The organism is Kribbella caucasensis (genome assembly GCF_004361855.1).
In the GTDB taxonomy this organism is placed as follows: Bacteria; Actinomycetota; Actinomycetes; order Propionibacteriales; family Kribbellaceae; genus Kribbella; species Kribbella caucasensis.
This window is the reverse complement of the sequence record NZ_SNWQ01000025.1, coordinates 57,672-103,967: the sequence shown is the minus strand read 5'-3', so window position 1 is coordinate 103,967 and position 46,296 is coordinate 57,672. Positions and strand designations below refer to the sequence as shown.

General features: G+C 67.6%; 44 protein-coding genes and 2 pseudogenes (2 of these 46 running past the window's edge). 19 read left to right on the top strand and 27 right to left on the bottom strand.

The genetic code is table 11. From position 1 onward, the window contains the following. The first annotated feature begins 186 nt into the window (after positions 1-186). The 3 genes from EV643_RS36320 to EV643_RS36310 all read left to right on the top strand — a co-directional run bounded on the left by EV643_RS36320 (position 187) and on the right by EV643_RS36310 (position 1,321). Entirely contained in the window at positions 187-453 is a 267-nt protein-coding gene (locus EV643_RS36320; protein WP_133804745.1) for a DUF2231 domain-containing protein, read from the top strand. Between the two features lie 385 nt (positions 454-838). Then, positions 839-1,000 carry a hypothetical protein gene (locus EV643_RS46140; RefSeq protein ID WP_238166050.1) on the top strand — a complete coding sequence of 54 codons (162 nt, stop codon included), beginning with the start codon at positions 839-841 and terminating at the stop codon, positions 998-1,000. Positions 1,001-1,057: 57 nt separating this feature from the next. Continuing rightward, positions 1,058-1,321: a hypothetical protein gene (locus EV643_RS36310; RefSeq protein ID WP_133804743.1), complete on the top strand. Its 264-nt coding sequence runs from the start codon at positions 1,058-1,060 to the stop codon at positions 1,319-1,321. Between the two features lie 566 nt (positions 1,322-1,887). Here EV643_RS36310 and EV643_RS47075 read toward each other — a convergent pair. From EV643_RS47075 to EV643_RS36275, 5 genes and pseudogenes are all read right to left on the bottom strand, one after another. Further along, positions 1,888-2,073, bottom strand: a pseudogene (locus tag EV643_RS47075) (SAM-dependent methyltransferase); the annotation flags it as partial. 1,223 nt (positions 2,074-3,296) lie between these two features. Continuing rightward, positions 3,297-3,662, bottom strand: a complete 366-nt coding sequence (locus EV643_RS36290) for a hypothetical protein (RefSeq protein WP_133804742.1) — start codon at positions 3,660-3,662, stop codon at positions 3,297-3,299. Between the two features lie 146 nt (positions 3,663-3,808). After that, a complete protein-coding gene (locus EV643_RS36285; protein ID WP_133804741.1) occupies positions 3,809-4,717 on the bottom strand; it encodes a CopD family protein in 909 nt (302 codons plus the stop codon). Between the two features lie 12 nt (positions 4,718-4,729). Continuing rightward, positions 4,730-5,488: a hypothetical protein gene (locus tag EV643_RS36280; protein WP_133804740.1), complete on the bottom strand. Its 759-nt coding sequence runs from the start codon at positions 5,486-5,488 to the stop codon at positions 4,730-4,732. Between the two features lie 2 nt (positions 5,489-5,490). Beyond that, complete coding sequence (locus tag EV643_RS36275; protein ID WP_133804739.1) at positions 5,491-6,996, bottom strand: peroxidase family protein; 1,506 nt, start codon at positions 6,994-6,996, stop codon at positions 5,491-5,493. Between the two features lie 446 nt (positions 6,997-7,442). Here EV643_RS36275 and EV643_RS36270 point away from each other — a divergent pair, with 446 nt between their 5' ends. Then, entirely contained in the window at positions 7,443-8,234 is a 792-nt protein-coding gene (locus EV643_RS36270; protein ID WP_133804738.1) for an arsenate reductase/protein-tyrosine-phosphatase family protein, read from the top strand. After that, positions 8,231-8,626 carry a VOC family protein gene (locus EV643_RS36265; RefSeq protein ID WP_133804737.1) on the top strand — a complete coding sequence of 132 codons (396 nt, stop codon included), beginning with the start codon at positions 8,231-8,233 and terminating at the stop codon, positions 8,624-8,626. Before EV643_RS36270 ends, EV643_RS36265 begins: the two co-directional genes overlap by 4 nt. A gap of 344 nt (positions 8,627-8,970) precedes the next feature. On the opposite strand, the gene EV643_RS36260 is transcribed toward EV643_RS36265, so the two are convergent. Beyond that, entirely contained in the window at positions 8,971-10,608 is a 1,638-nt protein-coding gene (locus EV643_RS36260) for a sialidase family protein (protein WP_133804736.1), read from the bottom strand. A gap of 309 nt (positions 10,609-10,917) precedes the next feature. On the opposite strand from EV643_RS36260, the gene EV643_RS36255 reads away from it, so the two are divergent. Continuing rightward, positions 10,918-12,399, top strand: coding sequence for a sialidase family protein (locus tag EV643_RS36255; protein WP_133804735.1), 1,482 nt, complete (start codon positions 10,918-10,920; stop codon positions 12,397-12,399). 567 nt (positions 12,400-12,966) lie between these two features. Here the strand turns inward: EV643_RS36255 and EV643_RS36250 are convergent. Continuing rightward, positions 12,967-13,881, bottom strand: a complete 915-nt coding sequence (locus tag EV643_RS36250; protein ID WP_133804734.1) for a hypothetical protein — start codon at positions 13,879-13,881, stop codon at positions 12,967-12,969. A gap of 555 nt (positions 13,882-14,436) precedes the next feature. On the opposite strand from EV643_RS36250, the gene EV643_RS36245 reads away from it, so the two are divergent. From EV643_RS36245 to EV643_RS44445, 3 genes are all read left to right on the top strand, one after another. Beyond that, a complete protein-coding gene (locus tag EV643_RS36245) occupies positions 14,437-15,858 on the top strand; it encodes a tetratricopeptide repeat protein (protein WP_133804733.1) in 1,422 nt (473 codons plus the stop codon). Between the two features lie 316 nt (positions 15,859-16,174). After that, positions 16,175-17,248, top strand: coding sequence for a hypothetical protein (locus tag EV643_RS36240; protein WP_133804732.1), 1,074 nt, complete (start codon positions 16,175-16,177; stop codon positions 17,246-17,248). Beyond that, positions 17,245-17,397, top strand: coding sequence for a hypothetical protein (locus tag EV643_RS44445; RefSeq protein WP_166665714.1), 153 nt, complete (start codon positions 17,245-17,247; stop codon positions 17,395-17,397). Before EV643_RS36240 ends, EV643_RS44445 begins: the two co-directional genes overlap by 4 nt. A 13-nt stretch (positions 17,398-17,410) precedes the next feature. Here EV643_RS44445 and EV643_RS36235 read toward each other — a convergent pair whose 3' ends face one another. From EV643_RS36235 to EV643_RS36225, 3 genes are all read right to left on the bottom strand, one after another. Continuing rightward, positions 17,411-18,766, bottom strand: a complete 1,356-nt coding sequence (locus EV643_RS36235) for a plasmid pRiA4b ORF-3 family protein (RefSeq protein WP_238166049.1) — start codon at positions 18,764-18,766, stop codon at positions 17,411-17,413. A gap of 200 nt (positions 18,767-18,966) precedes the next feature. Continuing rightward, a complete protein-coding gene (locus tag EV643_RS36230) occupies positions 18,967-19,170 on the bottom strand; it encodes a hypothetical protein (protein ID WP_166665713.1) in 204 nt (67 codons plus the stop codon). 648 nt (positions 19,171-19,818) lie between these two features. Then, complete coding sequence (locus tag EV643_RS36225; protein WP_133804730.1) at positions 19,819-20,145, bottom strand: hypothetical protein; 327 nt, start codon at positions 20,143-20,145, stop codon at positions 19,819-19,821. Between the two features lie 660 nt (positions 20,146-20,805). Here EV643_RS36225 and EV643_RS45150 point away from each other — a divergent pair. Then, complete coding sequence (locus EV643_RS45150) at positions 20,806-21,084, top strand: hypothetical protein (protein WP_238166048.1); 279 nt, start codon at positions 20,806-20,808, stop codon at positions 21,082-21,084. 198 nt (positions 21,085-21,282) lie between these two features. On the opposite strand, the gene EV643_RS36215 is transcribed toward EV643_RS45150, so the two are convergent. The 10 genes from EV643_RS36215 to EV643_RS36170 are packed head-to-tail and all read right to left on the bottom strand — an operon-like array spanning position 21,283 to position 33,266. Next, positions 21,283-22,005, bottom strand: coding sequence for a sulfite exporter TauE/SafE family protein (locus EV643_RS36215; protein ID WP_133804729.1), 723 nt, complete (start codon positions 22,003-22,005; stop codon positions 21,283-21,285). Between the two features lie 18 nt (positions 22,006-22,023). Next, positions 22,024-23,451: an NAD-dependent succinate-semialdehyde dehydrogenase gene (locus tag EV643_RS36210; protein ID WP_133804728.1), complete on the bottom strand. Its 1,428-nt coding sequence runs from the start codon at positions 23,449-23,451 to the stop codon at positions 22,024-22,026. Positions 23,452-23,470: 19 nt separating this feature from the next. Continuing rightward, on the bottom strand, positions 23,471-24,562 hold the full coding sequence (locus EV643_RS36205; RefSeq protein WP_133804727.1) for a M24 family metallopeptidase: 1,092 nt from the start codon (positions 24,560-24,562) through the stop codon (positions 23,471-23,473). Then, a complete protein-coding gene (locus EV643_RS36200; protein WP_133804726.1) occupies positions 24,555-26,876 on the bottom strand; it encodes a glycoside hydrolase family 31 protein in 2,322 nt (773 codons plus the stop codon). Before EV643_RS36200 ends, EV643_RS36205 begins: the two co-directional genes overlap by 8 nt. Further along, positions 26,873-27,688: a carbohydrate ABC transporter permease gene (locus EV643_RS36195; RefSeq protein ID WP_133804725.1), complete on the bottom strand. Its 816-nt coding sequence runs from the start codon at positions 27,686-27,688 to the stop codon at positions 26,873-26,875. The genes EV643_RS36200 and EV643_RS36195 overlap by 4 nt, the downstream gene beginning before the upstream one ends. Before the next feature lie 12 nt (positions 27,689-27,700). After that, entirely contained in the window at positions 27,701-28,660 is a 960-nt protein-coding gene (locus EV643_RS36190; protein ID WP_133804724.1) for a carbohydrate ABC transporter permease, read from the bottom strand. Then, positions 28,657-29,991 (bottom strand): ABC transporter substrate-binding protein, encoded by a 1,335-nt coding sequence (locus EV643_RS36185; protein ID WP_133804723.1) that lies wholly within the window; start codon positions 29,989-29,991, stop codon positions 28,657-28,659. The genes EV643_RS36190 and EV643_RS36185 overlap by 4 nt, the downstream gene beginning before the upstream one ends. A gap of 28 nt (positions 29,992-30,019) precedes the next feature. Next, entirely contained in the window at positions 30,020-31,432 is a 1,413-nt protein-coding gene (locus tag EV643_RS36180; protein ID WP_133804722.1) for a hypothetical protein, read from the bottom strand. Positions 31,433-31,437: 5 nt separating this feature from the next. Continuing rightward, positions 31,438-32,346 carry an aldolase gene (locus tag EV643_RS36175; RefSeq protein WP_133804721.1) on the bottom strand — a complete coding sequence of 303 codons (909 nt, stop codon included), beginning with the start codon at positions 32,344-32,346 and terminating at the stop codon, positions 31,438-31,440. Then, positions 32,343-33,266, bottom strand: coding sequence for a carbohydrate kinase family protein (locus EV643_RS36170; protein ID WP_133804720.1), 924 nt, complete (start codon positions 33,264-33,266; stop codon positions 32,343-32,345). The genes EV643_RS36175 and EV643_RS36170 overlap by 4 nt, the downstream gene beginning before the upstream one ends. 109 nt (positions 33,267-33,375) lie before the next feature. On the opposite strand from EV643_RS36170, the gene EV643_RS36165 reads away from it, so the two are divergent. The 6 genes from EV643_RS36165 to EV643_RS45140 all read left to right on the top strand — a co-directional run bounded on the left by EV643_RS36165 (position 33,376) and on the right by EV643_RS45140 (position 37,620). Continuing rightward, positions 33,376-34,173, top strand: a complete 798-nt coding sequence (locus EV643_RS36165) for a DeoR/GlpR family DNA-binding transcription regulator (protein WP_166665712.1) — start codon at positions 33,376-33,378, stop codon at positions 34,171-34,173. A gap of 215 nt (positions 34,174-34,388) precedes the next feature. Then, positions 34,389-34,709, top strand: a complete 321-nt coding sequence (locus EV643_RS36160) for a hypothetical protein (RefSeq protein WP_133804718.1) — start codon at positions 34,389-34,391, stop codon at positions 34,707-34,709. A gap of 299 nt (positions 34,710-35,008) precedes the next feature. Next, the gene (locus EV643_RS36155; protein WP_133804717.1) at positions 35,009-36,022 is read left to right on the top strand and encodes a hypothetical protein; all 1,014 of its coding nucleotides are present in this window, start codon (positions 35,009-35,011) and stop codon (positions 36,020-36,022) included. A gap of 134 nt (positions 36,023-36,156) precedes the next feature. Beyond that, a complete protein-coding gene (locus EV643_RS36150; RefSeq protein WP_133804716.1) occupies positions 36,157-36,924 on the top strand; it encodes a hypothetical protein in 768 nt (255 codons plus the stop codon). Between the two features lie 71 nt (positions 36,925-36,995). After that, positions 36,996-37,223: a hypothetical protein gene (locus EV643_RS45145; protein WP_202869918.1), complete on the top strand. Its 228-nt coding sequence runs from the start codon at positions 36,996-36,998 to the stop codon at positions 37,221-37,223. A 199-nt stretch (positions 37,224-37,422) separates the two neighbouring features. Beyond that, complete coding sequence (locus tag EV643_RS45140) at positions 37,423-37,620, top strand: hypothetical protein (protein ID WP_202869917.1); 198 nt, start codon at positions 37,423-37,425, stop codon at positions 37,618-37,620. Between the two features lie 48 nt (positions 37,621-37,668). On the opposite strand, the pseudogene EV643_RS46780 reads toward EV643_RS45140, so the two are convergent. From EV643_RS46780 to EV643_RS36125, 5 genes and pseudogenes are all read right to left on the bottom strand, one after another. After that, positions 37,669-37,743 (bottom strand): annotated as a pseudogene (locus tag EV643_RS46780) (hypothetical protein); the annotation flags it as partial. A 263-nt stretch (positions 37,744-38,006) separates the two neighbouring features. Next, positions 38,007-38,861 (bottom strand): SDR family oxidoreductase, encoded by an 855-nt coding sequence (locus tag EV643_RS36140; protein ID WP_133804715.1) that lies wholly within the window; start codon positions 38,859-38,861, stop codon positions 38,007-38,009. A gap of 22 nt (positions 38,862-38,883) precedes the next feature. Then, positions 38,884-39,651 (bottom strand): DUF4386 domain-containing protein, encoded by a 768-nt coding sequence (locus EV643_RS36135; protein ID WP_133804714.1) that lies wholly within the window; start codon positions 39,649-39,651, stop codon positions 38,884-38,886. A gap of 66 nt (positions 39,652-39,717) precedes the next feature. After that, positions 39,718-40,725, bottom strand: a complete 1,008-nt coding sequence (locus EV643_RS36130; protein ID WP_238166045.1) for an NAD(P)-dependent alcohol dehydrogenase — start codon at positions 40,723-40,725, stop codon at positions 39,718-39,720. Continuing rightward, positions 40,715-41,476, bottom strand: coding sequence for a DUF4386 domain-containing protein (locus tag EV643_RS36125; RefSeq protein WP_133804712.1), 762 nt, complete (start codon positions 41,474-41,476; stop codon positions 40,715-40,717). Before EV643_RS36125 ends, EV643_RS36130 begins: the two co-directional genes overlap by 11 nt. Before the next feature lie 117 nt (positions 41,477-41,593). Here EV643_RS36125 and EV643_RS36120 point away from each other — a divergent pair, with 117 nt between their 5' ends. The 3 genes from EV643_RS36120 (at position 41,594) to EV643_RS36110 (ending at position 44,114) form a co-directional block, all read left to right on the top strand. Next, positions 41,594-42,319, top strand: a complete 726-nt coding sequence (locus tag EV643_RS36120; protein ID WP_133804711.1) for a TetR/AcrR family transcriptional regulator — start codon at positions 41,594-41,596, stop codon at positions 42,317-42,319. Positions 42,320-42,548: 229 nt separating this feature from the next. Then, positions 42,549-43,409, top strand: coding sequence for a GNAT family N-acetyltransferase (locus tag EV643_RS36115; RefSeq protein ID WP_133804710.1), 861 nt, complete (start codon positions 42,549-42,551; stop codon positions 43,407-43,409). 99 nt (positions 43,410-43,508) lie between these two features. Beyond that, on the top strand, positions 43,509-44,114 hold the full coding sequence (locus EV643_RS36110) for an AMIN-like domain-containing (lipo)protein (protein WP_238166044.1): 606 nt from the start codon (positions 43,509-43,511) through the stop codon (positions 44,112-44,114). A gap of 382 nt (positions 44,115-44,496) precedes the next feature. Here the strand turns inward: EV643_RS36110 and EV643_RS36105 are convergent, their stop codons facing one another. Then, positions 44,497-46,296, bottom strand: partial view of a 1-deoxy-D-xylulose-5-phosphate synthase gene (locus tag EV643_RS36105; protein ID WP_238166043.1) — the 3' portion only. Its footprint extends 78 nt past the window's final position; 1,800 of the gene's 1,878 nt are visible here — the last part of the coding sequence; its start codon lies beyond the right edge, outside the window — the gene reads right to left on this strand; its stop codon occupies positions 44,497-44,499. Next, on the bottom strand, positions 46,275-46,296 hold the final stretch of the coding sequence (gene hpnH / locus EV643_RS36100; protein WP_238166051.1) for an adenosyl-hopene transferase HpnH. Its footprint extends 977 nt past the window's final position; only the last 22 of its 999 coding nucleotides appear in the window; the start codon falls outside the window, past its right edge — the gene reads right to left on this strand; the stop codon is at positions 46,275-46,277. Before hpnH ends, EV643_RS36105 begins: the two co-directional genes overlap by 100 nt.

The window sequence follows — 46,296 nt, the reverse complement described above, 5'->3', positions numbered from 1 at the left end:
TGCGACGACCCCAAACCACTGAAACCGACCCGCTCGACCCAAACCCGTCCGTCGAGACCGACCCGGAAACGCACCTATTTCAGCGGCCTCCTAGGTCCGGCAGATAGACCTCCTGACCCATTGGGCCGCAGGGGTCAAGAAGGTGTGGTGACGCTCCTCAGACTCTGAGCATTCGAGGCCCCGCGATTGTCCGCCGCGGGTCGAGACGAGGAGGAAGTATGTCCGAGCATTCGAATCTCGAGCGCCATCGCGAGCCGTACCACGATCCTCGGCCCCGTACTGGCTGCCCTGTTCGGACTGCTGGACCTGCTCACCATCCCGCGCCGTACGCGGGCCTTCAAGACTGGGCTCACCCACATGACGATCAAACTCACCGTCGTCGTGGTGTTCGTCGTCGACTTCGCAGTCCGCGCCGCCCAGGAAGGGGCCTGGTGGCAGCCGGCCCTGATCTGACTCAGCTCGCTGCTCCCGCCGGATGGCGTCGTGACCGAGGCTCAGCCTCGATCCGTGGACGGGCCGACCTGGTGATCTTTGATTTGCGGTGATAGGTGATCGGTGGGGCAAGGCGTGGCGGCCTGCTGGTTTGTCCAGCCTTTCCACGTTCGGGTCAACACTCCGGGTTGGTGCCGCGTGCGGCGGGTAGTCGGTGGTCATGCGGTGATCGGTGGTCCGGTGGTGGGGCCGAACACCTTTGTCCACAAGGCGGTCCATTGCTCGGCCCAGGGCCAGTGCGCGGGCAGGTGGAGGACCGGACGGCGTTGGGGCCGGGCGAGTCTGGCGGGCACGGTGTGGCGCGAAGACTCTGGAGGGTGAGGAGGAAGAGGGCACACTCGAACAGTTGCTGGTCACCCCGGTGTCCGGCGCCGGGATCGTACTCGACAAGGCGGTCGCCGGCACCCCAGCCGCGGATGTCCTCCTCGCGTCCTTCATCGGCACTGTCCTGGTCGTCTGGGCGATGGAGCTGGCCGAGCATGTCACCTTCTCCAATCCAGCGCCGTAGGGGAAGTCTTTGGAGTTCCTTCCCGCCCGGAGGACAATGGGAGGGAGGTTCCAGTCGATGATCAGTAGGCGACTCAGGCACGCTCGGTATGCACAGCGGGCGGCTCGCGCAGCCCGCCTCGCAGATCAATTAGCCGACAAGCGTGACGCCACCCTGCTGCCGCTTCTCACCGAGGCCGAGGCGCTCGTAGTGATTCACCTGCTGGAAGACCTGATCGCGGCCCGGGGAGCCGACCCAACAGGGGACGTGGCCCGCACCCTGATCATCCGGATCTACGACCGGCTCGACCCACCATCGTCAGCCGCCGACGAATCGGCGTAGCCCAGATCGGCACCCCTACCTCCGGGCTCCGCAGGCGGCGCACTCACCCGCCCCCCCGACCAGCATGATTCTCGCCCCCGGCAGTGCGCCCTGGTCCTGATCGGATACGGCGCGGTCTGGTTCGGTTCTGTTCGGTGGGCTCGGATATTGGCGCGGGATGGTGCCGTCCCACTCGTCGAGCGGTGCGCAGTGCCAGACCCACCCAGTTCGGCTAAGGGCTCGAGCGTTCGACGCGTGACGGAGGCGGCGTCGATCAGGTGGTGAGAATGGATGGTCATGGGTCGAGGCGGTAGAACCGCCAGAAATCGTGCTCGATCGGCAACACGGCTGTCGTGGCGAACCCCGCGGCATCCGCGTAACGACGCATGGTCTCCGGTTGCATGACCGTGCCGGTTCCGACCGAGCCCGGCTCGATGAGCGCGGGCGGGCAGGCAGTGCAGCGCACTCCAGCCGTAGTTGAACCGCTCCAACTCGTCGCCGGGCGCCGTGAACGTCTCCGCCACCTTCTCGGTGACGTCGATCCACCCGGCGACCGCTTGCTCCGCCAGCCATTCACGTGCGTATCTCTCGGCGATCCTGGCGCGGACGGCCAGCTCGGCAGGTGTTGCGTCGGACACCTCTGCGAGAGCGATGTACAGACCGAGCCGGTCGCCGATGTAGACGTGCAGCAGTTCGAGGGCCCTGATCGCCGCGTGGAAGAGCTGCTCGACTGCGTTCTCCCCGCGATCGGTGTCGACGGACGTGGCGGTCATGCTGCCTCGCCTCCGCGCGCCGTGCGTAACGCCAGCAGTGGCTTGAGCGCCAAGGTGGCGCCGACGACGAAGATCGCCGTGGCCGGATAGATCAGGCCGAGGTGACCAATTGTGTCCGGGCCCCACGGGTAGTGCGCCGGCAATGCGACGGCAAGACCCAGGACCGGTGCGGCCACCGCCGTCAGGTACGCCCACAGCAGACCAAGCCGTACGCCGAAACCAGGCGAGGGCAGCGGTGGCCAGTCCGGTCGACAAGATGAAGCCCGAGACCGCGATATGCAGGTGCGACACGTAGCGGTACAGGTCGTCGTTGAGCGCACGGATCTCGTCCCGGCCGACATTGACCTGCTCGGGTCCGATACCAAGTTCGAGGAACGCGCCGGTGAAGTTCCGGAAGAAGAAGATCACCGCGTAACCAATGAACGCCAGACCGGCGACCGCCATCAGCACCGAACCTGCGCGAAGCGCGGCCGGTTCGGCAATGGTCGCCGTTCGATGCGCAGCTGTTGCCATGATTGTTGCCTACCTCAACTAATTGGCCGGGCTCTGTACCTCAGCCAGCAGGTTTGACCGCGAGCAGCGAGATGCTCTTCACGCCGTAGCGGACGCTGGCATCACGAGCCCGCTCGGAGCTGAACTCGTAAGGGTTGGGCACCATCGCGGTGACGGTCAGCCCGCAGCGACATCAACTACGGCCTCTATGTCGTGGCCGTGCGCTGACGGAGGTCTTGGCCGTCAAATGCGCAGGGTCAGAAGCGACCTTGGCAACTGCGACGAGCCATGAAGGATCTCGGTCCGGTGGTTCGGAAGATGCGTTCCCAGCGGAGCCGGTGCGGCGGCTTGAATCCCCGGTCCTTGCCCGCTCGGTCCGCCGTACCGCTGACCGCCGCCATGCAGGATCGAGGGAGTCGGTACGGTCTGCCGGCGTACATCGGCGCACCCGACAGATGCCCAGGAACCCCGGCGTGCGCATTGTGAAGGAGGGCATGATCCCTGTTGACGCCAACTGTCTCCGGCGCCAAGATGGAAGTGGCCTGCGAGGCGGGCGAGGGAGCCGAAAGGCTGAGAGGCCTGACGATCTTAGGACCAAAGGGCGACCCCCAGACACCTGATCCGGACAATGCCGGCGAAGGGAAAACGTCTCGCAGGTCCTCGCTGTCCTGGCCTCCGCTCAAGAACCTGACGATCTGCTCGAGAGCGCCCTTGCCCCATTCCGGACGAGGTCAGGAGGCCGCGGCCTTGTACGCCTTCGACATGCCGTTCACTGGCTTCCACGGCCCGGTTCCGGGAGCCTCCAGCCACTGCCGCTCCGCCGCGCGCGACGCAGCCGGTCCAACTCCGCAGCGCTGACCACCTCCTCGCCGGGCGCCGGGTCGCTGCTCGGCAACTTCAACGCGCTCAGCACCATCGGGTCGACCGGCACCGTGCGCCACCTCCGTCGCCACCTCCCGATCCCCCAGGATCGCGTATGCCAGGCCGAACACCCGGCCCTGGAACCTCCGGACGAACGCCGCGGCCGTATCCGGGTCGGCCGAAGCAAGGCCGGCCAGCAGCGACTCATCGGAGAGGCCCACGCTGGTAGTACGCACCAGCAGCTGCCACGGATTCAACACATCCTTGCCGAGACGAAGGCGCTCAGACGTCCTGTACCAGCTAAAGGGTCTGGCACGGGGTCTCCGGAGAATGGTCCACCTTCGCGATCGGCCTGAAGTTCCTGCTGTTCCACGGGTGAGGTTCACCCGGGGACTCTCACAAGGCCTGCGGTGAGCACGAGGGCAACGGCGCCGAACGCGAACTCGGCGCCGACGAAGAGTCCGATGACCTGCGGGGGTGGGGCCGCGGACCGCAGCCGGCGCACGTACTCGTGGCTTCCTGTGGCAGCGCCGAGCATGCCGGCGACGGCGGTCAGCTTCGCGAGCAGCGCAGCGCCGTACGCGGACGTCATCAGAGGGGCGAGGCCGCCCGCATGGATCAGCGCATGCGCAGTACCGGTGACCGCGAGCGTCCCGACGCAGGCCATCGACAGCCAGGAGAAGCTGCCGACGGTTGCATGGAGGACGCCCGGGTCGCGTCTCGGTATCAGGGCCGCCGCGAGCGCCGCCAGGCCGCCGACCCATCCGGCGGCGGCGATGACATGCAGCTCGGCCAGCGCGATGGCCGGCACCTGTACCTCGCCAGGGCGGGCCGTGACGATCGTGAGGGCCAGCGAGAAGACGACCACGGCGCCGACCGCGAGGCCAGTGGCCGACTGCCGCGCGTACGAGGCCAGCCACGCCGCCGCCACCGCACAGATCACGATCCGTGCAATCAGTGGCGCCGCCGGTCGCTCCAGAAGGTGCACGGCCGACTCCGGTCCGGCCCCGGCGAGTGTCGCGACCAGGCCCGCCGGCGCGGACACTGCCACCAGCAGAAGTCCGAGCCACGCCAGTCTGGTCAGACTGCGGTCACCCCGCCCGGACGGCCAAACCAGCCACCAGAACGCCAGCGTGCCGACGAACAGTGTCACCCCGGCGTACCCGGTCACGCGCGCCGCATCTGTCAGCAGGACGACCGAGCCGGGGCGGGCAGACCCAGGGCGGGCGGCCGCCACCATCGCGATCGTCGCGCCCACGATCGCGGCCGAGGGCAGCCACCGCAGCCTCATCCATCTGCTTTCTCAGAGGCTGCACTCGGTCGTGATGGTCGCCTTGTCGTACGCGTCCACCTGGGCGGCGCCGGCGCGCCAGTTCTGTAGCCATAGATGCAGCGCGTGCGTGGGGACGAGCTGTCCGGCACGCAGCATCTCCATGTGGCGGATGTGGGTCTCCCAGGTCGCGATCGCGGCGCTGGCGCTGTCCAGTTCCTTGTTCGCCGCCGCCTCCGCGTCGTGGCAGTCCACCAGCGCCCGTACGTCGTCGCCCTCGGTCTCAGGTGGCGCCTGACACCGTGAGGGCGAGCTCGTGTACTGCCGCACAGCGGCCCTGAAGGCGGTGGCGTTGGCGGTGGCGCCGATTCGGGACTGCTGCCAGAACTGCTTGGCCTGGTCAAGAGTGAGCTTGCCTGCGGTGAGCTTGTTCATAGCGTCGATGTGCACCCGCCACTGGGCCAATGAGCGTTTCGCAGCCGAGCGCGACGCGCCCTGCAGCTGCCACGCCTTATGGCAATCGGCGACGGCGGCCGCGATCGCCGCGCTGGCGGTGCGATGTTCGGTCTGGCTCGTAGCCTTCGAGCCGGCGCCACCAGGCTTCGTCGCCCTGGTTGCCGTGCCGTCACCATCGTCGGACCCGAACGCGACCAGGCCGGCCACTGCGGCGACCGACGCGATGGCGAGCGCCAGCCCTAGGAGCTTGCGGCGCCGGGCGCGTTGCCGCTGGCTGAGCCGGTCCAGCCGGCTTCCGGGCACCGGGTTCGGGTCCCTGCCGTACGGTTCCGGCATGGTCACTGTCCACGGCTGGCCGGGTCGACACCCGCGACGGTGAGCAGGTCCACCATCCGGAACTCGCCCGTGCCCGCCGTGCTCGGAAGGCTGGGACGCCAGTCCGGCGCGACTGCGACGTACGACGTGGGATCGTTCTGCAGCAGGCCAATCAGGACCTCGGCGACGATCCGGCCGCCGACCGGGCCCATGCGCAGACCGTCGGCCTCGACCTCGGCTTCCTTCAGGACGTAGTACCACAGCGGCGTACTGCGCTCGAGGCCGAGCGAGTAAGAACGCAGCTCGGACAGGTCGGCCGACGACAGCACGGGTACTCCGAGCTGCTTCGCGATCGCCTGACCGGACGGCATCGACCAGGTCACCTGGCGCAGCAGGTTCCGGGCCGGCAGCGAGGTCGGGCCGTTGCCGAAGGCACGGATCGCCGCGGCCGGGAGCGTCATCAGCGGGGTCGAGATGTGGGTGTCGATCCGCTTGTTCGGCTTGACCTCGCCGTCGCCGAAATCGAAGAAGGTCTGCCAGCCGATGAACCGGCGCAGCGCCCGAGCGCCGCCACGCAGGTCGGCCGGATCGCTCTCGCCCTCGGGCTGGGCAGGGTCGAACACGAACCCGAAGAACGGCTTCCCGGCATCACCGGCCAGATTCGCCCGGTACGACGGCCGCACCATGCTGTGGCCGACCCGGAACGCGGCACCCTGGAACTCCACCGGCATGTAACCGATCGCGCTGGTGTAATACTTGCGGCCTCCTCCGAACACGTCGTCGACCATCGCCGGGCCGACCAACTGCGGCAGGAATTCGTGCACGACGATCCACTGATAATGCCAGCGAACGATCCGGCGGGCCTCGTCGAACTCGTTCTCGACGCCTTCGGTGCGTAACCGGTCGACCACGGAATTGTGAAAAATAAGGAATGCCACGTGCAGGCCCGCGATGATCATGTGCTCGTCGTTGCGCCGATCGCGCAACACCGCCTGAAGCGTCGTCGGACTGCGCGGCAGGTCCTCGAACAGCCCGCCGCTCTCGACCCGGAACTTGGCCGGGTCGTCGGTCCGGTACAGCTGCGGTGAGACCAGCGGCCCGCCGCCGTACACCGAGTCGAGGTCCAGCGCCGGCGTGCGGTTGTTCTTCGACGTGGTCGGGTCGGTCGGCAGGCCGAGCTTCGAACCCTGGTCGAGGGTGATGTCATGATCGATGAACTGGCCGAGGAAGGTCGTCCCGGCCGTCTGTGTCGTGTTGTCCCGGTTGCCGGCCAGCAGCGACTGGTCTGTGATCAGCGCGACCGGCCCCTTCGCCAGGTCGTCCTTCGCATCCAGCAGGCCACCTGGCTTGCCAAGGTCTGTCAGCGCCGCGGTCAGCTCATCGCTCGGCTCGGCGAACGCGGGCAGCTGGAACATCCGGCCGAAGTGGTCCGAGGTGATCTGACCGCCGGCCAGCCCGCCGGCCGCCCGCGTCCGGTCGGACGCGGCAACCGGTTCGAGCACAGCGCCCGCACCGGCCCCCGCGCCCACCGCCCCCACACCGACCGCCGAGATGAAACCCCGGCGCGAAACCCGCCCAGTACCTGAATCCGATCTCCCCACAGTCCCCCCCAAATAACGGAAATCCCCGTTTCCGAAATACCGGACCATACCGGCATGCTCGCGAGTTTCTACCGCAGCAACAAGGCAAGTGTCAAACGATCCGATGTGGGTGAATTGTGAATTGCTTACTGCAGGTATTCGACGCGCCACGGCTGGTATTCGAATTTAGAATTCTCGCTGTGTAACTATTCCCGGCTCAGGACAGCGGGATTACTCACAGGCAATTGACTGCACAAGCGTCGCCGCCGGCGGCGGTGAAGCAGGCAGTCTGCAGGAACTCGGAGGAGTCAGTAGGCCTGGCCGAAGGTCTTGACCTCCTCGACGCGCCCACCTCAAACGGTTTCGATCAATCTGCGTTGATGTAATATGCCGGGGTGGGAAACAAGTCACCTGCCCCACCGGCCGTGCGGCTGTTGGCCGAGCCGTTGCGGTGGCGGCTGATCGGCGAACTCGCCGGTTTTGACCGGCGGGTCGGCGAGCTGGTCGTCGCCCTGGGGGCACCGCAGAACCTGGTTTCCTACCACCTGCGCCAACTCCGCACCGGCGGACTGGTCACGGCACGGCGCTCCAGCTTCGATGCGCGCGAGACCTACTACCACCTGGACCTGACCCGCTGCGCCGATGCGCTGGCCGCCACCGGGGCGGCGCTGCACCCCGCCCTGGCCCTGCGCCCAGACCCCACCGTGACGGCCGAGGCCGATCGTCCGGTCCGACGGCGGGTGCGGGTGTTGTTCTTGTGCACCGGCAACAGCGCCCGCTCCCCCATCGCCGCCGCGTTGCTACGCCACCACGGCCGAGCCTGGGTCGACGCGGCCAGCGCCGGCAGCCATCCCAAACCGCTGCACCCCGGCGCAGTACGCGTGCTGCGCGAGGAATACGGCATCGACCTCGCCGACCACCGGCCCACCCACCTGCACACGCTCACCGGACAGCGCTTCGACCACGTGATCAGCCTGTGCGACAAAGTCCGCGAGATCTGCCCGGAATTTCCTGGCCACCCCGAACCCGTTCACTGGAGCATCCACGACCCCACCGACATCACGGGCGGTGCCAACGCCGGTGATGCCGCGTTGCGCGGCGTCGCCAGGGAACTGGACACCCGTATCCGCTACCTGCTGCCCGTCCTGGCTACGTCCCACCAACCCGAGGAGGAGAAGGAGTCATGACCGTCACCCCGGAGGAGTTCGCCAGCGTCCGCTACATCGTCGACGACGTGCCCGCTGCCGTCGACTTCTACACCACCCACCTCGGCTTCACCCTGCGCGACAGCGCCGGCCCGGCGTTCGCCGACATCGTCCGCGGACCACTCCGCGTGCTGCTGTCCGGCCCGGCCAGCTCCGGCGCCCGCGCCACTCCCGAAGACGCCAACGTCGCCGGCCGCAACCGCATCCACCTCATCGTCGGCGACCTCCGCGCCGAGATCGACCGACTCAACGCCGCCGGCATAGCGTTCCGCAGCGACGTCGTCACCGGACCCGGCGGGCAACAGATCCTGGTCCACGACCCCGCCGGCAACCTCATCGAACTGTTCCAACCCGCCACCGATCGAGCGCACTGAGTTCGTGACGCTGGACGGCGTGATGCTGGCGCCCGGCCTGCCGGACGAGCACTTGGACGGTCTCAGCGGCGTGTCGCAGGGTGTACCGCGGCAGCTCGACGTTTCGGCGAGCGGCCTCTCGCGTCACGTTGTCCATCACCGGGCATGGACGCCTGGGCGATTGGTCAACCCTCGACCAGTCGTTCACGGGCGGCTGTCCGCGGAAGCGCATCGGTGGCCGCCGCTGTTTGTGATCGGCGAACGCGTGGGGCGCATTGATACCCGCGATGGCAGGCGCCTGCGCTCACTTGGGAAGCCTCTGACCGAGGGCGATGGGTCGGGCCACCGCGGTCGCTCTGATCGGCCTAGATCCCGAGGTCCGCTCTTGAGACCGTCTCGAGCACCTGCTGCTGGTAGTAGACGGATTCGCCTTGGTCGCCGATCACACCCGACGGGTAGTGAGTCGAGACGGCGAGCGTGTAGACATACGAGTTCGAGATCGCCAGCCCGAAGTAGTCGCCGATGAACGAGCGGATCGTGCACGGGTCGCTATGGGCGGCGCAAGCCATCTGGTCGATCCCGTCGATGGTCTGTCCCGGCTGCTCGGGATCCCAGCTGAACTGGGACACCCGTACGTTGTCGCCAACCGGCACAGCGCCGTCGCCGCTGTCCTTGAACGCTTGCAGCGACACGTCGACGCAGAAGTTCTGGCGACCGACATGCTCGGGCAGGATGGCCGGGTCGTCTGGACACGCGGCCCGGCGGTCGTAGAAGTTGACCGCGACTGCCCCGCCAGGGCCGGCCGCAACCTGCGGCTGGAACTGGTCAGACGCCGTACGGTTCGCATTGTCGTTGACGATGATCGGCTGCGACCAGGTGCGGCCGAAGTCGGTGGACTGCGAGAACTTGACGTCGTACTGGCTGCCGTCCCAGTCCTCCCACACGACGTACAGGTGTCCAGGATAGTCGGGGCTGGCTGTAAAGTGCTCGAGGATGCCGTCCCGGAACGTCGTGTTGGGCAGACAGCAGCCCGGCACCTGCCGCGCCACGGCCACCGGCATGAACTCCGACCAGGTGACGCCGTCGTCGCTGGAACGCGCGACGTAGATCGTCTTGCTGTCGGGGCTGGGGTGATCGCCGGCGATCGAGACGTAGACGTTGCCGGCAGCGTCCACCGCGGGATAGACGAACTCGTTCGTCGGTCCGGTCTGGTTCGGCTTGGTGATCGTGACCGCCTTGGAGAACGTCCGACCGCGATCTCGCGACACCGCGACCCGGATCTTCGTCGTGCTGCCGTTGTAGACGGCCCAGGCCGCGTAGACGTGGTCCTGGTAACGGTTGCCGGGAACGTGGTTTACGGCCACCCACTGCTTGTCCTCGACGAAGCCGAAGCTCAGGCTCGACCAGTTGGGCACGTGCTCGAGCGGCTTGCCGCCGTTGCCCTTGACCCAGGTCCGCCCCAGGTCGTCGCTGTACGAGATCGCGATGTTGGAGTTCGGGTGCAGGTTGGCCCAGAACGCGTTGAACGGCAACGTCACCTGGTAGACGCGCCCCTGCGTGTCGAAGTCCGCGTTGGGATCGGTGTTGTTGGTCCAGCTCGGCGGCATGTCCTGCGTTCCGGTGGATACGCAGTCGTAGCCCTGCACCTGGTTGGCGGCCAGCGGCTGCCCGTTGCTGATCGTGAACGAGCCGAGATGGAAGTCGTAGAACGTCGAGTACTTCTCGAAGAAGAACTTCGACGTCCCCACGAGGTCCTCGGTGCCGGGCCTCACGGCCAGCCACGACTCCGAGAAATTCGAGTTGTACAACCCGGCGCGGCACGAGCCCGGATCGGGCGCGGTCTGGCCCGGCGGCACCGGGTAACCGCCGCCTTCCGCCGGCCGGCTCACCACCGTGTTGGTGGCCGAGACGCTGCTCTTCCACAGCGGCGGCGCGGCGTCGGCCGGCGCAGGGACGAGCACCGCGAGCAGAAGCCCGACACCGGCTAGAACGAGGCGTCTCATGTCCACCCCCTCCTCAACGCGGACTCGACCATCGTGGACCCGCGACCCGACACCCGGCAACAGATCCGCCTTGTCCAACCTGGTCGCTGTTCCAGGTTGCACTCCCCCTGGACACCTACGGTTCAAGGCATTAGACCGGAAGTAGCGGAATGGCCCACGGGTCAGCCTGCTCGGGGGTGGTTCGCCCAGACGCGTTGCGCACGTCGGTTCCACGCTGCCTCGCGGGATGTGACAGCCGCGGTAGGGGGTTCACGGCCGGAGGCGCCGGCCGAGCGCAAACCGTGCAGCCAGCTCGTATCTGGAGGAACCATGCATCGGATCAGATTCGTAGCCATCGGATCGTCGCTCCTGCTGTGTACGGCGGGACTCGCGGTGGCGAACCCGCTCGTCACCACGTCATCGATCCAGGTCTCGGATGTAAGCCCATTCGCCTCGTGTACCGCTGACAACGTCGCCGGTCAGGTCGGCACGAACTTCCCCAACAGCGAGGTCGAGCCCTGGGTCGACGTCAACCCGACGAACCCGGACAACGTCGTCGGGCTGTGGCAGCAGGACCGCTGGTCGAACGGCGGCGCCAGGGGCCTGGTCGCAGGTGTCACGATGAACGGCGGGACCAGCTGGACAAAGGTCGTGCTCCCACAGGTAAGCGCCTGCTCGGGCAATCCGAACTTCGCACGAGCAACCGACCCTTGGGTCTCGTTCTCCCCGAATGGCCATTTGTACGCGATGAGCCTGTCACTGAGCGCCGACCTGCGCAGGTCGGCCATGCTCGTCAGCAAGTCGACCGACGGCGGCCTGACCTGGGGCGGTCCGACGACCCTGATCGACGAGACGTCGGACTTCAGCCTGAACGACAAGAACTCGCTGACCGCAGACCCGACCGATGCGAACTTCGTGTACGCCGTCTGGGACCGCAGCCGCCACCCCGGCCTCGAGCACCCGGACTTCAACGCGCTCCACGCGTTCTCCTTCCGGTCGGACATCATGTTCGCGCGCACCACGGACGGCGGCGCGACCTGGGAGCCGGCGCGGGCGATCTTCAGGCCGAAAGCGAATCTGTTCACGATCGGAAACCAGATCGCGGTCCTTCCGGACGGCACGCTCGTGAACGTCTTCACCCTCTTCAAGGGGTCGGGCGTGCAGCCGTCGAACCAGATCTTCGTCGCGGTGATCCGCTCGACGGACAAGGGCGTCACCTGGTCGTCACCGATCATCATCGACAAGCACTTCGTCGCCCCTGTCGCCGATCCCGACACCGGGCAGCCGCACCGCACCGGCGACATCCTTCCGGACATCGCCGTCGACATGACCTCAGGCGACGTCTACGTGGCTTGGCAGGACCGCCGCTTCACCGGCCGGGCGGCCGTCGCACTCTCCAGGTCCACAGACGGCGGCCGCACCTGGTCGACGCCGATCAAGGCCAGCCGGACCCCGTCGCTCGGCAACCTCAACGACCAGGCGTTCACGCCGTCGGTCCACGTGGCGGACGACGGCACCGTCGGTGTCAGCTACTACGACTTCCGCAACAACGCCGCCGGCGGCGGCACCGACACCGACCACTGGCTGGCGCATTGCGACGCCACTGAGGACTGCAGTTCGGCGAGCAGCTGGGACGAGGAGACACGCGTTACGGCAGCCTCCTTCAACAGCCGACTCGCCCCCGTCGCCCGAGGCTTCTTCCTCGGCGACTACGTCGGCTTGGACAACATCGGCAACACGTTCACGCCCCTCTACACCGAAACCAGGGCCGCCGATCCGGCGAACGAGCACTACGCGGAGGTTGGCCCATAAGGCCCAAACCAGCGACCGATAAGAGATGCAAGGCCCGGCCACGGCCGTGATCCTGACGTGGTGTCATACGCCAGGGTGCGGCCGTGGCGCACCTTCTCCCGCTGACAGAGACGAGGGGAACCCGCGAAGGCGCCGGTAGAGATCCGGTACGACGCTGAGGTCGTCGCCCGCCTGAGGCTACGCCCTTCACGGCTCAGCTGTCGCGCTTGTGGTCGAAGTACGGCACCGGCCTGCCGGTGGCGAGACAGCGACCCAGGCAGCGATACCGCTGTACCGGCAGGACCGCCGCAACGGGAAGTCATCGCGATGATTGTGGCTAAAGGCAACAAGCAGGCGACTGATCCGCCGCAGCACACCTGACAGTGGTCGTGGCGACCGACAGTCACTAACTGGTCATCAGGGCTGCTGTCGTCCAGGCGCTCGAGGATCTCGATCTCGTCACCAGCGCCGATCCACGAGTCGGATGACAGTCCGCAAGGCCACGTCCTGACAGATGGTTCGTATCGGCGTGGCTACGGCGACGAACCCTCGGCCCGACACCTTCGCTAAGAACCTCGCGAGTACTCCTCAAAACCCGGGCGGAAGACCACTGATCGCGCGGTTCGCCAGCAGGATCGACATCGCATGCACGGTCATGTAGCCGCGCCACTCGAGAGCGGCAGCCGGGGAGTACGCGGCAAACTCCAGCGGCCAGCCGCCATCCTCGCGTTGTGCGGACGCGAGCCTGTCAAGGTCGGCCGTGACCACCTCCGCTGAAAACAGTTCGCGCGCCGGCCGATCGGGATACGGCGCAAAATCCAGTGGTCGCATCGCCTCGTCCGGAAGCCCGCCAATGACCGGCATGACGCCGTCCGGCGGGATTGCGGCTCCGAGCTGGGTGATCAGCGGAATGACGTCCGGCCGGGACTCGGCCAACGCGTCCAGACAGCTGACCACGAACGCCAGCTCCATCGCCGGACTCGTCGTTGCGGCGTGCTCCACACAGTACGACGTTGCGCGCGCCAGCCATGGGTGTGACCTCACGGTGGGGTCGTGGCGTGCAATCCGAAGCGCCTGCATGGTGACAATCGAAGTGATCTGCAATGACGACGCGGTGCTGTCGGCATCCGCCCAGAACGGCGCGGATCCAGCCCGGTCATTCAGGGGTAGCGCGAACGGAAGCCCGCCGTCAGCCAGCGTTACCGAGTCGAGCCAGTCAAACAGTTCACGCGCGCGTCCAGACGGGATAGGTGCCGTTGCTGCCGTCGCCGCATCGGCCAGCGCCTCGAATGCGTGCAGGGCCGCCCCGGGTTGACTCGTGCTGTCGCGCAGGTCCGGCTCGAGGCCCCATCCGTACCCGCCGTCGGGGTTCCTGTAGGCGTCCAGCGCGGCCAGTACCGCTGCCACATCACCGGCACCGGTCATGAGCTCGAACCTCCGCCGGTCCAGGATGCGGCCATGTCCCGCGAGGAAGGCGCCCGCAGCGCCGATATCGACAGTCATGCGATCAGTTTGCTCGACCCAACACCCCGCGTCTTGAACGTTTCGGACACTGTGACGAACCCGACCACTCAGCATCCTCCTCGTCCGACGGACCCACGGGCGTGCCCGGCTCACCTGCGATCATGCGGCAGCAGTACGCCGTCAATATGCTCTCAACGAGCTCCACAGGTGGAGGACGACCGCGGGCGGCGGGTGAGTCCGCATCTACATCACCACCCCGACTGCAGGAGGTACTTTTCCAGCAATGCCTCAGGCGTTCAGATCCATGCGTGTGGTTAGGGTGCGTGTCCCTCCTCGGACACCATTGTAATCCTTCGGTTACCCGTAGCGCTCGCCGCAAAGGGAGCTGGCCCTGGCCGGAACTGCGCTCTCCTCGGATCGGCATACCTTGCCCTCGGCAACGAGTCGATGCGCGAAGCGGACCCGCGACGTGGTGAGCATGGGTGGCCGACGCGCCGCGCGGTGTCGAGGTTAATCTGATCCGGCGAGGGTGGTCGGCATGATGACCCGGGGCTGGCCATGCATCGTCACAACTCAGCTGTGTACATTTGGCAGATGACCGGCATGCACCCCGGCCTGGCGTCGGGCTTGCCTGACGACGTCCAGCGGTTGCTCGGCGCACCGCCCGTCACGGAGAAGATGCTGCTGGAACTCAGCGTTGGATGGGCTGATCTCCCGCCTGATCAGGCTCGGCTGGCGGAGGTGGTGCGGCTGTTCGTGATCACCTGGGATCCCCTCGAGAGCATCGCGCCGCGACCCGACGGGTTCGCAACCGTCAACCTCGACCCCCTCGAGATCGCGATTTACGTACCGTCGTGGTCACTGCTCGAGCTGGCCACCAAATGGGACGACACCTTTGCCGCAGTCCTCGCCCGGGTGGCCGGCTCCGCGGTCGTGACCGCCGCGACACATCCGGAGCCGGTGCTGTCCGGCGACTACCCCGGTCTGACCACCGCGGGCGTCCCGCCGGACCTGCTCAGCGACACCTCGGCCGGCGCGGCACTCGGTCCAGCCGACATTCGATTGGTGTCGCCTGGATGGCAGGACATCGGACTCGGCGCCATCACCGACGCCGTGCAACATTCCTTCGGCTCGGTCGACCTTGACCGTTCGCCGGTGGAACTCGCCGCAGCTTCCGCATCACGCCCGGGCTGCCCGGCCTGTACCGGCCGCCGATTCGGCTTCCCCGCCGACCTGTCCGAGGCGCGGGACAGGATGTGTACGACGCACCGGCGCGAGGCGGAGTCGGTCATCAACCGGCGCTTGGCCAGGGCGAACGCCAGCAACCCCGACGGATGGGGAGCACTTATCGATGCCACAGTCCGGCGCGAGCATCCGCACCTACCGAACGGGCTGGCCACGAAACTCACCGGCTCCGACGACTCGATGTACGTCCGCAGCGAGCCGGCCGAACTCGCGCAGCGCGCCGAACTCGTCATCCAGGCAGCCAGCTGGTTTCCCGGACGCCGCGACGACCTTGCCATCGCGCTCGGGCAAGATCCAGACCTGGCAGGTCGGCTTCCCGAGTGGTTGGTCAACCTCATCCTCGACCTCGGCCACGCCGGGTTGGGCGCCGAGGCCGCCCACGTCGGAGACGCACTCGCGCAGGTCGACCCGGAGAGCCAGGCGATCTACGACGCCGACGTCGCGGTCGCACTGGCTGAGGCAGGTCTGGCCAAGCAGGCCCGCGACCGGATCGCGGCAAACCTGACCCGGTGGCCCGACGACTTCTGGGTCCGGGTTCACGCCGGCGACGCACTGGCAGCACTCGGCGACCTCGACGAAGCCGAGGCGCACCTCCAAACAGCCGTGGAGATAGCCGACGCGGCCGACGACTTCGAGCGACTGGGAGAGGCGATCAGCCGCCTTCGGCAGCTGAGCCGCCGTAGACGGCCTAGTGAGGGCGAACGAGCCAACGAACAGCGCCGCCGTCAACCACGCAAGCAGAGTCGGTCGCAACGCAAGCGAAGGAGATAGGGCGGTTCACGTTCCGCGCCTGGCACCGAGGAACGGGATGCCTTGCGCGCTGATGAATCCGACATCGAAGCAGCAGCGGTCGAGCAGCCGATTGGTCCAGCCTGCGAAAACCCTGAGCGGTCCTGGCTGCGTATGCCCGAGGCTTCGTAGCAGGTGGCTTTCGTACGCGTCGCTACCTGGATCCGTTGACCGCCAGCATTCGCGCGAACAACGGCATAGAGGGCCGCCGACCCAAACGCAGGCTGAGCAGGTCGCAACGCAGACGCCCCCGGCGCAAGCACAAGCGGTAGATCTGTCCCGGCTACTATCGGCTGGCATGCAGATGCGACGGATGAACCGCGAGCAGTTCTTCGGCAAGCTGGCGACGCTCGACGAGGATCGCCTCGCAAAGGTGTTGTGGAACCTGTACTGGCGCGGCTCAGCACCGATGCGGGCACGCATCGAAGCCGCGATCGACCCCGACCAGCACGATCGTGGCAAGGACGCCTCGATCGCATCTGTTGATCCTGAGGGTGTGCTGGCCGAGGTCCGTGACTTCGTTTCGCTGGCGCGCTCGGGCGCGCACCTCGGCGGTGACCGGCGCGTGTCGCCGAAGGAACGGACACGCTGGCGGTTCACCTTCCGGCGGCTGGTCACCGAGGCCCAGGATGCCTTACGCACAGACGAGTCCGATGCCGCAGCAGCGGCGGTGGCGGAGTTGATCGATCTGGCCTGCGCGACCCGGGAGTACGACTACTTCCGCTCCGAGGATCCGGTTGAGGCGGCACGGTTCGTCGTCTCGGACGCGGCAGCGCTGCTGTGGAACGCTGTACGAGACCGGCATGGGTTGTCCATATTCGCCCAACGATCGGCACCACAGCTCATCCGATGGGCCTCACGGCATGGCTGGACCCGCAGCGGGTGGGGTCCGCTCAGCGAAAAGGAGACCTCGCTCGCCGGCGTGCTCGCCGGAATGCTGCGAACGCCCGAGATGTGGATCGAGTTCGCCGACCGCTACCTCGACGCACTCGACGATGCCGCACACGCCCCTGCACGTCAGCAGAACACGTGGCGCCGCAAAGGGTGGGACCAGGAGCAGCGGACCGCCGCACTCGCCGATTGGCATCTCCTGCTACTCGACAAGCTTACGGACTATGAGGCCGACGACCAGCTCACCAGCCTGGCCACACATCCCGCACTCGCCGGGCCCGAGCTGACCCATCTACAGGCGCGCCTCGCGCATCGGCGCGGCGAGACCAGCCGGGCCCGCGAGCTGGTGCACGACTGCCTGCAGAAGCTGCCCGGTCATCAGCAGTTCCTCGACTTCGCGGCAGAGATCGGCGCACGTCTCCCACCTCACGCACAGGAGATCAGCAATCAGCGGCAGAGCACTCAAGCGTCGACGTCATGACCGGATGCGATCCTCGGCCGGATCGGTCAGCGGCCGGCAGCGCCACGGCGATCGGAGACGTCCTGGGCGGTGTCGAGTCCACCAACCTGACCAGCCCATGCTCGGTATCGACGTCGACCACGGTGCGGGTGGCCGAGCAGGCGTCGTGATGGTCGTCGGACGTCAGCGCAGGCTGGACAATGCCTTGGTAATCGCTTCGGCGTCGAACCTGCCGGGGTCGAATTCGGACGCGGAGTCGAGACCCAGCCACTCCAGTTGTTCCTGGTGCTCAGGGTGGTCGGGATCGTTGAGGATCTCCACGAGGTCGGCGTAGCCCCAAACACCGCCGCAGTCCTCGGGCGGAGCAGCGCGCCGTCCACCCGTGCACCGCAGATAGGCCGCTGCGTCGCGGTTGTGCACCTTCTCCACCAGGATGTCGTGCTGCCAGTCGTCACCGAAGTCGTAGGTGTAGCGCAGCTTGGCGTTGACTCTGGGGGCGACCTGTTCCAAGGTCACCGGCGCCTCTGCCCGATGGCCGAGCTCCACGTCGGCCAGCCCGAAATCGCCGTACGGCGTTTCGAACACATGCAGGTGACTGTCGTACCACCCGAACGCGACCTGAATCACCTGGTGAAGTCGAGCGAGGCTGAGGTCGGCGGGCACCTCCAGGCGCCGCCAGATCGGTGGCTTCGCGCCCCGCAGCCCCACCTTGATCTGATAGACCGGTGCCGGGCGTCCGGACCGCTTGGGTTTCGCCGGCAGCTCGGCCACCATCGGCCGTCCGCGCCGCGCGACCGGTCCCCCGGCGCCGAACGGGCCGCCGCTGCCGACGAGCTGCGCCAGCATCTGCAGCGTTGTGAGCCCAGTCTCCCCGTCCCCGTGCGACGCCGGGGGCTTGTTCGGTGTCGGCAGGGCCGTCATCCGGGCCCGCATCAGCATCGCCAGGACCGGGTAGCCCGGGCCGTCCTCGTCGTCCGGTACTCCGTCGAGGTCGTCCAGCTCACTATCATGCACCGCCCGCGTGTCCAGCGCCCGCTCAACCTGCCAGCGGAACTCCGCCGCGTCCAGCACCTCCGTGGTCAGCTCGACGCCGCTGGCCCGAGCGTCGGCTCGCGTAATCTCCAGCGCCGCGGGCAACTGGTCGGAGTCAAGCAGAAGAATATCGCCGGCGGCTCCGCAGTCGAGATTGTCGACGCTGACCATGACGGCGTGCGAGCGTCCGGCTCGATGAAACACGCATGCCAGCATCGCCTCGGCGCCCTGCGCATCCTGAAGGTGCTGGCAGTCTGCGATCTTCACCGGCTCAGCCAGCTCAGCTGCCCACCTGGGCGGTTCGACACCGGCTTCGACGAGCCGGTCAGCAGCCGCTGACGCCGCCTTGCCGGCCTGGCCGGGGGCGACCGAACCGATCGCCAGCAGCATCGCCAGCGCCCCGGTGGAAGCCTTGTCCTCGAACTGCGGGACAAAGCCCTCGATCAGCGCCTGCTCGAACGCCTCCCAGTTAAGCGCGCCGATCGACACGAACGCCGCGCCCAGCATCTCCGCGTCCAGCGGATCGTCGGACTCGGCCAGGTCCGCAGCGCCCGCGACCACTCCATCGATCAGTTGCCGCGGGTCGAAGTCCGCACCCGAGCACACGGGGCAATCACACTCATCCCGTCCGCCGAGAAGGTCAGGCCGGGTCGGCCGCTGGGTGGACTTCTTGTTCTTCTTGGTTTTCCGCGCACGGCTCACTGGACTCACCCGGCCAGTCTGCCCGACCCCGACCCCGGCACCGGCACCGAGTACCGGAGTGTCGCCGATCTGCCGGGTTGCTCCATGAGCAGCTTCCGACCCAGGCCACAAGCCGCGATCCGATCAACGGTGGCCGGACCGCCCATGGACGAGATCACGTCCACCCGGTGATCGGCGACCAGTTCCCGGCCGGCGCTCGTCGCGCCCATGATGGCCAGACGTTCCGGCGGCACCCGCAGTCGAGGGGCACATCGACGAGCGCGTACGCCCGCAGTTCCCCACAGGTTGCGAAGTCGAGCGAGCTGTGCGCGCGCCCGGTGTGCGTTCACGATCGAGCCCGGCCGGGCCGAGCACATGCCTGATTTCGTGCCAGGTGTCCTCGCCGTGCCGGCCACTTATGCCGGACGCACGGTCGCGATGCATTCGATATCGACAGCCTCGGTGCGCCCTGGGCGCAAATCGCCCGGGCGGGCCTAGCGAACCTGCGCCGCCTCCAGGACAAGGTCGAGTGCATGAACGGCAGCGGTGCCGAGATCGCCGTCCATGACTGCCGGCATGTTCACCGCCCTGCCGGACGTTCATCGCCGGGGAGCGCTCGCGTTGGCGTTGTTTGGCCCTGCTGATGTCGGGGTCTCTGGGGTCGAGGGGTAGCACATCCAGGAGGGCCTGGCGGCGCTGAGTCCTGGTCCGGCTCACCTTCGTGATACGTACCTGTCGCATCTCATACCTCTGGGGCACGGCGTCGTGGAACGGCAGACCTGGCGCCGAGTGAGGGGAAGCTCAAGAGCCAGGTCCAACCGGCCTGGAGGGGTTACCGAGGAAGCACGTCGTACGCACTGGCGGGCGTTCATGCCGCGTCACCTGCCGACTCTGCCACCGACGCCGACAGGTACCACGCGGCGCTGTTCGGGCAGCTTGTCGCCGGCTTCGTGGTGACTGGCGAGCAGCAGTTGGCCGCCGACCGGCGCCGCGACCACTCGGGAAGAGCAGTTGACGACGCAGGAGAAGCCGTCACCTCTGGTGAAGGCGAGTACGCCGGATTCCGTCCGCAACCAGCGGAAGTCGCCGGAGGACAGCGCGGCTCCGGACTGGTCGGCCTCAGCGACCGCGTCGAAGCCGCCGACGGCACCATCGCCGCACAGAGCCCACCGGCAAGTGCACCCGCCTCGCCATCGACCTCCCACTCGAAGACCCCTCAGCCCAGGCCTACTGATGCCCTCAGCGGGCGATGAACACGAAGGGCGAGCCTCTACAGCCCCTCGCCGCGGCAACGCGTCGTACGGCAGCACGTCAGGGGGGCGCCGGGCAGATCCAAGCGTGTGGTTAAGGTGTGTGTCCCTCCTCGGACACGTGGGGGTTCATATCCCTAGGGATATGAGCCCTTCGTCATCTGTCGGCGTTCGGTTGTCGCGTTTCCTCTGCCGAGGCGTATCCCCATTCCTCCTTCACGCGTCTGCAGCCGTCAGGCGCCGCCAGACCTCCCTGCGGGTGACCGCGCGGTCCGACAGTTGCGCCGACTAGCCCGCGGATGACCGTTCGTGCTTGTGGGACCAATCTCGCCGTCCGCCGGACAGGTATGAACCCAGAAGAGCAAGTCCCGGACTCCTGGAATTGCTCAAAGGAGCGGAACTCGGTCCGTCCGGGACCCGGTGGGGGCCGCCAGTGCGAGGTCCGCGGCGTATGCGGCCTCGAGATTCTTCGTCCCACGGCACGGATTCTGCGGCGCGCGAGTCGAGGATGTCGACAGCAACTGAAAGCTGATCAGGAGGCGGCAAGGTGGTTTCTGCTGACGGTTGCAACACTTCGTCCTGGATTGGGAGGTTGTGTTGTCTTCGTCTCGTCGTGTGAGGAAGGGGCCGGGTCGTCGGCCGCAGTCGGCCAAGCGCCTACGGTTCATGGAGTTGCGTGGTCGCGGGTGGAGCATTGTGGCCGCAGCGCGCGAGGTCGGTGTCTCGAGGACCACCAGGAACAACTGGTCCTGCGGCTACAAGACCTACCGCAAGGGCCAGGTCGTCGGGTTCGTCGCTTCACTTGACCGGCTCGCGGATCGGGAGATCAGCTCGCGGTTCCTGTCGCAAGAGAGGATCGGATCGAGATTGCGGATCTGCGTCATGCCGGTGTGAGCGTCCGAAAGATCGCGGATCGTCTGGCCGGGCGCCGTCGACGATCTCGCGTGAACTGCGCGGCAACGCGGCGCAGGCGGCCGTTTTCGCCCGTTCGACGCGCACCGTTAGGCGACCGCTCGCCCCGACGCGGTCGCCGGACTGCTGTCCTGAATGTCCCGAACGCCGGAGGCAGAGGCTGGTCCAGGCGCGGTTCGTTCACCAGGAGAGGAGGCCCTTGACGACGATCGCGGCTGCGCCGATGGCCGACAGGGCGATGACGAGCTGGCGCGCGTGTTCTCCTCCTAGCTTGACGGCCAAGACGTGTCCGCCGACAAGCCCTGCGGTCAGAGCAGCGACCGAGATCAACAGCGTCGACGCCGAGACCTGTACGCCGCCCTTCGCGGCCAAGGAGGCGAGGTTGATGACGACCGCATACAGCTGGAAGGTGGCAGCGAACTTGCGGTGGTCCCAGTTCGTACTGACCGCGTACAGCACGATCGCCGGTCCACCGACCCCAGCTGTCACGTTCATGAACCCACTCGCCGCACCGGCTGCGAGCGTTCCGGCCATCCCTCGTGGCATCCGCGCCCTTCTACTGAACTGAACAGCCAGCAGTGCGACCAGCACCATCGTCCCGACGAGAACCATCAGTAGGGGCGCCGGCACACGTCTCGCGACGAAGGCTCCGAGCGGAATCATCGCGAGCGCGGGCACGGCAAGCTGTAGGCCCTGCTTCAGGTCGACGTCCCGCCAGGTCGCCGCGAGCACGGCCAGGCTGGTCAGCAGCGCGAGCACGTTCGACAAGACCACGCCCTGGAAGGGACCGGCCACCAGGACGAGCAGGGGCGACGCGACGAGCGCGAACCCCACGCCGGTCACGCGTTGCGTCACCGCACCCGCGGCCACGCCGCCGGCGAGCAGCACGACCTGCGTGTCCATCACCACCGCCGCGGCACTTCAGACACCGACAGCGAGGTAACGAACGTCTTGGAACTCCTCGAGGCCAAGACTTCCTCCTTCACGGCCCAAACCGGACTGCTTCACTCCACCCATGGGCGCGAAACACACTGTCGGCAAGGCGTTGTTGATCCCGACGATCCCAGTCTCGAGGCGCTCCGCCACCCGCCAGCCCCGGCTGACGTCGCGCGACCAGAAATAGCCGGCCAGACCCATTTCGGTCGCATTGGCACGAGCGATCGCCTCATCCTCGTCACGGAACCGGAAGATCCCGGCCACGGGACCGAACACCTCCTCCCGCGCGAGCGCGACGTGGTCCGGTACGTCGGCCAGCAAGGCCGGCGCCACATAGCTGCCGGCAGCCGGCAACTCGAAGGAACGGGTGAGCAAGCGGGCTCCGCCCGCCACCGCCTCCTTGACCATCGCCTCGACCGCTGCCGCCCGCTGGGCGTCGATCACCGGTCCGAGATCGGGGCAGTCCTCGGCAAGCCCGTTGCCGACGGTCATCTTGTCGACGGCGTTGACGAGCCGGGCGACGAACTCGTCATAGACGTCCTCGTGCACGATGAAGCGGTTCGCGGCGATGCAGGACTGACCGGTGTTACGGAACTTCGCCAGCAGCGCGCCCTCGACCGCCGCGTCCAGATCGGCGTCCTCGAAGACGATGAAGGCGGCGTCGCCTCCGAGCTCCAGCAGCGGCCTGACGATCCGTCGCGCCGCTCCGGCCATGATCTGCGCCCCTACGCCGGTCGAGCCGGTGAAGCTGACGGCCCGGACAGCCCGGTGTTCCAGCAGCGCACCGGTCAGTTCGCGCGCGGGACCGTGAACGAGGTTCACCACGCCTCGGGGGATGCCGGCATCGGTGAGGCACCTGATCATCTCGGTGACGGCGAGCGGTGCCTTCTCCGAGACCCGGGCGACAACTGTGCAGCCTGCGGCCAGCGCGGGCGCCAGCTTGCGGGCCTGGATCGAGCACGGGAAGTTCCAGGGCGTCAGCGTGGCGACAACGCCGACGGGCCTGCGGATGGTCAGGTGGCGCCGGTCCGCGAGCTCGTGCGGTACGACGTGACCGGATGGCCGGCGGGCTTCCTCTGCGAACCAGCGGAAGTACTCCGCGGAGAAGCTCACCTCGCCGATCGCCTCCGGCAGGCGCTTGCCCGCCTCGCGGGCGAGCAGGGTGCCGATCTCCTCGGCCCGTGCCGTGATCAGGTCGGCTGCCCTGAGCAAGATGTCGCTTCGTTGCCTGGCCGGCGCATCGGCCCAACTTGTCAGTGCGTCGGCAGCTGCGTCGGCGGCCCGTACGGCGTCCTCGGCAGTACTCCAGCCGATGTGGTCGACAACGGAGCCGTCGGCGGGGTCGATCACCTCCAGGCTGTCAGCCTGGCGGTGCCACTGGCCGTCGATCAGGGTTGTACCGGGTTCCGTCATGTCTCTCCTCAGTCGGGGGTCAGCGCACCAGGACGCCAGGGCGATGCCGGCCGCCCACGTTGACGACTGGCCAGCTCGGGTCGTGCACCAGGACTTGGGCGCCGTGCGGCCGGATGACCGCGGTGTCCTCGACCTTCCAGCCGGCGGCGCTGGGATTCCAGGCGAGCACCGAACCGGCCGGCACGACGGCGTCCGAGCCGTGGTGGGCCGGAAACTCACGCGGCTGAAGGCCGCTGAACCCGCCTTGGTGGTGCCGGTGCCACTCCCCCGGCTCGAAGCCGTTGGCGCCGTACGCCGCGGTGCCGCTGGCGAACGCGTCACCGAGCCGCACGCCTGGCATGCTCGCGTCGAGGAACGCCCGTTCGACCTCGAGCAGCGCACGATAGTGAGCCTTCTCCTCCGCGCGCAGGTCGCCGAACGCGACGAGCCGCGTCACGCTGGCGACCAGGCCGTGGCGGCGGGCGCAACAGACGAGCATGGCCCGGTGGCCGATCGGCGCGTCGGTGGGCAGTGGATGACGATGCTCGCGGCGGCGGTCGTCACCCGCGACCATCAGCACGATCGGATCGAGCCCGCGGCCGAGCAACGCCGCCGCGAGCACAGCGGCCGCGGCGTACTCCGTCATGTCGGGTGAGATGGTGTACGCGGCCTCGGTGGCTGCGCTCGCGGCATCGCTGCACAGGTGTGCGAGCAGCGCCTGCTGATGCATGGTGAGGACGCGGCGAAGAGTCGCGACCTGCACGGCCACATCGATCGTTCTTGCCACAGAGCCGTCGCTGCCGACCGTGGGCCCGGTCGGCAGCACCGAGTCACGTGGCTGCCACCACGGCACGATCCGCCAGTCGACGTCCAGACCGGACAACTCGGTGTCTCGGAGCCGGGGCGCCTCGATCGTGTTGGTGACGACTGTTGCCGTCGGCGTCTGTCCGGAGAGATCGACGACGACGTCGAGGCAGGCAGAGTCCAATGTCTGGGGAACATGCACCCGTGCTCCGAGCAACCAGGTGAGCGATGCTGGTGTACGGAGTACGAGCGATTCGAGGCCTTGCTCCGTGCCGAGCGCGGCCAGCCGTCCGAGCTTGTCGGTGAAGTCGATCCGGCGATCACCCATCGTGCGCCACGACTTCTCCGGCAACGGCTTGGGTGCCGATGGCAATCGTTCGGCCGGACTCCAGTACGACGCTGGTCGGCGTACCGTCGAATCCGGAGAGCGTCAGCTCGCGCGGCGTCTCGCCGTACGCGTGCAGAACCCACGGACGATCCTCAAGATCTGTCGTTCCGGTGACGGCGGGGTCCACCGGCACCTGCGGGATGACCGCGCCGCTGCGGACCAGTACTGGGAAGCGGTCCAGCGGCACCTCGACCTGGTGGAAGCCAGGGCCGGTGAAGACGGTCCCCTCGAGCAGATCCACCCACCGTCCCTCCGGTAGATAGAACCGGCGGGTGACCGGTTTCGTGCCGTCGTCGAACACCGGTACGACGAGCAGGTCGCCGCCGACCATGAACGAGTCGTCGACCGACCGGGCCACCACATCGTCGGGAAACTCAAGGCCGAGCGGCCGCATCACCGGCCAGCCGTTGCGGGCAGATTCCTGCGCCACCTGCCACAGGTACGGCAGCAACTGATAGCGAAGCCGCACCCAGCGACGGCTGATCTCGAGAGCGTCGGCGCCGAACTGCCAAGGCTCACGCGGTCGCAGCCCATGGGCGCGCATCAACGGCGACAACGCGCCCAGCTGAGTCCAGCGGACGTACAGGCCCGGCGTCAGCTCCGGGCCGAAGAAGCCGCCGATGTCGTGACTCCAGAAGCCGGGTGCGCTCATCGCGTAGGACAGGCCGCCGCGGACCGTTGCCTGCATGCCTGCGACCGTGGATTCGGCGTCCCCGCCCCATTGACCCGGGTAGCGCTGCGAGCCGGCCCAACCGCTACGTCCCCACACCAACGGGCTCCGGCCGGCGTACCGCCGGATGGCGTCGCTGACCGCGGCGTTGTACCGCAGCGGGTAGAGGTTGTGCGCGTGCGCCGGTGGCGTGCCGTCGAACAGCTCGACGTCGTCCGGGAGCGCCTCACCGAAGTCGGTCTTGAACACCGCGACCCCATCGGCGAGGAACTCCTCGTGCATGCCCTGCCACCAGGCGAGCGCATCGGGGTTCGTGAAGTCGATCAGCGCCCGCATCCGGCCATCGGAGGTCGGCGTCTTCTGGATGGCGGCCAGCTCACCGGTCGACGTACGGACCAGGTAGCCCTTGTCCCGGGCCTCCTCGAAGCGAGGCGACGCCGGATCCAGATACGGCAGCTCCCAGACCGAGAGGCGAACACCGGACTCCGCCAGCGCGTCGACGAAGGACTTGCGGTCACCGAAGCGGGTCTCGTTCCAGATGAAGTCACAGTTGAGCCGGTCGACCACCAGCCAGTCCGGGTCGCAGTGCATCACGTCCAGCGGTACGCCGTGCTCGCGCATCGTCCGTACCACGTCGAGCATCTCGTCACGGCTGTGATACCGGCAACGTCCCATCCAGTAGCCGAACGCCCACAGCGGCGGCACATCTGCGCGTCCGGTGAGAGCGGTGTACGCCGTGAGCCGGTGCTTGGGTGAGCGCGCCGCGACGACGTACAGGTCGATCGCCTCGTCCGCAACGGTCAGGCCAAGGACGGACGGGCGGGTGTGGCCGACGTCCGCTGTCACCACGGCCCCGGTGTTGACGAAGCCCAGGTACCCCGCCGACGAGTGCCACACCGGGACAGGCTTGTACGCCATCCCGGTCCCGGTGCCGCAGGCGTCTTCACTCCGCAGGACGAGCTGCTGGCCGTTCTTCACCAGCCGGCCGAACTGCTCACCGAAGCCAAGCACGTCCTCGTCCGTGCCGAGCTCGAGGTTGAGCGTCATCCCATTGCCATCAGCAACCACCGCAGGAGCCATCGGCAGGCCGGCGACCTGCCGCAGCCGGTGCGCTGTGCGGAGCAGCCGCTCACCTGTCGCGAGATCCTCGACGGCGAGCGTGAACGGCGCACGGCCGATCCGCACCCGCACCTGTGAGGACGCGATGACGATCTCCGCGTCCGCCTCGGTCAGCTCGAATGGCGCCTCGCCCCGTCCGGGATCGGTGACGATGCCCAGCCAGGTGCCGTCGTCGTCCAGGACCGCCGCCCCGGCCGGGGCCAGGGTGATCCGCACTGTCGAGTCGGATGGCAGGCTCACCCTCAGCTCGTACGCCGTGGGATCGACAGGTGGCAGGTCCAGTTCCGGCAGGTTCGGCATCTGTGTCTCGATGCCCTGGTCCTCCGGCGATTCACCGGTGAGCCAGCCCGGCATGACGCCGAGTTGTACGCCGGGCAGCGCGTCGACCCCGATCGCCGCGCCCGCCCGGGTCCGCCGTACCGAGGTCACCCGGCGCAGCAGCAGCGTCCCGTCCACCGCACTCATCCCTTCACCGAGCCGGCGGTGATACCGGCCACGAAGTAGCGCTGCAGGAACACATAGGCGACGACGATCGGCGCGGAGGCGACCACGACGCCGGTGAAGAGCAGCGGATAGTCGGTCAGGAACTCGCCCTGGAACGACAGCAGCGCCACCGGCAGCGTCTTCTTGCCGGGCTCCTGGATGAACAGCAGCGGATAGAGCAGATCGTTCCAGTGGATCACGAACAGGAAGATCGCGGTGGCCGCGAGCGAGGGCGTCGACAGCGGCAGGATCACCGACCGGTAGGTCCGCCACGGCCCGGAACCGTCGATCGAGGTGGCCTCGTAGATCTCCCCCGGGATCGTCTTGAGGAAGCCGGTCATGATGAACACCGCGATCGGCAACGTGACGACCACATTGATCAGGACCAGACCAATCAGGCTGTTCGTCAGGCCGAGCACGTCGAACAGCACGTACTGCGGAATCATGTTCGCCTGCGCGGGGACCGCCATGCCGAGCACGATGAAGCCGTAGATCAGATGTCCCACCCAACCACGGATGCGGGCGATGCCATACGACGCCAGGCTGCCGACGAACAACGTGATCGGCACCGAACACGCGGTCACGATCGCACTGTTGCGGAACGCGCCGCCGAGGCCGCCCTGCCCGAGCACCTGCCGATAGTTCGCGCCATCGAGCTTGTCCGGCAGGCCGAACGGCGAGGAGAACAACTGCTGGGTCGTCTTGAAGGTTCCTGCCAGCACGACCACCATCGGGACGATGATCAGCACCGCGTAGACGAACAGGACCGTGCGGCGGGTCAGATTGAAGCCCATGTCGATCTCCTCTCAGGCCTGGCTCTGCGCCAGCGCGACCGCACGCCGCTGCAGCCAGGTCACGAGTGCGATGACGACCATGAAGACGATCGACTCCGCGGCGGCGTAGCCGAACTGCGAGTTGGCGAAGCCGGCGTAGATGCGGGTCGACAGGATGTCCAGCGACGGTTTGGGCGGATTGCCGCCCATCCCGAGGATCAGGTCGAAAGCCTTGAAGCTCTGCACCGTCGTGTAGGCGATCACGATCGCCGAGGCGGGCGCGACCAGCGGCCAGGTGATGTGCCGGAACTGCCGCCACCGGGAGGCACCGTCGACGTCGGCCGACTCGTACAGGTCGGCCGGGATCTGCTGCAGACCGGCCACGTAGATGACCATCATCTGGCCGACGTGGAACCACACCTGGGTGGCCGCCACGAAGAAGATCGCCTTGCCGTCGTCGCCTAGGAACGAGCTCTTGAGGCCGTCCAGCCCGACCGCCCCGAGCGCGGTGTTGATCAGGCCGAAGTTCGGGTCGTAGACGAATTTCCAGATGAAGGCGACCGAGACCGAGGACAGGATCGTCGGCAGGAAGTACAGCGCCCTCAGCAGGATCGACGACCGCGAGTTCCTCACCAGGAAGACCGCGAGCGCCAGCGAGATCAGGGTCTGGAAGACGACCACCACGAGCATGAACTTCAGGTTGTTGAACAGTGCCCCGCGGAAGAGATCGTCCGCTGTGGCGATCGTGCTGAAGTTGCCGGCACCGACGTTGTTGTACTCGGCGCTGAACCCGTCCCAGTCGGTGACCGAGTAGCGCACACCTTCGAACGTGGGCATGGCGAAGAAGACGACGTACAGGACGAGGGCCGGCAGCGGAAACAGGAACAGCGCGGGATGCGTCCGATTCACCCCTGAGCGTCGGCGACGTGGTGGCACCGGTGTCGGCGACTCGTCTCGGGCCGGGGCGTCGAGGAGGATGCCGGAGTTCGTCATCGTGACCGCCTCCGCTGTTCGACGATCCGTTGGGCCGCGTCCGCGGCCTGTTCCGGTGCGGTTCCGCCGGCCACCTGTGTGCAGGCGTTCTCGACGGCGGCGCGCAGGTCGAGATCCTCGAACTGGAACCTGGGCGCCAGCAGCGTCTTACGGTCGAGCCAGGGCGCCGTCGCCTTCAGATCGCGGTTGGTGTACTCGACCCCGGACACCGTGAGGTGCTGACCGGTTCCGTTCGCGTAGATGCTCGCGACGGCCGGGTCGGACAGGTACTCGACGAACTTCAGCGCCTGTTGGTGCTGCTGGGATGCGGCGTTGACGCCGAGGATGAAGGTGGCGTTGTGGATCCCGACGTACTTGACCTGGTCCTTCGGCACCGTGATCGGCGCGATCAGGTCCATCGCGAAAGTCGCTCCCAACTTGCGGACAGCCGCCAGGTGGAACGAGCCGGTGGCCAGCATCGCGGCCTTCTGGGTGGCGAAGAGCTGTTGCAGTGGTTCCGAGGCGGTCCCGGTTGCCTTCGGCTCGAAGAACGGCCGCAGCTCGGCGTACTGGCGCAACGTCTTGAGGAACCAGTCGTCGGTCACCTTGTACCGGCCGGCCTCGATCCCTGCGCAGGCGTCGTCGGCAGGCTGGTTGTTCATCACCATCGCGTTGAAGAGTTGCCCTGCGTTGGCCGGCTCTCCGCCCGGCCACGCTATCGGGACCACGCCCGCCGCCTTGAGCCTGTCACACAGACCGAGGAAGCCGTCCCAGTCCTGCGGGAGCTCGGAGATACCGGCCCGCTCGAACAGGTCGACGTTGTAGATCGGCATGTTGAAGACGAGCTGGTACGGCAGGCCGAGTTGGCGTCCGTTCGCGTCCTTGCCACCGCGGGTCATCTTCGGCAGGTAGTTGTCGGCGAACAACTGGGCCGACAGGTCGAGGAAGGCCCCGGCCTTGACCATGTTCACGAACTGCGCACCGCGGAACGCGGTGAACACGTCGCCGATGGCACCGCCCTTGATCTTCTGCAGCGCGGTGCTCTGGTAGTCGTTCGAGGGCGAGATGTCCTGTGTGACCGAGGCTCCGGGGTTCGCCTTGGCGAAGCCGGCGATGATCTGGTCGAAGACTGCTTTGTCCTCGGCCCGCCAGTGGGCGAACGAGATCTCGCCCTTCACCGGCGTACTGGCCACCGGGGCGGGCGCATTGGGCACGGCGCCGGAGCGGGCGCTGTTGCCTCGAACCGTTCCCGGCCCGGCGCAGCCTGCCGCCGCGCCACCGAGCCCGATCGCGGTCAGCCCTTGGAGCAGTCGCCGGCGGCCGATCTCCGGATGATTCTGGTGCTGAGACATGTGCGGCACTCCTTCACAGACGAGTGGCTCACCACTCGACGACGGGAATCCCGAGCTGGTCGGCGGCGGTCCGTAGTGCGGGGCGGACGTCGGTCCAGGCCAGGACGGTGTGGTGTGGGAAGCCTCCGCTGACGAGGCCGTGCACGAAGTCTTCGGCGTCGGCATCGAGGCGGACGGCCGCGGTGTTGCCCTGGAAGCGATTCGGCTCCGGGACGGACTCCCCCGCGGCGATCAGTAGGCGCAGGCCGGCGGCTCCGGGGTTCTCCGTGAGCCGCGCCATCATCACCGGACCGGTCTTGAGCGGGAAGTTGCCCGCGACACCGATCTTGCGGTTGCAGTGGACATATTGGGTCGCCGCCGACGGATCGGCGGCCAGAGACGTGGCTGCCGCACCGCAGTGCCACAGCCGTACGACGTTGCGCTCGGCATCGAGGTCAACGGTGTCGACGAGATAGGTCGTTCCAGCGCCCAGCGCCTCGAGCAGCATCATCGTGACCGCTCCGTACACATCCCGCTCGCAGGCCGTCGGCGTACCGGCGTCGGCCAGCCGCGACAGCGACGAGCAGGGGCAAACTCCGAGGGAAGCCGGGAACTCCGGCCAGCAGCGGATCGCCATCGCGCTCAGATCCGCCTGGTCCCGCCACGACTTGAGTGCGGTCGTCACGCTGGCGGACAGTGCGACCTGCGCCGGGTCGAGCGTCGCCAACGACGGTTGTGCCGCGACTGCGTCGGCCCGTTCGACGTCGCGTTCTGCGGCCGGAACCTCGTCCACCCGGTCGAACATGGCCTCGACACCGATCTCTTCGATGGCGAGTCCGAAGAGCTTGTCGACCAGCGCCGCGTCGTACCGGCTGGGAGTGAAGCCGGTCGGAGCCTCGCCGACCAGGCCGATCGTGCGTCCGCGCAGCCCGCGGAGTGCCTCGGCCACCTCGTCGGTGTCACCGCGTTCGCGGACTACCGACGGAACGTCCGGTGCCGGGGGCAGGTCGCCACGAAGAGCTGCGCCGATGGCGTCACGAACGGCCGGCTCGCTGGGATCGCCGTACACCAAGCGAGCGGACAGTCCGGCGTGGACCAGCAGCGCGTGACCGAACAGGTTGGCACCGCACAAGGAGTTCAGCCAGAGCCGGTCACCGACCGGTCCGGGTTCGCGGAAGGACCACAGCAGCGGTGGGCGGTCCAGACCGGCGTACAACTCGAGCGCTGGGGACGCGTCCGAGAACGAGGCGCAGATGTTGATGACGAGGTCGGCGTCGGCGGTCACGAACTCAGCCGCGGCTGCCACGTCCTCGGGCGTCATCACCAGGTCGGCCGGACCGGTCACGTCGGCGCCGAGCTCGACCAGCAACGCTCTGGCGGCGACAGCGCGAACCTTGGCCACCTCGACGGCGAAGGTTGGTCGCGCGGTCGGGACGACCACGACCTTCGGGCGGACGGTCATGCCGGTCACCTCTCTCCCAGCGCCTCGTCGACGACAGCGCCGAGGCGCTCCAACCGTGGTACCGAGATCTCAAGAAGATCGCGTTCCACATCGTCGCTGCCGATCACCGAAGCCCAGATGGCGCGACCGGCCAGGAAGCCGGAGGCGCCGGCGGAGCAGGCGATCCGAACCGCTTCCGGGAACAGCTCGTGCGGCACACCGGACGACAACACCACCCACGGCGAATCGACCGCCTCGGTGATCGCCTCGCACCGCCGGCGGATCTCGTCGGCATCACCGTCCCCATGCAGCGGGACTTCCGCCTTGTACAGGTCGGCACCGAGCGCGCCCAGCTCGCGGGCGGCAGCGAGAACGCCATCGTCCCAGTTCCACTCACGTCCGTCGCGCGGCGCCTTCGACACCGGCTCGATGATGCTGATCAGGCCCGCCGCCCGGCACCGGCCGACGAACTCCTCGACCATCGCGATCCGGGCTGCGGGATCGCCGTCCGGGCGATGGATGACGAGCAGCTTCAGGGCGACCGCACCTTGGTCGCGCACCTCCGAGGGTACGACCGCCCGGTCGATCTCCACGTCGGCGACGAACTCGTCCGGTCCGGCGATGAAGTGGTCCGCCGCGGCGATCAAGCCGCAGGCCGGGTCGACGACTCGCTCCGCCACGGCCTGGTCGAAGGCGAACTGCTTGTCGATCAGGACACCGGACGCGTACGGCGTGAGGATCGACGCGGCGGCCAACTTGAATCGGGTGACCTGGTCGTCGGTGACCGGTGTGGTCTGATGCGCGGCGAACATCGCTCGCATCGCCTCCCGCTGGTCCACCGCGAGCATCGCGAAACCACCACTCGGCCTGGCCAGGACAGACAAGTCAGGCGCCGTCCCGGTCTGGTCCGGCCGGCTGGTCTGGGCGCTGGTCATCGTGACTCTCCTTGAGACTCGGTCCACGTCAGGGACGGCAGGAGCGCCGCCACCTCGTCGTACTGCGGAATGGCTGAACGACCGTCGAGGCCACGGCACGACAACGCGGCCGCGATATTGGCGAACGCAAGGCACTGGCCCAGCGGCAGGCGCCGCATCCGCGCCGCGATCAGCGCACCGTGGAACACGTCGCCGGCACCAAGGGTGCTGATGACCTCTACCTTCAGTCCTGGTGCGTGATACCGCTCGCCGGCTGCTGTCGCGGCGTACGAGCCGAGGGGGCCATCGGTCGCGACGACGCTGCCCGCGCCGGCCGCCAAGGCCGCGTCGAGGAGCTTGTCGATGTCGGCATCGCCGTGGTCGCGCCGCAGCGCCTCGACCGTCGGGACGTAGAGATCGACGCCGGTGAACGTGAACCCGGGGATCGGGTTGCCCGCGTCGACCGCGAGCATCGGGCGCCGCTCCTTGGCTCCGCCCAGGAGGGTTTGGACGGGAGACCAGCCGAGGTGGTCGACGTGCACCCATTCGGCCGACAGCAACAAATCCGCGGCCGAGGTCAGGACCGGCGCCGGACCCGGCCGGGTACAGATGGCCCTGGTCCCGCGTTGCCTATCCACAACGATGACACTCGCGCCGGACGACTGGCCGGCCGCCACGGTGACACCGGAGACGTCGACCCCCTCGGCCCGCAAGTCCTCAACGATCCGTCGGCCCTCGGGGTCGTCTCCGACCGTCCCGACGAAGGCCGCGGGCACACCGAGCCGAGCAGCAGCGACCGCCGCAGTCGCGGCAGGACCGCCGCCTGCATAGTCGAGCTGCTCGGCGACCAGCCGCTCATCCGGGTCTGGGAAGCGATCTACAAGCGCGATCGCGTCGAGCGTCACTGCCCCGGCGAAGACCGCCGGCGGGTCGGCACTCATCCGAGTCCCCTTCCTCTGACCATCGATGTTGCGATACTAACAATTAATGTTGGAAAGTCAACATAGTCTGGGGATAGAATCTCAACACTGGCCGCAGATAGGAGGGCGGATGTCCGAGGGATCGATGCGCTACGACAGCGCTCCGGCACGCCGCCGGACCATCCTCGAGGCACTCCGGACCTCGGGCTTCGTGTCCGTCGCAGACCTCACCCGCGAACTCGGCGTCTCCGACATGACAATCCGCCGCGACCTGCGCAAACTCGAGCAGGGCGGGGAGGTGCGCGTGGTTCGCGGTGGCGTCAGCGTTCCGCACGGCCCGCTGCACGCCCCTGCGTTCGTCAGCCGGGCCGGCATCGCAGCAGCCGCGAAGCGCCTGATCGCCGAAACCGCGGTCGAGCTGATCGGCCCGACCGACACGGTGGCGATCGACGCCGGCACCACGACCTATGCGCTCGCGGAGGCGCTCCCCGAGACGTTCCGCGGCTCCGTGGTCACGCACTCGGTGCCCGTCATTCAACTGATGCTGAACCGCGGCAGTGGTCGCATCGTCGGACTCGGTGGCGATGTCCTGCCCGAGAGCCAGGCCTTCGTGGGGCCGATGACGGTGGACGCCACCGCCCGGCTGCGGGTGCGGACCCTTTTCCTCGGCGCCGCCGCCGCCGACGACCGAGGCGTGTACGTCGCGACCGACATCGAGCGGCCGACCAAGCAGGCCTTGATCGACATCGCCGACCAGGTCGTCCTTCTGGCCGACCACACCAAGTTCACGACCTCCGCCCCGGTCCTGCTGTGCCCCTGGGACCGCATCACCACCGTGGTCACAGACCGGGCACCGTCACCCTCGATCCGCGACCAACTCGCCAAGTCCCACGTCACCCTCGAGCTCCCCCGCGACTCATTCGACTAGTACCAACCATCCATCACACCGCAAGCGCCAGACGGTGGCTAGCCAGACGTGTGGTTAGCCAGACGTGTGGTTAGGGTGCGTGTCCCTCCTCGGACACCATGGGGGTTCAAGTCCCTGGGGATACGAATCAATGATGTATCAGGACATCGGCGTCAGCCTCCATTAACCTAACTGACCTGCCGCGGCCATTGCCGTCGCGGTCTACGCTCAGCCTCATGACAGCCAGCTACGTCGCGCGCATCGTCCAGGTCCCCGATCACGGCATCCGGTTCGAGCCGGCCGAGGGGACTGTCCCACCGGAGCAGCCGACCGAGGTCAACCTGCTCGGTATGGCGATCGCCCTGGCCCTTGGCGCCGCGGGCTACCGGCATCACCCCGAACCGCGCGACCCCGAGCTCCAGACCCTGGCCGCTCTCCTCGGCGGCGATGCCGTCATGCCGTGGCTTCCCGCCGCCGACGCGACCACCGACGCCTACATCGTCTGCGAGCTCACCCCCGCCGGCCCCCAGTGCGAGGTCCAGCAGCGCCCGCGGTGAAACACGACAGCCAGACGACCGCCGGTGGTGGGGTGCCGACCTCGATCGGCGGCTGTTCGAGGCGACCAAGGTGTACGACGGCAAGGACGACAAAGCCCAGGTCTACCCGTACTGGAAGGCCTGGATCGACCCGTCGCTCGCGGGAGAGGTGGCGATCCTGCAAACCTGCGGCCCATTTGCCTGACAGGGTCGGGTAGTCGGGGCGCCGCAGGCCCCGACGCGTACAGCACGGACCAACTGTTGCGCGGTCCGGTTTTCGGGTGCACCGTTCGATACAACCGGGGAGGGAGTTGAGGGGGATGCGTCGACGCGTGCAGATTGGGCGCACGGTCGGAGCCGTCGTACTGGTCTGTGCGGCCGTTGCGGCCGGCATCTTCGGAGTGAGCTCAGTACTCGAAGGTGACGATTCCGGCAACGCGGCCAGCCGTCCCGCTGACTCCCGACCGGCTGCCTCGCCCCCCGGCGACGGCTGGCGGTGGGAGTCGTACGAAACGATCGAGCTCCAGGTCCCGGACGACTGGGGCTACGGCACCACCGGCTCACCGCCTTGTCTTGTCGAGAAGGTGCAACGCCCTTATGTTGGGCGCCCCGGAGCGGTGCGAGCCATCGGTTGCGGGACTCGGCTACCGCTGCTTGCGTATCGAGCCTCGTATCTGTGGTTCGACGCCGTACGCAGAATTCCCGCCGACACGCCGGGCGTCCATCCAGCCGACCACGGCTGGGTCGAGGAGATTCGGCTGGTGGACGGCGTCCAGGTCACGGTGGTCAGTGATGACAACTCCATCAGGCGACGGATCCTGGATTCGGCGCGGGTGATCGACGGTACTGACGCCTACGGTTGTGCGCCGGACCATCCGCTCGCCCGCCAGCCGCAAGGACGGCCTTCGGGCGGTGGGACGGCATCGCTCGGCACCGTCGAGTCGATCGCGCTCTGCCGGTACGCCATCGGCGCCCCCGCAGCCCGTCGGCGCGCGCCACTGATCGCGAGCTCGGTCGTCCGCGACAGGGCCGCGGATGCCCTGGTCGATGCCATCACCAGCGCGCCGGAAGGCGGCGGACCGGACGACACAGACTGCCTAGAAACGTACGGATCGGAGATCCTGGTCCTCAAGCTCCACGGCAGCAACGGTGACCAAGAGGTGCTCATCCGGTACAGCGGCTGTCACTTCAACGGCATCGACGACGGTGTGACCCTCCGGCGACTGACCGCCGACGTTCTGCGACCGATCCTCACCGGCATCCATCGCCAGACGACCTACAGCCACGCCCTGTACGAACTCGTGGTCGGACCCGCCCCGCCCAAGTGGCGCTGAAGGCCAAGTCTCAGCACGGCGGCATCCGGAGAGCGCCGTCGAGTCGGATGGGGTGGCGTTGTTGCGCCGGATCAGCAGCCGCCACTGCGCTGGGCACTCCGCGGAGGCTCCTTGGCATTTCAGGACGCTGGCTCGTGCGCGCGGGGCACTCGGAGCGCAGACTGACCTGGGGGCCCGGCTGTCGCGATCGGGGCGGTGGTTGGCTGCGGTGGCGATCCGAGTCGGGCGAAATCATTGCTGACGGCAACCGTCGGTATCGCATCACGACCTTCACTGGGCCGGACGCCGGGTTGGTCCTGGTCTGGGACGGAGTGGCGATCCTGATCTACAACCCTCACGATGAGCCGAAGTACATGCGTGAGGAGAATCCGAGCGAGGACGCGTTCGTCAAGCAGACCTTCTTCTTCAAGGACGGTACGGACGAGTTCATGCAGACCTGCCCAAACGCCCGCAGATTGGGCTTGAAGACGCTCTACGGCAGGAGCGCGGTGCGCTACGCCTGCGACAAGGTCGACCCGGGCGAAACCGGGCAAGTGGAGATGGACGCCCGAGAGATAGCGCTGGATGAACAGACCGGCCTGATGCTGGTGAACGGACCATCCATACCGATCGAAGTGACGTTCGGACCGCCGATCAACGCCGACACCTTCTCGACAAAGCTGCCGCCGGGCAGTGACGGGATCGACTCTACAAACCTGCCGCCGGACGCCGAGACGACCGCACCCGACCAGCTCGGTACCCTCCGTGTGCCGGCTGTCGGCGGTGGTGAACTCACCGCAGCGTCGTACCGCCGCAAGCCGTTCGTCGTTGTCACAGGACCTGCGGCCGGGATCAGATCGGCACTCAGCCGGTTGCTGCCAATGACAGACGGCGGCGCCAACCTGCGGTCATCGGACTGCTGATCGCTGTTCCGCCCAGCGACTGGAAGGGCTCACTGCTCAATCCCGCGGACGCGAAGGCCTTCGCGGACTCCGTGTCCAAGACTGCCGGGCGGTTCGAGGTACCGGTTGGAATCGACATCAAGGGCGCCGCGGGCTACGCGATCACAAATGGTGTCCCAGAGATGCAGCCAGGGCAACCAGGCTTCGAGACCTTGGTAGCCATCGCGGTGGTGAGGTCGGACGGCACGATTGCCCGCGCGACGCTCGCCAGCAAAGCCACCGACGCCCAGCTCCGCAACTGGCTGCGCGAACTCTCGTAGCCCGGCGAGCCTGCTTCTGATGCGATTCATCGACGACGAGGGGAAGACAGTGAAAGCTGAGCCGAACCAGCGCCGATGACGGTCGCGAACGCCCTTGGCTTCGGCGCCCGGTTCGTGACCGCGGGGCTGCAGACGTCTCCAATGTCACGATGCTCCACGGCGGATACAAGAGAACGTCATCCCCGAACGGGCATCGGCCTTGGTCGACGTCCGTTTCCTCCCGGGACAACGGGACCTCGTCCTGGAACGGATCAAGCAGCTCGCAGGTCCCGACATCACGATCGACATCGAGATGGGCCTCATCGCAATGGAGGCACCGTTTGACGGCTCGCTGGTCAAGGCCGTCATCGACACCCTGGGCGTGGTCGGGGGTGACCCGCCCCGAGAGATCGCCTAAGGCGGCCAGGATCATCCCCGCCATGTTCTTCATATCGACCGCTCCTCTCCCCCAGAGGACGCCGTCACGGATCACCCCACTGAAAGGATCCTCGGACCAGTCGGCGGGGTCAGCCGGGACCACGTCGAGGTGGGCGTGGAGAAGGAGCGCAGGCAGGGTCCGGGCGGTTCCACGCCAAGCGCGATCAGGTTCACCCGCCCCGGCGCCGCTTCGTACCTGCGCGACTCGAGCCCGGCTTGCGAAAGCAGGGCCTCCACGTAGTCCACGTTTTTCGCCACTCGTAGTAGCCCGCCGCGACAGCTCAGCAGCCGGCGGGCCACCGCGATGCCGACGCCGTCGTCGGCGAACTCTCTGGCGCGCCTGGACATCGGCGACGGCACGACTCGTTACCCTCTACTTCCCGGGACCAGGCCAACCATGTCGGCGCTCAGCCGCCAAAGCCTCGCCGCCGTGGCCTCGTCGTAGCTGCGCTGGGCCGATCGCCTCGGCCGGCTGTTGGTGAAGTAGCGGCCCGTAACGCCCTCGAGTCCAGAAGCGGACGCGACATGGATCGACGTTGCGGCACCCTGGGCCGCTGTCTTCATGAAGGGTCGCAGGAACGGCACCACCAGCCGCTGCGTCCTGCCGGGGTCCTCTGCTCCGAACGCTGTGCTCACGACACCGGGATGCACGGCATTGGCGGCAACCGCGCTCGGCCGCAGTCTCCTGGCCAGCTCGTAGCTGAACAGGACGTTGGCGAGCTTGGACTGGTTGTAGGCGCGCGCACCGGAGTACGACCGCTCACACTGGAGGTCGTCGAAGTCGATCCGGCCCTGGGTATGGGCGTGGGAGGAGACTGTGACCACGCGTGCGTGGCCGCTCTGCTCGAGCCGGGCGAGGAGAAGGCTGGTGAGCAGGAACGGCGCGAGATGGTTGACGGCGAGGGTCCGCTCGAGTCCGTCAGTGGTGACGTGGCGGGTGTTCCAGTACCCGCCGACGTTGTTGACCAGGACGTCGATGCGGGGAAGTTGTTCGAGCACCTCGTCCGCCAGCCGTCGCACCTCCGACTGGTTGGACAAATCCGCAATGAAGACGTCGACCGTCGCGGCGGTGGCGGAGCGGATCTCCGCAGCCGCCTCCTGCGCGCGGGCGGCGTCCCTGCCGGTGATCGCAACGTTCGCGCCCATCGTGGCCAGTCCCAGGGCGGTGGCCCTGCCTATCCCTCCGGTACCGCCGGTGACCAGCACCGTCCTACCGGTCATCGGTGTCATTGGCGAGCCCTGCTCATTCTTCGGCCTGGGTCACTAGTGATCGGTTGTACGCCGTCGGCGTGAACCCCTTGATCAGGAGCCAGATCGCCAACGTCACCTCGAAGATGCCGCCGGGAATGAGGAGAACCAGGCTGATGGGGGCGCCGAAGACCTCGGCGGCTGCGCCGGCCATGTGCAGCGCGTAGCCGACCAGGCCCCAGCCCGCCAGCCACTTGGGGACCAGCCCGGTGCGGAACAGCAGCGCGCACAGGAAGAGGCATCCGAACGCGAGCGAGAGCTGGCCGATCTGGTACGCCGTCTCGTTCGCGTCGACCGCGAGCGACCCGAGAGCCTGGGCGGCGTCCGGGCCCAACTGTCCGCCGTCAGCCTGGTCGGCGAGCGGGATGATCATCAGCAGCGCGAGCACCCCGACGGTCATCATCGCCATCTCGAAGATCATCGTGGCCAGGTAGGCCACTGCGGTGCGCTTCCCGTGGCGTTCCAGGACCGGGAAGAAGAGGACGGCCTTGCCGATGTCGACCGCGGTGGTCGCGATCATCAGGAACGCCCCGAGGGCCAGGGTGGTTTGCTGCGCGCCGACGCCGGCGAGGAAGTCGGGAGCGCCGACGACGGAGTTCACCAGGATCGAACCGGCGCCGTAGATGAGGAACCCGGCCAGGAACAGGGCTCCGATCAGCCGGGACGTCCACATCCGGGAACCGGTCCGTGGGTCTCTGGCTTCGGTGGGTACGACGCCGCGGCCGCGGTCGCCCGAGATCGGTGGTGTTGCGGTCGTGGTCATGTGTCGTGCCTCTGTCTCTGGAGATCGGACCTGAAAGATGGGAGCGCCAACGGCGCCGGTTGGTGCTCAGATGGTGATGACGGCCTTGCCCCGGACCTGTCCGGACGCGAGGTGGCGCATGGCGTCGGGGACCCGGTCCAGCGGATAGGTCCGGTCGATGCTCGGCGTCACCTGGCCGGTCTCGATGAGGTTGGTCAGCCGCTCGAGGTCGCTGGCCCGCTCCTTGGCGACGAACCAGGCCAGCCGCTGGCCCACGAACGGCGAGAGCAACAGAGCCCGCAGCGACCGGTTCATCCCGCCGGTGAGGTTGCTGCCGTCCTCGCCGCCGACGAGCACGGCCGTCCCCTTGGGCGTGAGTGCGCGGCGCAGACGGGACAGCTTGGGGTTCCCGGCGATGTCGAGGATCAGGTCGTAGTGGTGGCTGCCGCCGGCGTAGTCGTCGCGGGTGTAGTCGAGGACCCGGTCGGCGCCGAGGGAGCGCACGAGGTCCAGCTTCGCTGTGCTGGCCACGCCGGTGACTTCTGCCCCGAAGGCCTTGGCCAGCTGCACGGCGTAGCTGCCGACTCCGCCGGACGCGCCGATGACCAGCACCTGCTGACCCGTCTCGATCCGGCCGTGGTCGGTCAGGGCCTGGAGTGCTGTCCCGGCTGAGATCGGGACCACGGCGGCCTGCTCGAACGAGAGGCTCACCGGCTTGTGGGCCAGCTTGCCCTCGACGGCCACGGCGTACTCGGCGAACGAGCCACGCCCGACGCCGTACACCTCGTCGCCGACGGCAAACCTGGTCACCGCGGACCCGATGGCCTCGACCGTTCCGGCGAGATCACGCCCCGGTACCCGGTCCTTCGGGCCGCGGAAGCCCAGGCCCGCGATCCGCATCAGATACGGCTTGCCTGTCATCAGGTGCCAGGTGCCACGGTCCAGACCCGCCGCGTGCACCCGGACCAGGACCTCGTTGTCGGCGACCTCAGGACGGCCGATGCGCTCGTGGCGCAGCACGCCGGCGTCGCCGTACGCATCCTGAACAATTGCGCGCATGTGGGCGGTTACTTGGCCCAGCTGCTCAGAGACCATGATCATCTGCTTCCAGTGAGATACGGCGACCGCGGGCAACGAGCCAGAGCGCCAGGAGGAACTCACCGAGGAAGGTGACCGTGGCGACGCTGCCCGGAGGACTCGCGAGGACTGTCGAGACGACGCTGTCGAACAGGTAGCCGGCCCCGGCGATCATGAGTAGGACGCCCAGCAATTTCGGGACATAGTCCGAGCGGTAGGTCAGGTAGCCGACGAGCGCCAGATGGATCCCGAAGAGGATCAGCCCGGCCATCCAGAGGTCTTCGAACGCATCGATCTTCAGCAGGGTCTGGCCCTGGATCTGTTCGGCGGTGAAGACGCCCGAGTATTCGTCGGAGGCGACCAGGTCGGGGATGCCGGTTAGCTGGCCGATGGCCAGCATGAAGACTCCCGCGTAGGCGAGCCGGAACCAGGCCGCCAGCCTCGCGAGCCCGCTGCTCACCGGACTGAAGAACCGGAACAGTGCCCACGCGACCACGACGTCGAGCACCACCACTGCGTACAGGCTCGCGGTCCCCCAGCGGAACAGGCCCTCGGAGGCCGCGATGTCCTCGACGGTCCTGGCTGCATCGCCCTGCGTCACCAGCCCTTCGCCGACGTAGAAGATCCCGAAGCCCGACAGGGCGGCCATGGCCAGGATCCCGACCCCGGCGATGAGGCCGGCCTGCCGGATCGACGGACCTCCGGCCGCCCGTTCGCGCGTCGTCGATGGGACGGGAGCCGAGTGGCCCTCGATGGTGGTGCTGCTCATGGGGTGTCCTCGCCTCGGTGGTAGTCGTACTTAGTACGGGACGGTACAGTACAAAGTACGAAAGCACTATGGCTCGGCTGATCAGACGAACCGTGACTGGTGACGATTGGGAGTGAGATGTCTGAACGCTCGGACGACAACCGCGAGGAACGCCCCCGACTCAGCCGGGAACGCGTCCTGCGGGCCGCCGTCGCAGTGGCCGATGCAGGCGGCATCGATTCCCTGACGATCCGATCCCTGTCCCAGAGCCTGGGCGTGAAGCCGATGTCGGTCTACTACTACGTCGCCAGCAAGGACGAGATCCTCGACGGCATCGTCGACCTCGTGTTCAGCGAGATCGAGCTGCCCACGGCCGGCGGTGAATGGCGTACGGAGATCCGCCGACGAGCTGACTCGGCCCGCCGGGTACTGCGTGCCCACCCGTGGGCGATCGGGCTGATGGAATCGCGCACCAGTCCGGGCCCGGCGACTCTGCGGCACCACGACGCGGTCATCGCCACCCTGCGAACCGCTGGCTTCTCCCCCGAGTTGACCGCCCACGCCTACGCCCTGCTCGACAGCTACACGTACGGCTTCGCGCTCCAAGAGGTCGGTCTGCCCTTCGACGGCTCGGACACCGTCGCCGACGTCGCCGAGCCGATCATGGAGAGATTCTCCACCGGCGAGTACCCCCACCTCGTGGAGATGGCGACCGACTACTACCTCCAGCCCGGGTACGACTTCGGCGACGAGTTCGCGTGGGGACTCAACCTCATCCTTGACGCTCTCACGACACCGGCAGCATCGGCCACCCGGCATCCCTCCGCCGATCGCGACCGCGAGGGCTCGGCGCGCCAAGAGTAGTGCGGCACCGGCTCGTGGGCTATTGCCGGGACGGCGGAGCGCATTCCGATGGATTGGTTCGCACAGCGACAACAGTTGTTGGCACTGGCTGGCAACGTCCGCGAACGATGCGCCGCGTCAGCAACGGAGGCGAGCGCTGGATTCTCTGGCGGATCGCTACACCGTCCGGCGTCCTGAGCCGACAGATGCCGAGGGGATCTTCGATCTCATCTCGGCCTACAACACAGCGATGGTCGGTTTCGCCGACTGCACGCTGGGCGACGTCGCCGACTGCATCGTCGAGCCCGGCTTTGACCGGATGACCGACGGCTGGTTGGTGCTCGCCGCGGACGGCCTGCCGGTCGGGTATGGGACCACGTTCGGCAAGGGCGATCGCGAGATGATCGGCATCGAAGTGACCTCTCAGCATCCGTCGGTCGCCGCCTGGCTGTACGAGCGGACGATGCAGCGCGCACTGGAGATGGGACGCCTGGGCGGCCACGCCGAGATCACCGTGGATGCCTTTGCCTACCACGCCGACGGGCCACTACGCGCTCTGCTGGCCGACCACGCCTTCGCCGCCCGTACGACGTACAACCGGATGTGGATCGACCACTCCGAGCCAGTCGCCGCTCCGCAGACACCCCGGGGCGTGGTGGTCCGTCGCGGCGCCTTCGATGATGCCACCCGATCGACTGCTCACGAAGTCCTGCTCGGTTCCTTCCGAGGCCAGTTCGGCTTCGTCCCTCGCCCGCACGACGAATGGATCGCGGAGCGCGACGCTCGGTCCACCATCGATTGGTCCCAGCTCACGCTGCTCGAGGTCGACGGAAAGGCGGTCGCGTTGCGTGACTGCAGCGACTCGTTCATCCAGTCCGACAATTGCGGCCACATCGCCATGCTCGGTGTCCTCGAGGAGTACCGGGGGCGTGGTCTGGCGAAGTTCCTGCTGCGCGACGCCTTCGCCCTGGACGCAGCCGCGGGACGGGCGGGCACGATCCTGCTCGTCGACACCAACAACCCGACTCCGGCCCTCGGCCTCTACCTGTCGGTCGGCATGAATCCCACCCTCGTCTTCGAGGGCTGGCGCCGCGTCCTCCCGGTCACCTAGACAACTGGTGCCCGCCGTCCTCCTGACCGAGTTCAGTACGCCGATCGACAACTTCGGGCCTGCGGGGCGCATCTAACAGGTGTCCTTAAGGGGGGCATCGTGAAATGTATTCCCACCATCAACATCCGCAGACCGATCCGCACCGCACTCGCGGTGCTCGCAGTAGCCGCAGTACCGGCGGGAGCGGTCGCTGTACCGGCGCTCGCCGGCCCGTCCAAGGCAGCAGCAGTCACGACCGCTGCCGCCACGTGCCCGACCGGCTGGGGTTCGTTGCCTGAGGCAAGCACATTCCAGGGCGTAGGTCACCTGACCAACGTCCGGACCGGACAGCACGCCTGTTTCGACCGGGTCGTGTTCGACATCGACGGCAAGCCGTCCTGGTTCCGCGTGCAGTACGTGCAGGACATCTCCACCGTGGGAGAGGGCAAGCTCATTCCGCTCCGCGGCGGCGCCAAGCTGGAGATCGTCCTGCTGGCACCGTCCTACGACGACACCAACCGCTATACCTATGACCCGGCGAACTACGACGAACTGACCGACGTGCGCGGCTACCGGACCTTCCGGCAAGTCGTCAGCGCAGGCAGCTTCGAGGGCGAGACCACGATCGGACTCGGCGTCCGCGCCCGACTCCCGTTCCGCGTCTTCACCCTCACCGGCCCAGGCACCACGAGCCGCGTCGTCGTCGACGTCGCCCACCGTTGGTAAGGGCGGCGCCGTGAAAGCACTGCGCACCAGTCGGGCCAACGAGAGGTTCGGCATGTCCACTCGGCAGCGAAGTGCGCGAGTAGCGATGGCGGCTGCTCTGTTGGTAGCGGGAGTCATCCCTTGAACCGACCACCGCCGATGCTCTTCGGCGAAGGACGCAACTTCCGTCGCTGCCGGCGCATCAAGCTCAGTAGAAGCACACCACTTGTGCGCGCCGAGAGGCGCGCACAAGCCAACCGGGGGAAGAGATGGTTGCCCGACGGAGGACGCGCAGGCTGGGCGGTACAGCCCACTCGGGCTGGCTGCGCTGACAGTAGGTCTCGCACCGGCACATCAGGTGCGGCAAGGCCGGTCGCGGAGGCGTCGAGGGCATGCGTTGGACTCACACACCGGCGACGACGGCCTCGGTGATGCCTTCGGCATCGAGTCCGTGCGCGTGGAGAAGGTCCGCGCGCTCCCCCGCCGCGATGAAGTCGCCGGGCAGGCCGAGGGTGATGAGCTGAGGGCGTGACGTCGTGCGGCGAAGCGCCCGCGCCAGGGCGTCCCCGAACCCTCCCGGCAGTGCGCTGTCCTCGATCGTCACTACCAGGCGGTGCTCGCCGGCGTAGCGGAGAAGCTCGGGATCGACTGGGTTGATCCAGCGGGGATCGACGACCGTCGCGCGGATTCCCAGCTCGCGGAGGCGACGGGAAGCCTCCAGCGCGGCGCCCGCCAGCGGACCGACCGGCACGAGCAGCACCTTGGACCGGCCCTCCGTCAGCAACTCTGCGGCGCCGACGGTTCCCCGGGCGCGGATGCCAACTCCGCTACGCCCTCGTGGAAACCGAAGCATGGTAGGCCCAACCTCGTGAGCGATGCAGGCGCGTAGCAACACACGTAACTGCTGCGCGTCCCGAGGCGCCGCGACCCGCATGCCGGGAACCAACCCGAACAGAGCCAAATCCCACATTCCATGGTGAGACGGCCCGTCCGGACCGGTGATACCGGCACGGTCGAGCACGAAGGTGATCGGCGCCCGGTGGAGCGCCGCGTCCATCAGTACCTGGTCGAAAGCGCGGTTGAGGAATGTCGAGTAGATCGCCACCACAGGATGCAGCCCCGCAGCCGCCAACCCGACAGCTGACGTCACCGCGTGCTGCTCGGCGATCCCGACGTCGTACACGCGCTCCGGATACCGGCAGGCCAACGGAAACAGCCCGGTCGGCCGCATCATCGCTGCCGTCACCGCGACTACATCCGTCCGCTCACCTGCGATCGCGACCAACTCATCGCCGAACACGTCCGTCCAGGCGGGTCCGTGCGCCTGGCTCATGGCCGCCGTAGGGGTCGGGTTGACGGTGTGGAGGTGGTCGGCTTCATCCAGCTCGGCGGGGGTATGGCCGGCACCTTTGCGGGTGATGCAATGGACGACGACCGGGTGCTGGAGCAGAGCGGCAGTCCGCAACGCCGTCTCCAGGGCCATGGTGTCGTGGCCGTCGACAGGGCCGAGGTATGCCAAACCGAGCTGCTCGAAGACGTTGCCCCATGCCGTCCCTGTCCGCAACGCCCGCAGCTGGACGGCCAGCGATCCGACGGTCGGTTCGTACGATCGCCCGTTGTCGTTGAGCACGATGACGACCGGCCGGTCCGGCGCCGCCGCGATGTTGTTGAGCGCCTCCCAGCACATCCCACCGGTCATCGCACCATCACCCACGACCGCGACAACCCGTCGCTCGAGAGAGCCGGTGAGCTGGAACCCCTTCGCCAGACCGTCGGCGTACGAGAGCGCGGTCGAGGCGTGCGAGTTCTCGATGACGTCGTGCTCACTCTCGGCTCGGCTCGGGTACCCGGAGAGCCCGCTCGCCTGTCGCAAGGTGTCGAAGCGATCAAGCCGACCGGTGAGCATCTTGTGCACGTACGCCTGGTGCCCGGTGTCCCAGACGATCACGTCTCGCGGCGAGCTGAAGACCCGATGCAGTGCGATCGTCAGCTCGACGACGCCCAGGTTCGGCCCCAGATGCCCGCCTGTCCGCGTGACCCGGCTGACGAGCTGTGCACGGATCTCGTCGGCCAGGCCCGGCAGAGCAGCAGCCGGCAACCGCTGGAGATCGGCCGGTGAGGCCAGAGTGTCCAGCCGGGTCTCCGGGCGGGGGCGATCGTCGACGCTCCCGCGCGACCGGTTCATGATCCGACCGCGGCGCGG

Bases quoted from the DNA above. Each gene is read 5' to 3' on its own strand.
- EV643_RS44445 (WP_166665714.1), top strand. From the start codon at position 17,245: ATGACCGGATGCGATCCTCGGCCGGATCGGTCAGCGGCCGGCAGCGCC.
- EV643_RS36160 (WP_133804718.1), top strand. From the start codon at position 34,389: ATGACAGCCAGCTACGTCGCGCGCATCGTCCAGGTCCCCGATCACGGC.
- EV643_RS36180 (WP_133804722.1), bottom strand. From the start codon at position 31,432: ATGACCGTCCGCCCGAAGGTCGTGGTCGTCCCGACCGCGCGACCAACC.
- EV643_RS36245 (WP_133804733.1), top strand. From the start codon at position 14,437: ATGACCGGCATGCACCCCGGCCTGGCGTCGGGCTTGCCTGACGACGTC.
- EV643_RS36260 (WP_133804736.1), bottom strand. From the start codon at position 10,608: ATGAGACGCCTCGTTCTAGCCGGTGTCGGGCTTCTGCTCGCGGTGCTC.
- EV643_RS36195 (WP_133804725.1), bottom strand. From the start codon at position 27,688: ATGGGCTTCAATCTGACCCGCCGCACGGTCCTGTTCGTCTACGCGGTG.
- EV643_RS36155 (WP_133804717.1), top strand. From the start codon at position 35,009: ATGCGTCGACGCGTGCAGATTGGGCGCACGGTCGGAGCCGTCGTACTG.
- EV643_RS36125 (WP_133804712.1), bottom strand. From the start codon at position 41,476: ATGAGCAGCACCACCATCGAGGGCCACTCGGCTCCCGTCCCATCGACG.
- EV643_RS36255 (WP_133804735.1), top strand. From the start codon at position 10,918: ATGCATCGGATCAGATTCGTAGCCATCGGATCGTCGCTCCTGCTGTGT.
- EV643_RS36240 (WP_133804732.1), top strand. From the start codon at position 16,175: ATGCAGATGCGACGGATGAACCGCGAGCAGTTCTTCGGCAAGCTGGCG.
- EV643_RS36120 (WP_133804711.1), top strand. From the start codon at position 41,594: ATGTCTGAACGCTCGGACGACAACCGCGAGGAACGCCCCCGACTCAGC.
- EV643_RS36235 (WP_238166049.1), bottom strand. From the start codon at position 18,766: ATGCTGGGCGCGGCGTTCGTGTCGATCGGCGCGCTTAACTGGGAGGCG.
- EV643_RS36115 (WP_133804710.1), top strand. From the start codon at position 42,549: ATGGTCGGTTTCGCCGACTGCACGCTGGGCGACGTCGCCGACTGCATC.
- EV643_RS36210 (WP_133804728.1), bottom strand. From the start codon at position 23,451: ATGACGGAACCCGGTACAACCCTGATCGACGGCCAGTGGCACCGCCAG.
- EV643_RS36170 (WP_133804720.1), bottom strand. From the start codon at position 33,266: ATGAGTGCCGACCCGCCGGCGGTCTTCGCCGGGGCAGTGACGCTCGAC.
- EV643_RS36250 (WP_133804734.1), bottom strand. From the start codon at position 13,881: ATGACTGTCGATATCGGCGCTGCGGGCGCCTTCCTCGCGGGACATGGC.
- EV643_RS36165 (WP_166665712.1), top strand. From the start codon at position 33,376: ATGTCCGAGGGATCGATGCGCTACGACAGCGCTCCGGCACGCCGCCGG.
- EV643_RS36175 (WP_133804721.1), bottom strand. From the start codon at position 32,346: ATGACCAGCGCCCAGACCAGCCGGCCGGACCAGACCGGGACGGCGCCT.
- EV643_RS36140 (WP_133804715.1), bottom strand. From the start codon at position 38,861: ATGACCGGTAGGACGGTGCTGGTCACCGGCGGTACCGGAGGGATAGGC.
- EV643_RS36200 (WP_133804726.1), bottom strand. From the start codon at position 26,876: ATGAGTGCGGTGGACGGGACGCTGCTGCTGCGCCGGGTGACCTCGGTA.
- EV643_RS36280 (WP_133804740.1), bottom strand. From the start codon at position 5,488: ATGCCGGAACCGTACGGCAGGGACCCGAACCCGGTGCCCGGAAGCCGG.
- EV643_RS36230 (WP_166665713.1), bottom strand. From the start codon at position 19,170: ATGGGCGCGACGAGCGCCGGCCGGGAACTGGTCGCCGATCACCGGGTG.
- EV643_RS36310 (WP_133804743.1), top strand. From the start codon at position 1,058: ATGATCAGTAGGCGACTCAGGCACGCTCGGTATGCACAGCGGGCGGCT.
- EV643_RS36130 (WP_238166045.1), bottom strand. From the start codon at position 40,725: ATGGTCTCTGAGCAGCTGGGCCAAGTAACCGCCCACATGCGCGCAATT.
- EV643_RS36215 (WP_133804729.1), bottom strand. From the start codon at position 22,005: ATGGACACGCAGGTCGTGCTGCTCGCCGGCGGCGTGGCCGCGGGTGCG.
- EV643_RS36135 (WP_133804714.1), bottom strand. From the start codon at position 39,651: ATGACCACGACCGCAACACCACCGATCTCGGGCGACCGCGGCCGCGGC.
- EV643_RS36265 (WP_133804737.1), top strand. From the start codon at position 8,231: ATGACCGTCACCCCGGAGGAGTTCGCCAGCGTCCGCTACATCGTCGAC.
- EV643_RS36190 (WP_133804724.1), bottom strand. From the start codon at position 28,660: ATGACGAACTCCGGCATCCTCCTCGACGCCCCGGCCCGAGACGAGTCG.
- EV643_RS36185 (WP_133804723.1), bottom strand. From the start codon at position 29,991: ATGTCTCAGCACCAGAATCATCCGGAGATCGGCCGCCGGCGACTGCTC.
- EV643_RS36285 (WP_133804741.1), bottom strand. From the start codon at position 4,717: ATGAGGCTGCGGTGGCTGCCCTCGGCCGCGATCGTGGGCGCGACGATC.
- EV643_RS36205 (WP_133804727.1), bottom strand. From the start codon at position 24,562: ATGGGTGATCGCCGGATCGACTTCACCGACAAGCTCGGACGGCTGGCC.